Raw genomic sequence first — 57,671 nt, 5'->3', positions numbered from 1 at the left:
TGCTGTCCCACAAGGAGAACGTACAGCGTTTTGCCAACCGTTATCTTGCGGCAGAACACGTCTTTTTCATCGGACGCGGCATCGACTATGCAATCTCGATGGAGGGCTCCCTGAAGCTGAAAGAGATTTCCTACATCCATTCCGAGGCGTATGCAGCCGGTGAGCTGAAACACGGAACCATTTCCCTGATTGAGGACGGACGCCTTGTCGTAGCCGTGCTGACCCAGCCGGAGCTCTACAAGAAAACGATCAGCAATATTCAGGAAGTGAAGACACGAGGCGCGTTTGTTATGGCGGTAACGACCGTTGGCAATACAGAAGTGGAAAAAGTAGCCGACTACGTAGTTTACCTGCCGGAGACAAATCCGATTTTTGCAAACTCCCTGGCGATCATTCCGCTGCAGCTCTTTGGCTACTACGTATCGATCGGCAGAGGCCTCGATGTGGATAAACCGAGAAACTTGGCGAAATCCGTTACGGTAGAATAAAAACCGCAGCATAAAATTCCTCTTTTTTCAAAATTATCACAGTTTCAACACAATTCTAACGTACAATAGGCAGTAGAAAATGAAGAAAGAAATAAGAGCACTGTGTATTGGTGCCTGAGATAGAAAAGAGAAAGAGGGATCAGCCATGAGTGAAGAATTCAAAAAAGAAGAAATAAATGGTGAGGCAGCAGAGGAAACCAAAGCTGCAGAGCATACAGAAGAAGTAAAAGCAGAAACGACGGCAGAGCAGAGTGCGGCAGAGACGGAAAAACCGCAGGAAACCGCAGAAGCGCCGAAGGCGGAAGAAAAGAAAACGACAACCTACAGCTGGGTGAATCCGAAAATCAGCGGAAAGACCGGCGAGGAGAATAACAGCGCTTCCTACACCGGAAAACCGGACCCGTCGGAGGCAAAGGCAGAGCAGACATCTTCTGCAAAGACAGAACATTATCAGTACCAGTCACAGACACAGAGTGCTCCGAAGCAGGAAAAACCACAGTTTTCTGCCGTTCCGCAGCCGCAGGATCACAAAAAGAAAGCGAAAAAACCAATGTCAGCCGCAAAAAAATGGGGCATGACACTTGCCATGGCAGCGTGCTTCGGACTCGTGGCAGGCGGTGTTTTCATTGGGACTGCGGCAGTCGGTACGAAAGTGATCGGTACAGCAACAGAGCAGAAGCAGGAAGTTACAATTCCGACGACCACCACAACAACGGCAGCAGACAGCAGTGATACCTCCGATACCGTAAAAGCAACCGGCGAGATGTCCGTGAAAGATGTTGCATCGAGTGCGATGCCGTCTCTGGTAGCAATTTCTACGACAACGGTGGAAGAGGTTGAGACATTCTTCGGAACCACAAGCCAGGAAGTTCCTGCAAGCGGAACCGGAGTTATTGTCGGACAGAACGACGATGAGCTCCTGATTGCGACAAACAACCACGTTGTCAGCGGTGCAACGTCTCTTTCCGTCAGCTTTATCGACGATGAGACGGTAGAAGGCCAGATCAAAGGTACCGATGCGGACAATGACCTTGCTGTTGTTGCAGTAAAACTTTCCGACATCAAGGACGAGACAAAGAGCCAGATCAAAATTGCCGTGATGGGAAATTCCGATGACCTTGAGGTTGGTGATCAGGTTGTGGCAATCGGAAATGCACTGGGAACCGGCCAGTCCCTGACGAGCGGATATATCAGTGCAAAAGACCGTACGATCTCCAGTCAGGATGAGAGTACCGGTGAGACGATTACTTCTGAGGGACTGATCCAGACCGATGCAGCCATCAACCCTGGAAACAGCGGCGGCGCCCTTCTGAACATGAACGGTGAGCTGATCGGCATTAACGAAGCAAAATACAGCTCCACACAGGTCGAGGGCATGGGCTTTGCGATCCCGATTTCGAAAGCGGAGCCGATTCTGCAGAACCTGATGAACCTGACAACAAGATACAAAGTCAGCGATGATGAGGCTGCTTATATCGGAATCAACATGGCAGATGTCAGCGCAGATGTTTCCCAGAACTACGGTATTCCGACCGGTGTCTGCATCATGAGCGTTGTGGACGGCAGCCCGGCAGCCGATGCGGGCTTCAAGAAAGGCGATGTTATCACCACGTTTGATGGAAGAAGCATCTCGAACGCCAAAGGCTTAAAAGAGACACTGACTTATTATGCGGCAGGCGAGACTGTAGATGTCACCGTACAGCGCGCGGATAACGGTGAGTACAAAGAAGTAACATTGACGCTGACCCTTGGCTCTGCAGCAGATATGCCGCAGACGAGCGGAAGCAGCAACGGAACCACAAACGATGGAACCGGAAGCTCCGATCAGAATGACCAGGGTATTCAGAATCCGTTTGGCAACAGATAAAAACTCGAAATAACTATTTCCTAAGAGAAAAAAGACGGACAGCACAGGAATATGAACGCCTGGCTGTCCGCCTTTTTCTGCATTTTTTGATATAATTTTTTGAATTCGTAAAATTCTTAAAAAAGTTGGTAATTTTTAAGAAAGTTTTTACTTGTGACCCTATGGCTTTTGGGCTATAATCAAGCTAGACCAAGCGATCTATTACAGAAAGGAATTTGAAAAATCATGTCAGAAGAGAAAGACAGAGTGGACGGTACCGCGGACGAAACGAAGGCGGAAACAAAAAGCTCTGACCATCATACAGAAGATACCTATGAAAAAGTCTGCTTCATGTGCCGCAGACCGGAGAGCAAAGCCGGAAAGATGATTACCCTTCCGGGAAACATCAATATCTGCCCGGACTGCATGCAGAAGAGCTTTGATACCATGAACCAGAACCCGGGCCAGATCAATGAGATGATGAATAATATGAACAACATGCCGAATATCGGCATGTTCGATCTCTCCGGGCTTTCCAACCAGATCCCGAACCGGCAGCGGGTAAAGAAAAAAGAAGAAAAGAAGAAAACAAAAGAATTTTCCATCAAGGACATTCCGCCGCCGCACCGGATCAAGGCGATGCTTGACGAATACGTCATCGGCCAGGAACGTGCAAAGAAAGTCATGTCGGTTGCCGTTTACAACCATTACAAACGTGTCTTTGCACCGCAGGACGGAAATATCGAGATCGAAAAATCCAACATGCTGATGATCGGACCGACCGGTTCCGGAAAAACGTATCTGGTGCAGACACTGGCACGCCTCTTAGATGTGCCGCTTGCCATCACGGACGCCACATCCCTTACCGAAGCGGGTTATATCGGCGATGATATTGAAAGCGTGGTATCTAAGCTTTTAGCGGCCGCAGACAACGATGTGGAGCGCGCGGAGCACGGTATTATCTTCATCGACGAGATCGACAAGATTGCGAAAAAGAAAAATACAAACCAGAGAGACGTCAGCGGAGAAGCCGTACAGCAGGGAATGCTGAAGCTCCTCGAGGGCAGCGACATCGAAGTTCCGGTGGGAGCCAACAGCAAAAATGCGATGGTTCCGCTCGAGACCGTCAATACCAGAAACATTCTCTTTATCTGCGGCGGTGCCTTCCCGGATCTGACGGACATCATCAAGGAGCGTCTGAACAAGACAGCTTCCATTGGCTTCCAGGCGGATCTGAAGGACAAGTATGATGGGGATAAGAACCTGCTGTCACAGGTGACCTTAGAAGACCTTCGGACTTTCGGTATGGTGCCGGAGTTCCTTGGCCGTCTGCCGATCGTATTTACGCTGGAGAGTCTCAATGAGGATATGCTGGTCGAGATCTTAAAAGAACCGAAAAATGCGATCCTGAAGCAGTATAAGAGACTGCTCGAACTCGACGAGGTGAAACTGGAATTTGATGATGATGCACTTCGCTCTATTGCAAGAAAAGCGCTGGAAAAAGATACCGGTGCGAGAGCACTCCGTTCGATCATCGAGGATTTCATGCTGGATATCATGTATGAGATTCCAAAGGACAGCAGCATCGGAGAGGTTATCATCACAAAAGACTATATTGAAAAGACCGGCGGGCCGACGATTCTCCTGCGCGGCCAGGAAGTTCCAAAGTTAGAGCAGAAATAAGGTAACTGGAAAACACAGCGGAGCAGACGTGAAACTGGCGTTTTCTTGAAATAAGAGATAAGAAAGAGAGGGTTTTAACTATGGCAGAGGATTTTTTTGGAAATTTAAGTAAAACACTGAAAAAAACAGTGGATACTGTGGGAAAGAAAACAGATGAATTCGTAGAAATTCAGAAGATCCGCACCCGTCAGCATGCGCTCGAGGATCAGATTGAGAAGAATTACCAGGATATCGGACAGATCATCTACAACCGCTATTTGAACGGCGAAGCATTCGACGAGAATCTTGCCGGCTTCTGCAAAGATATCACCGATCTGGAAAAAGAGATTGCAGACTGCAAGGAAGATGTGGCAAACAAGAGAGGCCGCATCGTATGCCCGGCCTGCGGCGCAAGTGTTCCGAAAGATGCAGCTTTCTGCATGCGCTGCGGTGCTGCTATGCCGGAGAAGGAAGATGAGCCGGAGGATGCCGAGTTTGTACACGTAGAACCGGAAGAAAAAGCAGAAGAAACCGAAGCAGCAGCGCCGGAAGAAGAGCCTGAAAAAGAAGCAGAGGTACCGGAAGAGGAATGATCTGGACCCTGCTGCCGGGAGCGGTTTTCCTTGCAGACGGATGCCTGAAAAAGAAGGCAGAAGAGGAGTTAAAGGAAAATGAGCAGATCCCGGTCTGCAAAGGACATATTGTCCTGCGGAAATGTCATAACCGCGGCGTAGCGGGCGGCGGCTTCGCGGACAGCACGAAGAAGGTGGAAATTCTCACCTTCTTTTTGCTGTCCGGACTGTGGGCGCGTCTCGGAGCGCTGGCGGGCAGACGTAAGTGTAAGGCGAAGAAGCTTGGGCTTGCGCTTACGATTGGCGGCGGCATGTCGAACTGGTATGACCGGCATAAGAGAGGTTACGTGACCGACTATGTCAGCTTCCGGTTTGGACCGGAGAAGTTCCGCAGACTTGTGTTCAATGTTTCTGATTTCTGTATTTTCTTCGGACTTGCGCTGCTGACGGCAATTTCCTGCCGGGAGTCCAGGTGATGCAGGATCTCACGAAAAGCCCTGCGGATGGCGGGCTTTTCGGGGCAAAAAAGAAAATTTGAAATTTTTTGAAAAAATTTGAAAAAAGCTGTTGACAGATTCGAAATCATCTGGTAATATATGTTTTGTTGAGTGGCACATGAGAGCTGCAAGACAAGAAATGCAGGAGTGGCGGAATTGGCAGACGCGCAGGCTTCAGGTGCCTGTGGTCGCAAGATCGTGTGGGTTCAAGTCCCATCTCCTGCATTATTTTTCGCTTTGCGTATCAAGAATTGGTCCGGTGGACCAATTCGGATTACCCTGCCTGGAATGATGCAGAAACTTCCCGGCAGGGTCTTTTTATTTCTGTGCGGAGAAGATGTGCAGACGGGGAAAGAAAAACAGACGAATCTCAGACAGTGTAAAATTGTTTAAAATTATCGTTATTATCCATATTTTTCATAAAATTAAAAAAATTAAAATTTTTTCAAAAAAAGTGTTGACTTTTCTTTAGAAAGCTGTTATTATCTATCTTGTCAAGCGGACAACCGCTAAGACAACTAAGAAATGCAGGAGTGGCGGAATTGGCAGACGCGCAGGCTTCAGGTGCCTGTGGTCGCAAGATCGTGTGGGTTCAAGTCCCATCTCCTGCATTATTTTTTCGCTTTGCGTATCAAGAATTGGTCCGGTGGACCAATTCGGATTGCCCTGATGGGAAGTGTGAAAACTTTCCGTCAGGGTATTTTTATTTTTCCAGAAAAGAAATTTCCGTAATTCGACAAAAATAGTTGAAATGTTTCCCTGGTTGTGATAGAATCTGAAAGATTAAAGTATGAGATGCATATTTCATACAAACTCAAAACCGAACGAAAAAGAAAGGAAAACGGTGGAATGATGAAAGCTTTTCTAATCTTAGAAGACGGGCATGTCTTTACCGGAACCAGCATTGGTTCACAAAAAGAAGTGATCAGTGAAATCGTATTTAATACATCCATGACTGGATATCTCGAAGTGCTGACCGACCCATCCTATGCGGGACAGGCAGTATGTATGACGTATCCTCTTATTGGAAACTATGGAATTTGTTATGATGATCAGGAGTCCTTAAGACCCTGGCCGGATGGCTATATTGTAAGAGAATTATCCCGTCTCCCCAGCAACTTCCGTTGCCAGGACACCATTCAGAATTTCCTGAAAAAGTTCGATATTCCCGGAATCGCCGGAATCGATACTCGTGCTCTTACCAAAATTCTTCGTGAAAAAGGTACCATGAACGGTATGATCACGACCAACGAAAATTATCACCTCGATGAAATTATTCCAAAATTAAAAGCGTATAATACCGGAAAAGTTGTAGAAAAGGTAACCTGCTCTGAAAAATCAGTTTTAAAAGGAGAAGGCTTTAAAGTTGCACTTCTGGATCTTGGCGCAAAGAACAACATCGCACGTTCCTTAAATGAGCGCGGATGCGAAGTGACCATTTATCCGGCGCTTACTACAGCAGAAGAGATCCTCGCCGCAAATCCGGACGGAATCATGCTGTCCAACGGCCCTGGAGATCCGAAAGAGTGCGTATCCATTATCAAAGAGATTAAAAAACTGTACGATTCCAATGTACCGATCTTTGCAATCTGTCTTGGACATCAGCTGATGGCACTGGCTACCGGCGCAGATACCCACAAGATGAAATACGGCCACCGCGGCGGAAACCACCCGGTCAAGGACCTTGCAACCGGAAGAGTTTACATTTCTTCCCAGAACCACGGCTATGTCGTAGATACCGATACCCTGGATCCGAATGTGGCAGTTCCGGCCTTTGTGAACGTCAACGACGGCACCAACGAGGGACTCAAATACGTCGGCAAAAACATCTTTACCGTACAGTTCCATCCGGAGGCATGCCCTGGCCCGCAGGATTCCGGATACCTGTTTGATCGATTCCTTGAGATGATGGGAGGTAACAAATAATGCCAAAGAATCCGAATATTAAAAAAGTTCTGGTTATCGGTTCCGGTCCGATCGTCATCGGACAGGCAGCAGAGTTCGACTACGCAGGAACACAGGCGTGCCGTTCCCTGAAAGAAGAGGGAATGGAAGTTGTTCTTCTGAATTCCAACCCGGCAACCATCATGACCGATAAAGACATCGCAGACCGCGTTTACATCGAGCCGCTGACCGTAGAAGTGGTAGAGCAGCTCATCCAGAAGGAAAAACCGGACAGCGTTCTTCCGACTCTGGGAGGCCAGGCAGGACTGAACCTTGCGATGGAACTCGAAGAAAAAGGCTTCTTAAAAGAAAACAACGTACGCCTGATCGGTACCACAGCACAGACCATCAAAAAAGCAGAGGACCGTCAGGAATTCAAAGATACCATGGAAAAAATCGGCGAGCCGGTAGCGGCATCCCTGGTTGTCCATGATGTACAGGCTGGTATCGATTTCACCAACAAGATCGGTTATCCGGTTGTACTGCGTCCGGCTTACACCCTCGGCGGAAGCGGCGGCGGTATCGCTTACAACGAAGAAGAGCTGATCGAGATCCTCTCGAACGGACTCCGTCTTTCCCGTGTCGGCGAAGTACTCGTTGAAAGATGTATCGCCGGATGGAAAGAGATCGAGTACGAGGTAATGCGGGACAGCGTAGGAAACTGCATCACCGTCTGCAACATGGAGAACATCGACCCGGTCGGCGTTCACACCGGAGACAGTATTGTCGTAGCACCGTCCCAGACCCTGGGAGATAAAGAGTATCAGATGCTGCGTACTTCCGCACTCAACATCATCACCGAGCTCGGCATCACCGGCGGATGCAACGTACAGTATGCGTTGAATCCGGACAGCTTCGAGTACTGTGTTATCGAGGTAAATCCGCGTGTCAGCCGTTCTTCCGCACTGGCTTCCAAAGCGACCGGTTATCCGATTGCAAAGGTTGCTGCAAAGATCGCACTTGGCTACACTCTGGATGAGATCCCGAACGCCATTACCGGAAAAACCTACGCAAGCTTCGAGCCGATGCTGGATTACTGTGTTGTAAAAATCCCGCGTCTGCCGTTCGATAAGTTTATCAGTGCAAAACGTACCCTGACCACACAGATGAAGGCGACCGGTGAGGTTATGAGTATCTGCAACAACTTCGAGGGCGCGCTGATGAAAGCCATCCGTTCCCTGGAACAGCACGTAGATTCCCTGATGTCCTATGACTTCAGCCACTTGTCCAAAGACGAGCTGATCGAAGAGCTTCACATCGTAGACGATATGAGAATCTGGAGAATCGCAGAGGCGATCCGTCAGGGCATCTCCTACGACGAGATCCACGAGATCACCAAAATCGATGTATGGTTCATCGATAAGCTGGCTATCCTCGTTGAGATGGAGCAGGCATTACAGGCCAAAGAGCTGGATGAGGATCTTCTGCGCGAAGCAAAACGCCTTGAGTTCCCGGATTACCTGGTGGCAAAACTGGCAGGAAAGACCGAAGAAGAAGTAAAAGCGTTAAGAAAACAGTATGATATCACCGCAGCTTACAAGATGGTAGATACCTGTGCCGCTGAGTTCGCAGCAACCACACCGTATTACTATTCCGTATACGGCGGCGAAAACGAAGCTGTCGAGACAAACGACAGAAAGAAAGTCCTCGTCCTTGGTTCCGGCCCGATCCGTATCGGACAGGGTATCGAGTTTGACTTCTGCTCCGTACATTGTACCTGGGCATTCAAGAAAGAGGGCTATGAGACCATCATCATCAACAACAACCCGGAGACCGTCAGCACCGACTTCGATATCGCAGATAAACTGTATTTCGAGCCGCTGACACCGGAAGATGTAGAAAATATCGTCAACATCGAGCATCCGGACGGAGCCGTTGTACAGTTCGGCGGCCAGACCGCGATCAAGCTGACCGAAGCACTCCTGAAAATGGGTGTGCCGATCCTTGGAACATCTGCAGAGAACGTAGATGCCGCAGAGGACCGTGAGCTGTTCGATGAGATCCTGGAGCAGTGTGAAATCCCGCGTCCGAAGGGACACACCGTATTCACCGCAGAAGAGGCGAAAAAAGCAGCCAACGAGCTCGGCTATCCGGTACTCGTCCGCCCGTCCTACGTCCTTGGAGGACAGGGTATGCAGATCGCCATCAGCGATGAGGACGTCGATGAATTTATCGGCATCATCAACCGGATCGCACAGGAGCATCCGATCCTGGTTGATAAATATCTGCAGGGCAAGGAGATCGAGGTTGATGCAGTCTGCGACGGCACCGATATTCTGATTCCTGGTATCATGGAGCACATCGAGCGCGCCGGCGTTCACTCCGGAGACAGTATCTCCGTTTATCCGGCACAGAGCATCAGCCAGCATGCAAAAGACACTATCGTAGAGTATACGAAACGTCTGGCAAGATCCCTGCATGTCATCGGTATGATCAACATCCAGTTCATCGTATGCGGTGAGGATGTTTACGTCATCGAGGTCAACCCGCGTTCTTCTCGTACCGTTCCATACATCAGCAAGGTAACCGGAATCCCGATCGTGCCGCTGGCAACGAAAGTCATCCTCGGCCACACGATCCGCGAGCTTGGCTACGAGCCGGGACTGCAGAGAGAGGCAGATTACATTGCCATCAAGATGCCGGTATTCTCCTTCGAGAAGATCCGCGGCGCAGATATCGCCCTTGGACCGGAGATGAAATCCACCGGTGAGTGCCTTGGTATTGCAAAGACCTTCAACGAGGCTCTTTACAAAGCATTCCTCGGCGCCGGAATCAACCTGCCGAAATATAAAAACATGATCATCACCGTAAAGGATGAGGATAAAGAGGATATCGTTCCGATCGCACAGAGATTCCAGGCTCTCGGCTACAAGATCTATGCGACGAGAAATACCGCGAAAGCCCTGAACGAGAACGGCGTCAATGCGATCCGCACCAACAAGATCGAGCAGCCGTCCCCGAACCTGATGGACCTGATCCTCGGCCACAAGATCGATCTCGTCATCGATACTCCGTCCCAGGGTGTTGAGCACTCCAAAGACGGATTCGTCATCCGCCGGAACGCGATCGAGACAGGTGTCAACGTACTGACCTCTCTGGATACCGCAACCGCACTCGTAACCAGTCTGGAAAATACAGATGTGAAGAAGCTGACCCTGATCGATATCGCAACGATCGACAAGAGATAAGCATGATAGAAGCATAAAGCAAAGAAAAGCTCTCTGCTGCAGAAACAAAGCGGCAGAGAGCTTTTTTGGCCGAATGTGGGTTTGAATGGATTTTACAAAAAAAGAAAACGTGACGCGCTTGTGTTTTTAGCATAAGTATGATAGATTTTTAATAGAATGCCAGAAAAGGGCATCCAATTCAAAAAGAGAAAGGTACATATCGTATGAACATCATTGAGTGGTTAAAGGTTATCCTGCTGGGTATCGTAGAGGGCATTACCGAGTGGCTTCCAATCAGCAGCACCGGCCACATGATTCTGGTAGATGAGTTTATTAAGCTGAATGTGACAGCTGATTTCAAGAATGTTTTTGAAGTTGTCATCCAGCTCGGTGCAATCCTTGCGGTTGTCGTCATCTATTTCTGGGATCTCTGGCCGTTTCATGGTAAAAGTAAAGCCAGAAGCCGGAGCTATTTTGCCAATCCAAGCGACAACAAGGTATTTGGCGCTGTTCAGAACTTTGTAGACAGTTACTGTTATCTGGACAAAATCATCATGTGGTTTAAGATTGTTGTATCATGCCTGCCGGCAGCTGTCATTGGTCTGGCATTCAACGACTGGATCGAGGCACATCTGATGAATTACGTGGTTGTAGCCCTGATGCTGATTATCTATGGTGTGTTATTCATCGTTATTGAAAATTACAACAAGACGAGAACTCCGTCTGCAACGAAAATCAAAGAAATTACCTGGAAAAATGCACTGTATATCGGTGTTTTCCAGCTCCTTTCCATCGTACCGGGAACTTCCCGTTCGGGGGCAACCATCATCGGCGGTATCCTGCTGGGATGCTCGAGAGAGCTCGCATCGGAGTACACGTTTTTCCTTGCCGTTCCGGTTATGTTCGGCGCGAGCCTTTTAAAACTGGTAAAACACGGCTTTGCCTTTACCGGTGTTGAGGTGGCGATCATGATCGTCGGCATGCTGGTGGCATTTGCGGTATCGATTTTTGCCATCAAATTCCTGATGCAGTACATCAAGAAGCACGATTTCAAAGCCTTCGGCTGGTACCGTATCGTACTCGGTGTGATTGTGCTGCTGTATTTCGTAATCAAAACCGTAATTTTGAAAGCATAAAATCGAACAATTCCGAAAATTTACCGGGAAAAATAGAAGAAGAAGTATCGTAAAATGAAAAAAATTGTGCGATACTTCTTTTTTTACGCGAAAATTACAAAAAACCCTGTAAAAAGTAACCAAAAGCTGATATAATAAAACATAACAGGGGCACAGACGATACAGTTCACCCGCGCCATTCGCAAAACTGCGCTTTCAGCGCTTTCCGCTGCTGCGCAGCTCCTTTTGCTCATTTCTCGGCGCTCCCTTCGTGTGTTCTTGCAAACAAATTTTCATGCAAGCATGAAATTTGCCCGCCAGAACACACGAGTGAACTGTAAATTAAAAAAAATACCGAAAATTTGCCATATTTTTATTGACTAAAGATATTCTTATGGTAAAATAAATGTGTGCGCCCGAGAATATCTTTCTTTTCGGTGCAATCAGTATAGGGTGAACGTATCATCCAGGGCAATCTGGAAATACTTTACTATAACCTATCAAAATTACAAGTAGGAGGAAAAGTAACAATGGCAAAATGGGTTTACATGTTCACTGAAGGTAATGCAGACATGCGTAACCTTCTCGGTGGAAAAGGCGCAAACCTGGCTGAGATGACAAACCTGGGACTTCCTGTACCACAGGGATTCACGGTAACAACCGAGGCTTGTACACAGTACTATGAGGATGGCAGACAGATCAACGACGAGATCATGGGTCAGATCATGGAAGCAATCGATAAAATGGAAGGAATCACAGGAAAGAAATTCGGAGACGCTAAGAATCCGCTGCTCGTTTCTGTACGTTCCGGAGCAAGAGCTTCCATGCCAGGTATGATGGATACCATCCTGAACCTTGGTCTGAACGAAGAGGTTGTTGAAACTCTGTCACAGGCTTCCGGCAACCCACGTTGGGCTTGGGACTGCTACAGAAGATTCATTCAGATGTTCTCTGACGTAGTTATGGAAGTTGGTAAAAAATACTTCGAAGAGCTGATCGACAAGATGAAAGAGGAGAAAGGCGTAAAACAGGACGTAGATCTTGACGCAGATGACCTCAAAAAACTGGCTGAGCAGTTCAAAGCTGAGTACAAAGCTAAAATCGGTGAGGATTTCCCGACCGATCCTAAGGTACAGCTGATGGAGGCTGTAAAAGCCGTATTCCGTTCCTGGGACAACCCGAGAGCAAACGTTTATCGTCGTGACAACGACATCCCGTATTCCTGGGGTACCGCTGTTAACGTACAGATGATGGCATTCGGAAACATGGGAGATGACTGTGGTACAGGTGTTGCCTTCACCCGTGATCCTGCTACAGGAGAGAACGGACTGTTCGGTGAGTTCCTTACCAACGCACAGGGCGAGGACGTAGTTGCCGGTGTTCGTACACCTATGCACATTTCTGAGATGGAAGAGAAATTCCCGGAAGCTTTCAAACAGTTCAAAGAAGTTTGCAAAACTCTGGAAACACACTACAGAGATATGCAGGACATGGAGTTCACTGTAGAGCACGGTAAACTGTACATGCTGCAGACACGTAATGGTAAGAGAACAGCAAAAGCTGCTCTGAAAATCGCTTGCGACCTTGTAGATGAGGGAATGAGAACAGAGGAAGAGGCAGTTGCAATGATCGATCCTCGTAATCTTGACTCTCTGCTTCATCCGCAGTTCGATGCAAAAGCACTGAAAGAGGCTACTCCAATGGCAAAAGCACTGGGAGCATCTCCGGGAGCTGCTTGCGGTAAAATCGTCTTCACAGCAGATGATGCTGTTGAGTGGGCTGAAAGAGGAGAAAAAGTTGTTCTGGTTCGTCTTGAGACATCCCCAGAAGATATCACAGGTATGAAATCTGCACAGGGTATCCTGACTGTTCGTGGTGGTATGACCTCTCACGCAGCTGTAGTTGCCCGTGGTATGGGAACCTGCTGCGTATCCGGCTGCGGTGATATCGTAATGGACGAGGCAAACAAGAAATTTACACTGGCTGGAAAAGAGTACCACGAGGGAGACTGCATCTCTCTGGATGGTTCTACAGGATGCATCTATGACGGACTGATCCCGACCGTAGACGCTACCATCGCTGGTGAGTTCGGAAGAATCATGGGCTGGGCAGACAAATACAGAACCATGAAAGTTCGTACAAACGCTGATACTCCGGCTGACGCTAAAAAAGCTCGTGAGCTTGGAGCAGAAGGTATTGGTCTTTGCCGTACAGAGCATATGTTCTTCGAAGGCAACAGAATCGATGCATTCCGTGAGATGATCTGCGCTGAGACCGTAGAAGAGAGAGAAGCAGCACTTGCTAAGATCCTTCCGGAGCAGCAGGGAGACTTCGAGAAGCTGTATGAAGCTCTGGAAGGCAACCCGGTTACCATCCGTTTCCTGGATCCGCCGCTTCATGAGTTCGTTCCGACTGAGGAAGAGGACATCAAGAAACTGGCTGACGCTCAGGGCAAAACTGTTGAGCAGATTAAAGCAATCATCGCTAGTCTGCACGAGTTCAACCCGATGATGGGTCATCGTGGATGCCGTCTTGCTGTAACTTATCCGGAAATCGCTAAGATGCAGACAAGCGCAGTAATCCGCGCAGCCATCAACGTGAAGAAAGCTCATCCGGATTGGAATGTAAAACCGGAAATCATGATCCCACTTGTTGGCGATATCAAAGAGCTGAAATACGTTAAGAAATTCGTAGTAGAGACCGCTGACGCTGAAATCGCAGCAGCAGGCAGCGACCTTGAATACGAAGTTGGTACCATGATCGAGATCCCGAGAGCAGCTCTGACTGCAGATGAGATCGCAAAAGAGGCAGACTTCTTCTGCTTCGGAACCAACGACCTTACTCAGATGACTTACGGATTCTCCCGTGACGATGCTGGTAAATTCCTGAACGCTTACTATGACGCTAAGATCTTCGAGAACGATCCATTCGCAAAACTTGATCAGGACGGCGTTGGCAAGCTGATGAAGATGGCTATCGATCTTGGAAGACCGGTTAACTCTTCTCTGCACGTAGGTATCTGCGGTGAGCACGGTGGAGATCCGAGCTCCGTAGAGTTCTGCAACAAACTGGGTCTGGACTATGTTTCCTGCTCACCGTTCCGTGTGCCGATCGCCCGTCTGGCAGCAGCTCAGGCAGCTATCGCTCAGAAGAACGCTTAATTTAAGCAGAATCTGTCCGAATCAGGATTTTCATGCAGTAGCATGATTTGTGTTCAAACGTAAGGAGACCCCGGCGGTCTGTAGAAATACAGGCGCCGGGGTCTTTTTTAGCAATCGTTTAAAATCAAAGTGGGAGGGAAAACGGATGCAGAATGAAACAGCCAAAGAAAACCTGCTGCGGCAGATCCGGGAATACCGTCCGTACAATGAGCAGGAAGAGCGGGATCGGGCGATTCTGCTGAAATGGATGGAGAGCGGATGCGATATTTTGACGCGGGAAAATGAGACCGCACATCTGACTGTCTCCGCCTGGGTCGTAAGCCCGGATCGGAAGCAGGTGCTGATGGCGTATCACAATATTTACCATTCCTGGGCATGGCTCGGCGGCCACGCGGACGGAGATGCGGATCTTTGCAGCGTGGCGGTAAGAGAAGTGAAGGAGGAATCCGGGATTGAAGAGGTGAAGCTCTTATCGGATCAGCCATTCTCGCTCGAAATCCTGTCGGTGGACGGCCATGTGAAGCGCGGAAAGTACGTGACGGCACATCTCCATCTGAATGTGACATATCTCATGGAAGCAGATCCGGTACAGGAAATCCGCTGCAAGCCGGATGAAAACAGCGCAGTCGGCTGGATTCCGGTGGAGCAGATCGCAGAAAAATCGACAGAGCCGTGGTTTGTGGAGCGTGTGTATGGCAAGCTGTGTGAGAAAGTGAAAAGAGATTTCTGTGAAGTGTAATATGCAATCCGCGTATGAACTGCCATTTAGAATAAGCATTAGACAAATGAGCTGTTAGATGTCTAAAATAGAGACAGAAAGAAAAATGGCAGGAGGGGTTTTATGTTTACAAATCAGGATTTGAAAAAGCTGATTATTCCGCTTTTCCTAGAGCAGCTTCTGGTGGCTCTGGTCGGAATTGCGGACGTGTTTGTTATCGGATTTGTCGGAGAGGCGGCGGTTTCCGGTGTGTCACTGGTCAATGCGTTCAAAAGGTAGACTTAAGCTTCCAGAAAACGATCCTCTTTTTCTGACGACAGAAAAGTTGTTGGGAAAAGGGGATTTTTGGGGTAAAAGGGATTATTTCGGCGCGTTGAAAATCATGCCGGGGTATGGTAAAATGGACTCCGAAAAACAGCAAAAGGAGGACGTGACAGAAGATGAATGATATGAAGCGTCTGCTCTCGTATGCAGGTCCCTACAAGCGGGATATGATTTTCGGAGCAGTGCTGGTATTGGTAGAAACGTGTTTTGAACTTTTTATTCCGATTCTGATTTCCAATCTGATTGACATCGGCGTTGCGAACGGCGATATCCCTTACATTTACCGCAAGGGAATCCAGATGGGAATCTGCGCGCTCTGTGCGCTTGTGACCGGAATTTTATACGCGCACTTTGCGGCGCGGGCGACGTACGGCTGGGGAGCTGAGATCCGGAAGGCGGAGTATGAGAAAATGCAGCAGTATGCATTTTCCAACCTCGACCACTTTGCGGTATCATCCCTGATCACCCGTATGACGACGGATGTTACCGTCATCCAGAATATGGTAAGCGCCGGCTTCCGCCCGATCACGCGCGGACCGTCGCTTCTGATTATGGGAATCGGCCTTTCATTCTATATGAATCCGCGGCTGGCATTTGTATTCCTTGTATGTACCCCGCTTCTTGGCTTTATTCTCTCCCTGATTGTGCGGAGAGTTGCCCCGATGTACACAAAACTGCAGTCCATGGTGGACCGCCTGAACAATGTTGTCCAGGAGGGGCTGACCGCGATCCGTGCCGTCAAAGCTTTCGTGCGGGATGAGTACGAGGAAGACAAATTCAACGAGGTCAACACCGACCTGACCGCAGCGAGCGAGCAGACGTTCCACTACGCCGTGCTGAATCTGCCGGCATTTCAGGGCGTCATGTATACCGCGATCGTGCTGATTCTGTGGTTCGGCGGAAATATGATTCTGAAAAAACAGCTTGCCGTCGGAAACCTGACCGGATTTCTAAGCTACGTCATGCAGGTCATGAACTCGATGATGATGATTGCAAACGTCTTCCTGCTCCTGACCCGTTCCATGGCGAGTGCACACCGGATTGTCGAGGTGCTCGATGAGAAAATCGTGCTCACCTCGCCGGAAAATGGTGTAGCAGAAGTGACAGAGGGCAGCGTGGAGTTTGACAACGTATCGTTTAAATACAAAGAAGAAGCAAAAGAGTACGCACTCTCCGATGTTACGCTGAAGATCAAAGCTGGTCAGACGGTAGGAATCCTCGGAGGAACAGGTTCTTCGAAAACGACGCTGGTGCAGCTCATTCCGCGTCTGTATGATACCAGCCGCGGCACCGTCCGCGTCGGCGGAAAGGATGTGCGCGCGTACGATCTTGCCGCTCTCCGCGATGCAGTCAATATCATTCTGCAGAAAAACGTGCTGTTCTCCGGAACCGTGCGTGAAAACCTGAAATGGGGCAATGTGGATGCATCCGATGAGGAGATCTGGGAAGCATGCCGCGCGGCGTGTGCGGATGAATTTTTGAACCGCATGCCGGACGGCCTCGACACCGTGCTCGAGCAGGGCGCAAGCAACCTCTCCGGAGGCCAGAAGCAGCGTCTCTGCATCGCGCGTGCGCTGATCGGAAAGGCAAAAATCCTGATCTTCGATGATTCGACAAGTGCGGTCGACACGGCAACGGAGAAAAAGATCCGCGAGGCACTGGCGGCGCGGAAGAATGTCACAAAAATTATCATTGCGCAGAGAGTAACATCCGTCATGAATACGGATCAGATCATCATTCTTGATGACGGAAAAGTACACCGGATCGGCACGCACGCTGAACTGCTGGCGGATGACCCGATTTATCAGGAAATTTACGCCTCACAGATGAAAGGAGGAGACGAAAATGGCAGCGAGAGCTTATAGCGGAAAGAAACCAAAGAACCTGAAACACACGCTGCGCGTCTTCCTGTCTTATCTGGGACGGCACAAAAAAATGCTCGCAGTCGTAGCGGTACTGGTAACAATCAGCGCGGGAGCCAACCTCTTTGGAACGTATATGATCCGCCCGGTTGTCAACGGACTGGCGGACGGAGATGTGCACACACTGCTGCGCGGCGTGCTGATTACGGCACTCATTTTCGGGTGCGGCGCACTCGCAGCATACGGCTACACGCAGACCATGGTAAAAGCAGCACAGCAGGTTGTATTTGATATCCGCCGCGATCTGTTCGAACACGTCCAGACACTGCCGCTGCAGTTCTTCGACAGCAGACGCCACGGCGATATCATGAGTCTTTTCACGAACGATATCGACACGATGGCAGATGCCCTGAACAACAGTTTTGCGATGGTTATCCAGAGCTTCATCCAGATTGTGGGAACACTGACCTTGCTGTATATCCTAAACTGGCGGCTCTCGCTGATTGTAACGGTGTGCTACGGTATCATGTTCTGGTATATCAAGTTCAGCGGAAAGCGCAGCAAGGGTTATTATACGAAGCAGCAGAACAGCCTCGGAGAACTGAACGGCTATATTGAGGAGCTGATCACCGGACAGAAAGTCGTCAAGGTGTTCCACCACGAAGAAGAGAGCTTTACGGAATTCTGCAAAAAGAATGAGGAGCTCCGGAAAGCGGGAACCGGCGCGCAGGGGTATGCGGCGACGATGGTTCCTGTCGTTGTCAGCATTTCGTATGTCAATTATGCGATTGTGGCAGTGCTCGGCGGCCTTCTCGCCCTGCACGGAAAAGCCGATATCGGAAGCCTGGCAAGCTACCTTGTCTTTGTCCGCCAGGCGGCGCTTCCGATCAACCAGTTCACCCAGCAGAGCAACTTCCTTCTCTCAGCGCTCGCCGGTGCGGAGCGTGTCTTCGACGTGATGAGCCTGGAGCCGGAAATCGATGAGGGAAAAGTGGAACTGGTCAACGTAAAAGAAGAGAACGGCGCACTTGCCGTCTGCGAAGAGACAACAGGCCGCTGGGCATGGAAGCGCCCGGACGGAACGATGACGGAATTAAAGGGCGATGTGCGTTTTGAAAACGTGGATTTCGGCTACACGGCAGACCGTCTGATCTTAAAGAACATCAGCCTGTATGCCAAACCAGGCCAGAAAATTGCTTTTGTCGGTTCCACAGGAGCCGGAAAAACGACGATCACGAACCTGATCAACCGTTTCTACGACGTCCAGGGCGGCGCGGTTGTCTACGACGGCATTGACGTAAAAGATATCGAAAAAGACGCTCTGCGCCACTCCCTCGGTATCGTTCTGCAGGATACCCATCTGTTCACGGGAACCGTAGCAGAAAACATCCGTTTTGGAAAACTCGATGCCACGCAGGAAGAAATTGAACATGCGGCCAAAATTGCGAATGCGGATTCCTTCATCCGCCGTCTGCCGAACGGCTACGACACGATGCTGACCTCCGACGGAGCCAACCTCTCCCAGGGCCAGCGCCAGCTTCTCGCGATTGCCCGTGCCGCCGTTGCCGATCCGCCGGTGCTGATTCTTGACGAGGCAACATCTTCCGTTGACACCAGAACCGAGGCGCTGATCGAAAAAGGAATGGACCAGCTCATGGAGGGCAGAACCGTATTTGTCATCGCCCACCGCTTAAGCACCGTGCGAAACGCCAATGCGATCATGGTGCTGGAGCAGGGAAATATCGTAGAGCGCGGCGACCACGACGCACTTCTGGCACAGAAAGGAAAATATTATCAGCTCTATCATGGAATGTTTGAGCTGAGTTAAAAAGAAAGGAGTAAAGAGTATGAGAAAATATAACCGTATTTTTCTGATCGTCCTGGATTCTCTCGGAATCGGGGCGATGGCGGATTCGGAGAAGTTTGGGGATGTCGGTGTCAATACCTTCGGCCACATCTGGGAGAGTCAGGGAGGCCTTGAAATCCCGAACCTGCGCCGCCTCGGCATGGGAAATCTCTGCGGTGTGACAGAGGATGAGGCAAAGGGTTACGCCAGAAGACTGAACGAGGCGAGCAACGGAAAAGACACCATGACCGGCCACTGGGAGATGATGGGAATTTACACGACAAAGCCGTTCGTTACGTTCACCGACCACGGATTTCCGAAAGAACTGATCGACGAGCTGGAAAAACGAACCGGCAGAAAGATCATCGGCAATAAGGCGGCGAGCGGAACGGAGATCCTCGATGAGCTGGCAGAGCGCGAGATCGAAAACGGAGAACTGATTGTCTATACCTCGGCGGATTCCGTACTGCAGATCTGCGGCAACGAGGAGACGATGGGACTGGAGACGCTGTATCATTACTGCGAGATTGCCCGTGAGCTGACCATGAAAGACGAGTGGAAAGTCGGCCGTGTCATTGCAAGACCGTACGTCGGAAAGAAAAAAGGAGAGTTCGTCCGCACCGCAAACCGTCACGACTACGCTGTCAAACCGACGGGAAAAACCGTGCTCAACGCGATGCAGGAGGCAGGATATGATGTCATCAGTATCGGAAAAATCAACGATATTTTCTGCGGCGAGGGCATCACGGAGAGTCTGAAATCCAAGAGCAGCGTCCACGGCATGGAGCAGACGATTGAGACGGCAGGAAAAGAGTTTACCGGACTGTGCTTTGTCAACCTCGTCGATTTCGATGCACTCTGGGGCCACAGAAGAAACCCGGAAGGCTACGGAAAAGAGATTGAAAAATTCGATGTGAACCTTGGAAAGCTGCTGGAGCAGTTAAAAGACGACGATCTGCTCCTGATCACGGCAGACCACGGCAACGACCCGACTTATACCGGAACGGACCACACCAGAGAACAGGTGCCGCTCCTTGCGTACTCACCGTCTATGAAGGAGAGCGGCCTTCAGGAGACGAAGGACACCTTCGCTGTGATCGGCGCATCCGTTGCAGAGAACTTCGGCGTAAAAATGCCGGAGGGAACGATCGGAACATCGATCCTGGAATCGTGGAAATAAGGAAGCGATGGCGTTTTCAGCTGAGGCGGTAAGAACCTTTCGAAAGTTTCACAAGCTGTCCTTCTTCGAGCAGCTTCTTTAAAACCCGCTGGAGCTGGCGGCGGCTGCAGTGGAGCTGCATGGCCATCTTTTCCACGCCGGAAAACGTCTGATCCGGACAGCGCTCTGAGAGATAAGAGAGGAAGGATTCCTCGAGCGTGGAAAAATTCGACTGGGAGCTGGAATAAAGCATCAGCTTTTCGGTGACAGAGTTTAAAAGATATCGTAAAAAGCGGTTGTCGTTCAGCAGAAGCTCTTTCGTGGAAGCGAGCGGCAGAACAATACAAAGCGCGGTGGTGCGTGCCTCGATCTGGTGCGTATCATCGCGTTTTCCGCAGAATTCCATATCGCCGATGCAGGTAAAGCCGTCGAGATAGCCGATCGGGTAGCTCGTGCCGTCGGCGCGGTTGGCGCTGATCTCGATGGAACCGTCCACGAGGAACGAGAGGTATTCCTCCGGATTCAGCGTGTCGAGCCGTTCGCCCTTTTCAAACTGATACAGAGAAAATGCGAGATCCGGGGTATCGAAAAGAGATGGGATCTCATGTTTCTGAAGATAAAAGTCCAGCAGAGCCGGATCAAAAATTCGTTTCATAGGAAAATCCTTTCACAGAAAAATTTTTTGGAAAACTTTTTCTTTATTGTGACATATGACACAAGAAAAAGCAAGAAAGTCTGCTAAGATAAACCAGAATGAAAAAGGTTACAGTTTGCTGGGTACCAGTGAACTGTAACCGAAAAAGAGGAAAGGGGAGTTTTCAAAATGGAAAACGAATTATTTGAGAAAACAAAAGTGTCCAAAGCATATATGACGCTCGCACTTCCGGTCGTGCTCGGCATGGTCGTGTCGCTGATCTATAATATGGTAGATACTTTTTTCATCGCGCGGACCGGAAACACGGCACTGATTGCCGGCGTATCGCTCGGCACACCGATTTTCACGCTGATGATTGCACTCGGTGACATCTTCGGCGTCGGCGGCAGTTCCGTCATTTCGCGCCTCTTCGGTAAAAAAGAGTACGAGGACGGAAGACGGATCAGCGTATTCTGCTTTTACGCAGCGATTGCTGTCGGCATTGCGGTCAGCATCATCCTGCTTGCCGCCAAACAGCCGATCCTTGGCCTGCTTGGCTGTGATGAGACGACGTGGCAGTATGCGGGGGACTATTACCAGTGGATTGCACTCGGCGCACCGTTTATCATCCTGCAGCTGACGCCGAACAATCTTCTTCGGACCGAGGGCTTCGCAAAAGCCTCGATGATCGGAACAATGCTGGGAGCCGTCGTCAACATCATTCTTGACCCGATCTTTATTTACACGCTCGGCATGGGAGCAGCCGGAGCAGCGATTGCAACGGTGATCGGCAACATCTGCGGTGATATTTTCTATGTTATCTTTATGATAAAGAAATGCCGCTATCTCTCCGTCGATTTCCGAAAACTGAAAATGACCGGAGCAGAGGTGCTCGCCGTTCTTGCCATCGGCATTCCGGCATCCGTCACAAACTTCATGCAGAGCATCGGCGTGACGCTGACGAACCGATTTTTGCAGCCGTATGGAACGGACAAAGTTGCAGCGATGGGAATTGCTTTGAAAATTATTATGATTTCTGTTCTTGTGATGGTCGGCTTCGCTTTTGGCGGACAGCCGCTGGTCGGATACAATTATGGAGCGAAAAATAAAAAACGTCTCAGTGAGACGATCCGCTTTGCCTTCCTCCTGGAAGTGCTGACCGGTGCCGGAATGGCGGTTGTGCTCGGTGCGGCGGCTCCGCTTCTCGTGGGACTGTTCTTAAAAGAGGCGGATGTCATTGCAGCGGCCCAGCAGATCCTCCGCGTCCAGCTCATTGGTATGCCGTTTGTTGGTATCGTACTCGCATCGACCTGTATTTTCCAGGCGATCGGAAACGGGGCAGGAGCAATGATTCTTTCAGCAGGACGTCAGGGCGTGATTTTTGCCATTGTAATTTTCTGCGCTTCAAAACTTGCCGGTTTTTCCGGTGTTATTGCCTCCCAGCCGGTTTCTGATTTTCTGACCGCATCGGTGGCTGTGATGATTCTGCTTCAGTGGAAAAAGAAAGAATTTGCAAAATAAGAAAGAACAGCAAAGCGGCTGCGGCACAGCGTTCCGGAACGGGAACCTGCCGCAGCCGCTTTTGGCGTGCGCAAAAAAACAGAATTCCTGCACAGGCGGCCGCTATGTCAAAAACACGTAAAAGTGATGAAAAAACGTCTCTTAATTCGGCAGTATTACGGGATTGCATTCTGAGAAAACAAGATATAAAATGGCATGAGATTCGACAAAAAGGGGAAGCAAAAACATACGACAATAGGGAGGACATCACATGGCAACAAAGAAAAGTGCAGTAAAAGATCTGACAAACGGCAGCCCGGTAAAACTGATTCTGGGGTTTGCACTGCCGCTGCTGCTCGGCATGCTGTTCCAGCAGTTTTACAGCATGGTCGATACGATTATTGTAGGAAAATTCTTAGGCGCGAAAGCGCTCGCGGCTGTTGGCAGTACAGGTTCGATCAACTTCATGATCGTGGGATTCTGTATGGGAGTCTGTAGCGGATTTGCAATTCCGGTTGCGCAGATGTTCGGGGCAGGAGACCGGAAAGCGCTGTGCCGGTATGTAGGAAATGGAGCCGTCCTGGCCGGTATTCTTTCCGTGGTGATGACCGTTCTTGTCTGCATCTGGTGCCGCGACATTCTGATTCTGATGAAAACCCCGTCCGATATTCTGGACGGTGCATACGCTTACATCTTTGTTATTTTCCTCGGAATTCCGCTTATGGTGCTCTATAACCAGACATCAGCAATCATGCGGAGCCTCGGCGACAGCCGCTCCCCACTGATTTTCCTCGGTATCTCTTCAATACTGAATATCGTGCTAGATCTTGCGCTGGTCCGCCCGATGGGAGTAGCGGGAACCGCGTGGGCGACGATTATCGCGCAGGGAGTCTCTGGATTCCTGTGTCTCTTTTATATGAAGAAAAAATTCACCATCCTTGCTTTTACGAGAGAGGACTGGAAGCTGCATAAGCATTATGTGCTTAATCTGTGCAATATGGGAATCCCGATGGGACTGCAGTATTCAATCACCGCGATCGGAAGTGTTATTTTGCAGACCGCTGTCAACGGCCTTGGTTCCACTGCGGTTGCATCTGTTACGGCTGCCGGTAAAATTTCCATGTTCTGCTGCTGTCCGTTCGACGCGCTCGGCTCCACTATGGCGACGTATGCCGGACAGAACGTCGGTGCGAAGAAGATGGATCGTGTCAACACCGGTATTTTGACAAGTTCCATTATTGGAAGCGTGTATTCCGTGGTCATTTTAGGAGTCATGTTTCTGTGGTCCCGCCAGATTTCGCTTCTCTTTGTAGATGCATCTGAGACGGTCATCCTCGACCAGGCGCGTCAGATGCTGCTGATCAACATGGTATTTTACATTCCGCTGACCCTTGTCAATGTCGTACGCTTTACCGTGCAGGGCATGGGCTTCAGCAAATTTGCAATCCTTGCCGGCGTCTGCGAGATGATCGGCCGTTCGGTGGTAGCCTTTTTCCTGGTTCCGTATTTTGGTTACACCGCAGTCTGCTTCGCAAGCCCGGTGGCATGGATTCTCGCCGATCTGTTTCTCGTTCCGGCGTACCTGTACTGCGCAAAAACGCTTCGTTCTCTTTTTGAGAAAAATGCGCAGATGATGTAAGCCGTGCCGCAAGATGGACAAGCTGTTTCAATTCTGGTATAATGGAGCCTGGATTTTAGGAAAGCTGAAAAAGAATCCCATAGAAGAGAGGAAGATATCCTATGAAACAGTCGGTATTAGAATATAAGAAACTTCTGGAGCAGGAAGGCCTTCTGGTGGAATTTGCAGAGCCGGAAGGAAAAGAAGGAGAGGACAGACCCGTTACCCTCGTAACGTATTTTTCGGGCGGAGCGGATCAGGGAACGCTGTTTCTCTGCAAAGGAGCTGCATTCAAAGAGGCATACTTAAAAGACGCCGTAAACCGCGGTGCTGTTGCCTATGTAAGTGAAAAAAAATACGAAGCGGGAAAAGAAATTCCGGCGCTCATCGTCAACGATGCCAGAAAAGCACAGTTTGTGCTGGGTGAGGCGTTTTACGATTATCCGGCAAAGTCGCTGCATGTCACGGCGCTGACCGGAACAAAAGGAAAGACAACGACAGCCTACTACCTGCAGTCGATGCTCGATGCCTGCCTGAAAAAACAGGGCGGAAACGGATGTGCACTGTTAAGTTCGATTGAATATTACGACGGAAAGACGAGAGAAGCATCAACGCTCACCACGCCGGAATCCCTGGAGCTGTGCCGTCATATGCGCAATGCCGTAGATGCAGGCCTTTCCCATATGGTGATGGAAGTATCCTCCCAGGCGCTCAAATACGAGAGAGTCGGAAACACGCATTTTGATACCGCCATTTTCCTGAACATCTCCAAGGACCACATCAGCCCGACGGAGCACAAGGATTTTGATGATTATTTCCAGTCGAAATTAAAGATCTTCGACCGCTGCACCTGCGCCTGCGTGAACCTGGACAGCGACCATATCGGGGAAATCCTGAAAGCTGCGGCAAAATGTGAGCGCGTCGTTACGTTTGGATCGAAAGAAAATGCTGTAATCCGCGTGAGTGATATCAAGCCGGGCAGAGGAAAATTCTATTTCCATGTGGCAGGACCGGATTTCTCGGAAGATTTTACCCTGCCGGTGCACGGAGCCTTCAATGTGGAGAATGCCGTAGCTGCCATTGCGGCTGCCTGGTCGATGGGAATCCCGGTTTCGCTGATCAAGGAAAGCCTCCTTGACGTCACCGTTCCGGGAAGGATGGAGACGTATGAGAGCAGCGCGGGCGAGGTCACGGCGATCGTGGATTTCGCGCACAATGGCCTGAGTTTTGAAAAAATGTTTGATACCGTAGCACTCGAATACCCGGGAAGCCGCGTAAGCGTTGTGTTCGGAACCCCGGGCGGAAAAGCATTCAACCGCAGAAAAGATATGGGTGAGATTTCCGGAAAACGGGCGGACCGGATTTTCCTCGTACCGGATGATCCGGGAAACGAAGATCCGCAGGCGATCTGTGAGGAGATCGGCGGGTACATAGCAAAGGAAGGTGCATCCTTCCAGATCCGCATGGACCGCGGAGAAGCAATCCGGGAGGCGATTCTTGGCGCCGTACCGGGAGAGGTTGTTCTGATCCTTGGAAAAGGCGCGGACGTGACGATGCACGTCGGAAACGGAAATGTGCCGTACCGGTCAGATGCCGTCTATGCAAAAGAGGCGCTTGCCGAATATGGAAATGCATTTGCCGAAGCGGCAACGGCTCGTGAAACAGAAGAATAGAAGCAAAAACAGAAAAAAACAGAGCAAAAAAGACACGGAACAGAAAAATCCGTGTCTTTTTTGCGTCTGGCGGCAGCAGAAATGAAAATCAGACAGGAAATTTGGCGGATACATCCTACAAAATGTAGAAAAGAAGGACAGAAACTAGCCCGTATGACGAAAAGTTGTTAAAAATATAACGAACGAAAGTTAGACGTGTGAAACTAAACACAGAAAGCAAAAACCCGGGAACCATGCGGAAAAAGACGAATTCTGCGGGATGAAGGACAAAGCTGTAAGTTTTTGGAAAGAATTCTTGTGAAAAAGAACAAAAAATGGTATAATTGTATTGAAATATATCCAGAACACCCCTTCTGGAAGCGTACGGGCTCAGTGAGAAAAAAGATTTCACGAAAATGCTCGAAAAAAACACTTGTTAAATTCTTGTCATAGTGCTATGATAAGGAAAGTGAAAAATTTATCAATCACAAAAACCAACTAGGGGTATTTTAGAAAGGAGTATTTATGAGCAGCAAGATTACCATCATTGGAGCTGGAAGCGTTGGATCTACGATCGCCTATACACTGTCGAACGAAGACATCGCGTCTGAGATTGTTCTCATCGATATTAACAAGAAAAAAGTAGAGGGAGAGGTTATGGATATCGCGCAGGGTACCTGCTTCCGCGATCCGGTCTCCATCATCGCAGGTGAGTATGAGGATGCCAAGGACTCTGATATCGTAATTATTACTTCCGGTATTGCAAGAAAGCCTGGCCAGACCCGTATTGAGCTGACCCAGACCAACGTAAACATCTTAAAATCCATCACACCGGAAATCGTAAAAGCGGCTCCGAATGCCATCTACATCATTGTAAGCAACCCGGTTGATATCATGACCTACGTGTTTACAAAGATCTCCGGACTTCCGGAAAACCAGATCCTTGGTTCTGGTACCATGCTGGATTCCGCGAGACTTCGCTGCGGACTGTCTGAACACCTCAACATTGCCCAGAAAAACATCCACGCTTACGTATTCGGTGAGCACGGCGATACTTCCTTCATTCCGTGGAGCGGCGCTTACGTTTCCGGTGTCAGTCTGGACGAGTACTACGAGACCGTAGAAAAAATGGGCAGGAACGTAACCAAGATCGACAAAGATGCTATGCTGGAGTACGTAAGAACTTCCGGCGGACAGGTTATTGCAAACAAAGGAGCTACTTTCTATGCAGTATCTGTTGCAGTATGCAAACTGGTAGCAACCATTCTTTCTTCTTCCGATTCTGTAGCAACCGTATCTTCCATGATGCACGGTGAGTACGGCATCGAGGATGTATGCTTAAGCACACTGACCCTCGTTGGACCGAAAGGCGTACAGGGCAAGATTCCGATGCGTATGACAAAAGAGGAAGTAGAAAAACTCAAAGCAAGTGCCGACGCATTAAAAGCAGTTATCGCACAGATCGAGCACTAAGAGCGGGCAATAAGCTCAAAACATAAAATTTATGGCAGTGGCAGAAAGTGCGAAAGAGCGGTATCTCCCACTGCCTTAACGTGCGCCTGAAGAAATTTTCCGCCGGGTGTACATAAAAAGAGTACCGGAAACTTTTCCGGTGCCGGACAGAAGATACCGCAGGCAAAATGGAAACCAATAGGAGTAACAAGAAAGGAGCAATTCCATGACCTACAGTTATTTTCCGGGCTGTACGCTGAAGAACAAAGCAAAAGATCTGGATCACTATGCCAGAGAATGCGCAAAAGTTCTGGGATTTGAACTGGAAGAAATTGAAAACTGGCAGTGCTGCGGAGCTGTGTATCCACAGGCATCCGATGAAATCGCTACCAAACTTTCTTCGGTTCGCGCCTTAGCAGACGCCAAAGAAAAAGGACAGGATCTGATCACAGTCTGTTCCGCCTGTCATCACGTGATCAAACGCGTAAACGATGACATGGCGAATGTAGAAGACATTCAGACAAAAGTAAACAACTACATGGCTCTTTCCGAGCCATATCTTGGCGAAACGAAAGTACTTCATTATCTGGAAGTGCTGCGTGACGTCGTTGGATTTGACAAGATCAAAGAGAAAGTGGTAAACCCATTAAAAGGAAGAAAAATCGGCGCATATTACGGCTGTATGCTGCTTCGTCCGAGCACCACAATGCAGTTTGACGATCCGGAAAATCCGACAATCATTGAAGACTTTATCAAGGCCCTTGGCGCAACACCGGTCGTATATCCGATGAGAAATGAGTGCTGCGGCGGCTACATATCCCTCAAAGAAAAGAAAATGGCATCCAACATGGTAGACCAGATCATGGCATCCGCATCCTACAAAGGAGCAGAAGAACTGATCACTGCATGTCCGCTTTGCATGTACAACCTGCGCAATAACGGAACAAAAGAAGGTCTTCCGGTTACCTACTTTACCGAGCTTCTTGCAGAAGCACTCGGCATCAAAGAGGAGGTGCAGGCATGAAAATTGCAACATCCGATGAAATCCGTGCCATCGCCGGTGTGGATACCAGAAAATGTATGAAATGCGGTAAATGTTCCGCATCCTGTCCTGCTTATAACGAAATGGACATCCGTCCGCATCAGTTTGTATCTTACGTACAGAACGGCGATGTGGAAGCACTGATGAACTCCAAGTCCATCTGGAAATGCCTCTCCTGCTTCGCATGTGTAGAGCGCTGTCCAAGAGACGTAAAACCTGCCAAACTGATCGAGGCAGTTCGTCTTTCCGTGATCCGTCAGAGAGGAGAGAATTATCTTTCTCCGGATGAAATTCCGGCTCTTCTGGATGATGAGACTCCGCAGCAGCTTCTGATGAGTGCATTCCGTAAATATAGAAAGTAAAAAACAACCCATCCACAGAAAGGTGAGAGAAAAGTGCAAAGAATAGGAGTATTTGTCTGCCACTGCGGTACAAATATTGCGGCTACGGTTGATGTCAAAAAAGTTGTTGACGTCATCAGCAAAGAGCCGGGTGTTGTTCATGCAGAGGATTATCAGTATATGTGTTCCGAAACGGGTCAGCAGAAAGTGATCGATGCCATTCAGAACGAGCATCTGACCGGCGTTGTCATCTGTTCCTGCTCTCCGCGTATGCATGAAGGAACGTTCCGCAAAGCAGCAGAAAAAGCGGGCCTGAACCCGTATCAGCTGGAGATTGCAAACATTCGTGAGCAGTGTTCCTGGATTCATAAAGACATGGAAGAGGCTACCGAGAAGGCCGTAATTCTGGCCCGTGCAGCCGTTGCTAAAGTTATGCTGGATACCCCGCTTACCCCGGGCGAGAGCCGCGTTGTAAAACGTGCGCTGGTGATCGGAGGCGGTATCGCAGGTATTCAGACTGCACTGGATATCGCAGATGCAGGCTATGAAGTAGATATCGTAGAGAAGACCCCGAGTATCGGCGGAAGAATGTCACAGCTTGACAAGACATTCCCGACCCTCGACTGTTCTTCCTGTATCCTGACTCCTCGTATGGGAGAGGTAAACGCGCATGAGAAGATCAACATCTATACCTACAGTGAGGTAGAGAGCGTTGGCGGATTCGTCGGTGATTTCAAAGTAGACATCCGTAAGAAAGCAAGATACGTAGATATGGACAAATGTACCGGATGCGGACTCTGTCAGGAGAAATGTCCTTCCAAGAAGAACCTGAGCGAGTTCAACAGAGGCCTGTCCAACCGTACTGCAATCTACACACCGTTCGCACAGGCAGTTCCGAACGTACCGGTTATTGATACTGCAAACTGTATCCACTTCAAAACCGGAAAATGCGGTATCTGCTCCAAAGTCTGTGCAGCAGGTGCAGTAAACTACGACCAGAAAGATGAAGTAATCACCAGAGAGTACGGCGCAATCGTTGTGGCAACTGGTTTCGATACCATCAGTCTGGACAAGTTTGACGAATATTATTACAACCAGAGCAAAGACGTAATTACCTCCCTTGAGATGGAGCGTCTGATGAATGCTGCCGGCCCGACAGGCGGTAAAGTAGTACGTCTTTCCAACGGCGAGCATCCGAAGGATATCGTATTTATCCAGTGTGTCGGTTCTCGTGACGTGACTTGCAGAGGAAAGAGCTACTGCTCCAAGATCTGCTGTATGTACACCGCAAAACAGGCTATGCTGGTGCGTGACCATTATCCGGATGTCAATGTACATGTCTTCTACATTGATGTTCGTACCCCGGGTAAAAACTTCGATGAGTTCTATCGCCGTGCGGTAGAAGAGTTTGATGTAGACTACATCAAAGGCCAGGTAGGAAAAGTATCCGAGGCTCCGAACGGACGTCTTCTGGTACAGGGTTCCGACCTGCTTGACAACCGTCAGATCAAAATGGAAGCAGACCTTGTTGTCCTTGCAACTGCCATCGAGCCGAGCAAAGATGCAAGAAAACTGGCTACCATGCTGACCGCAAGTATGGATACCAACGATTTCTTTACTGAGGCACACGCAAAGCTGCGTCCGGTAGAGTCCCCGACCGCAGGTGTCTTCCTCTCCGGCGTATGCCAGGGACCGAAAGATATCCCGGAGACCGTTGCACAGGCAGGAGCTGCTGCTGTCAAAGTAGTCGGACTGCTGGCAAAAGACAAACTGACCACCAACCCGTGTACAGCAGAATCCAATCCGCTGTTCTGTAATGGATGTGCATCCTGTGAAAAAGTCTGCCCATACGGCGCAATTTCCTACGAAGACCGTCAGGTCAACGACCATGGAATCCGTGAAACCAGACATGTGGCAGTCGTTAACGGCGCACTTTGCCATGGATGCGGTGCATGTACCGTTGCATGTCCGTCCGGCGCTATGGACCTGAAAGGATTCTCCAATAGACAAATTCTCGCGGAGGTAGATGCAATATGCCGATAGATAACAACGAAAACAAAGAATTTAAGCCAGTCATCGTGGCATTCTGCTGCAACTGGTGCTCCTACGCAGGAGCAGACCTGGCAGGTTCCAGCCGTCTTTCCTATCCGGCAGACGTAAAGATCATCCGTGTTCCATGTTCCTGCCGTGTCAATCCGCTCTTCATCTTAAGAGCATTCCAGAAGGGCGCTGACGGAGTCATCCTCTGCGGATGCCATCCGGGAGACTGCCATTACAGCACAGGAAACTATTATGCAAGAAGACGTATGACCCTGCTGTTCTCCATGCTGGATTACATGGGCGTTGAGAACGGACGTACCCGTGTGGAATGGGTATCCGCCGCAGAAGGTGTGAAATTCTCCCAGACCATGAACGAGTTCATCGAGCAGGTTACAAGCCTTGGTAAGAATGTCAGATTGGAGGATTTACGATGCAAGAAAAATTAGTATCCCGCGCAAAAGAGCTTCTGTCTGACGGTACCGTAGTCCGTGTTCTTGGCTGGAGAAAAGGTGACACTGATTTCAGTGCAGAGCCTGCATTCTTCGAGACTGCCGAGAGCCTTTCCGAGTTTACCTACGACGGATTCTGCGGCGCAAACCTTAGCAAATACATGATTAAAGCATCGAAAGAAGAAGGAAAAACACTCGTTTTCTTAAAACCGTGTGATACTTACAGCTTTAATCAGTTAATCAAAGAGCATCGTGTGGATCGCGAGAAAACCTATATCGTCGGCATCGGCTGCGATGGAAAACTCGATATCGAAAAGATCCGTGAAGCAGGATGCAAGGGTATTACCGCTGTAACAGAAGACGGCGATACCATCAAAGTGGCAACTGTTTACGGCGACAAAGAGCTCGCAAGAGAGGATGTTATCCTGGAAAGATGCAAAGCCTGCAAGGGCGGAAAACACGTTGCCTACGACGAGCTGGCAGAGAACTGCGACGAAGAGAAACCGGCAAAAGAAGGCCGTTTTGAACTGGTTGAGAAGCTCGAGGCAATGGCTCCGGAAGAGCGTTTCGCATTCTGGCAGAACGAACTGTCCCGCTGTATCCGCTGTAATGCATGCCGTAACGTATGTCCGGCCTGCAGCTGTATCAAATGTGTCTTCGATAATGACCGTTACGATACCGCACAGAAAGCAAATACGACTACATTTGAAGAGCAGATGTTCCACATTATCCGTGCATTCCACGTTGCCGGACGCTGCACCGACTGTGGCGAGTGTTCCCGTGTATGTCCGCAGCACATTCCGCTGCACCTGCTGAACCGTAAATTCATCAAAGATATCGACGAGTTCTACGGAGAGTATCAGGCAGGCGCCGATACCGACAGCCGTGCACCGCTCACCAACTTCACACAGGAAGATGTAGAGCCAAGTATCGTTAAGGAAAGGGGTTAAGGGATGTATCAGATTAGCAGAGAAAAAATGCCGGAGCTCCTTGCCGCTGTTGCAAAGGAGATGGATCTTTTCCTTCCGGTACAAAACAATGGAATTACCAATTTCGGTTTCTGGACCGAGGACGCAGACGTGGATCTCGATACCTTAAAAACCGTAAAATCCCCGAAAGATGCCTTTTTCCCGCAGAGTGAAATTCTTTACTCCTGCTATCAGAAGGCAAATAAAACCAGCATTGAACCGGCTGCATTAAAAGACGCACCGTTTGCTATCTTCGGCGTTCGTCCGTGCGATGTCAGAGCGTTCGATGTTCTGGACCGCGTTTTCTTAAGCGAGCCTGCAGACGTTTACTATGCAGCAAGAAGAGAGCACGGCATCGTTGTTTCCCTGGCTTGTCATGAGCCGGAAGACAGCTGCTTCTGTAAAACCTTCGGCATCGATGCTGCAGAACCGGCAGCAGATGTTGCTATGTGGCAGGTAGCTGACGGTTATGCATGGGAAGCAAAAACCGAAAAAGGCCAGAAACTGACCGAGCTTGTAAAAGCTTACCTGACCGAGCAGGATCTTACCAAAGAAGTAGAGGCTGAGAAAGAAGCAATCCGTACTCTGATCGACAAGATGCCAAACAGCAACCTTTCCCTCGAGGGATGGGGCGTTGGCAAGACAAAAGAACGTTTTGACGATCCGAAGTGGAAAGAACTTTCCGATGCCTGCTTAGGCTGCGGAACCTGTACGTTCTCCTGCCCGACCTGCCAGTGCTACGATATCAAAGACTTTAACACCGGAAACGGTGTACAGCGTTACCGCTGCTGGGATTCCTGCATGTACTCTGATTTCACCATGATGGCAGCAGGAAACAACCGTACCACACAGCTGCAGCGTTTCCGTCAGCGTTTCATGCACAAACTGGTATACTTCCCGGACAACAACGACGGAATGTATTCCTGCGTCGGATGTGGACGCTGCGTAGAGAAATGCCCGCAGTCGCTGAACATTGTCAAAGTAATCAAACGCATGGGAGGTACCAAGTAAATGTGCAATTGTAGTTGTGGAAGCGAAGAAAAGAAAAACGCTTTGCTGCCGCAGGTCGGTATCATCACAGATATCCGCCGCGAAACACCGGACGTAAAAACATTCCGTATCGTTCGTCCGGACGGCACCAAGCTGTTTGAACATATGCCTGGCCAGTGCGCAATGCTCTGTGTACCGGGTGTCGGAGAGGCACTGTTTTCCATTACCTCTTCCCCGACAAACAAAGAGTACCAGGAGTTCTCCATCAAGGAGTGCGGTACTTTAACGAATTATCTTCACAACATGTCCGTAGGAGATGAAATCCTGGTTCGTGGACCGTATGGAAATCATTTCCCGGTAGAAACCGTATTAAAAGGACAGGATCTGCTGTTCATCGCCGGAGGTATCGGACTTGCTCCACTGCGTTCTGTTATTAATTACGTACTGGACAATCGTGATAACTACGGTACCGTAGATATCGTTTACGGTTCCCGTTCCAAAGACGATCTGGTACAGTTAAAAGAGATCCAGGAAGTATGGGCGAAAGCAAAAGATGTCAACGTGCATCTGACGATTGACCGTGAACAGGAAGGCTGGGACGGCCATGTAGGATTCGTTCCGAATTATGTGAAAGAACTGAACATGTCCGTTGACAAAACAGCTCTGATCTGCGGACCGCCGATCATGATCAAATTTGTCCTTCAGGGACTTCAGGAGCTGGGCTATGAGAAAACACAGGTTTACACTACTTTGGAGCTTCGTATGAAATGCGGTATCGGAAAATGCGGCCGCTGCAACATCGGAGATAAATATGTCTGCAAAGACGGCCCGGTTTTCCGCTGCGACGAGATTGACGAATTACCGAACGAATATTAAACGGAGGTTGAAGAAAATGCAGGAAATGGTAAATATTTACGTTTACGGCAAGAAGTATTCCGTACCTGGCGATCTGACCATTATGACCGCTATGGAGTATGCCGGATATCAGTTAAAACGCGGATGCGGATGCCGTCACGGATTCTGCGGTGCATGTGCGACCATCTACAGAATCAAAGGAAAGAATGAGCTGAAAACCTGTCTGGCATGTCAGACACAGGTAGAAGACGGTATGTATATCGCAAGCCTTCCGTTCTATCCGATCGACAAGAGAACATACGATATCGAAGAGATCAGCGCAGAGCAGAGAGTCATGATGGATCTGTATCCGGAAATCTACAGCTGCGTTGGATGTAATGCATGTACCAAAGGATGTCCGCAGAGCCTGAACGTTATGCAGTATATTGCATACGCACAGAGAGGCGACTTCAAGAAATGTGCAGAAGAGTCCTTCGACTGCATCGGCTGCGGAATCTGTGCATCCCGCTGTCCGGCTGGTATCTCCCATCCGATGGTAGGAGAGCTGGCAAGACGTCTGAACGGAAAATACATTGCTCCGAAGTCTGAACATGTAAAGAACCGTGTAGCAGAGATCAAAGAAGGAAAATTCGATGATCTGATCGAGCAGGTTATGCAGAAACCGATCGAAGAAATGCAGGAACTTTACAACAACCGTGAGATCGAGAAATAAGGAGGGAATTTCGAATGTATACACTGGCCAATATGCAGGACTCTATTAAAAAGGTAGAAGCTACCAGAGCCCAGAGAATGGCAACAGAGCCAAGAAGAATGACAGCGGATGAGAAAGATGCCCTTCTTGCAGCATATCATCCGGACTATAAAGAGGAAGGCTTCATCACCCTGAAAGTCGGCCCGAACAAAGGTGAGAAAGTTCCGACAGAGCTCGGCTATCTGCTGGAGTCCAACAGCCGTATCCTCGGTGTTGACATCGACCTTGACAAAGTAGATTATGACGTAGATGTACTGGTTATCGGTGCCGGTGGAGCAGGTTCTTCTGCAGCTATCGAGGCTCACGAGGCTGGCGCAAACGTTATGATTACCACCAAACTGAGAATTGGTGATGCAAACACCATGATGGCAGAAGGTGGAATCCAGGCAGCGGACAAAGAAAACGATTCCCCGGCACAGCATTATCTGGATGCGTTCGGCGGCGGACACTTTGCTGCAAGACCGGAACTGCTCCGCAAACTGGTTATGGAAGCTCCGGATGCAATCTCCTGGCTGGAAAACCTGGGCGTTATGTTTGATAAAGATGAGAATGGCCGTATGGTAACTACGCACGGCGGCGGAACTTCCAGAAAACGTATGCATGCATGCCGTGACTACTCTGGAGCAGAGATCATGAGAACACTGCGTGATGAAGTCATCAACCGCGGTATTCCGGTAATCGAGTTCTCTTCCGCAGTAGAACTGATCAAAGACGATAAGGGACAGGTTGCAGGTGCTGTTCTCCAGAACATGGAGACTGGCGAGTACCAGGTAGCAAAGGCAAAAACAGTTATCATTGCAACCGGTGGTGCAGGACGCCTTCACTACAACAACTTCCCAACCTCCAACCATTACGGTGCAACCGCTGACGGTCTGATCCTTGGATACCGTGCAGGCGCTCCGCTTCTGTATCAGGATACCATTCAGTACCATCCGACCGGAGCTGCTTACCCGGCTCAGATCTTCGGTGCTCTGGTAACCGAGAAAGTACGTTCTCTGGGCGCAATGCTCGTAAACGTAGACGGCGAAGCATTCATGCATCCGCTGGAAACCCGTGACGTATCTGCAGCAAGTATCATCCGCGAGTGCTCCGACGACCGCAACGAGGGCGTTGAGACTCCACAGGGCAAGGCTGTATGGCTGGATACTCCAATGATCGAGCTGATCCACGGAGAAGGCACCATTGAGAAGAGAATCCCGGCTATGTTCCGTATGTTCATGCAGTATGGCATCGATATGAGAAAAGAGCCGATCCTGGTTTACCCGACGCTGCATTATCAGAACGGTGGACTGGAAATCAACGGCGAAGGCTTTACCAACACCGTAAGCAACCTGCTCGTAGCAGGTGAGGCAGTTGGAGGAATCCACGGAAGAAACCGTCTGATGGGTAACTCTCTGCTGGATGTTATCGTATTTGGCCGTGATGCAGGAAAAGCTGCAGCAGCAAAAGCAAAAGACGTAACACTTGGAAAGATGAATCTGGATCATGTGGAGAAATATGCTGAGACCTTAAAAGAGGCAGGCATTGACACCGGTATGGTATCTCCGCAGCTTCTGCCGGATTATGCAGGAAAGAGACACCTGTAAAATGCAGTAACCGCGAAAAAGCGTGGCCCGGGGCAGAAATACTGTCCCTGGACACGCTTTCCGTGCTGAAAATCCATTGGATGATCGGTATGATAAAATAGCAAGGAAAGAAAGGTGGAGAATCCCATGCGTGAAATTCAGGCTAGTACCATTACGGATGTGGTAGAGAAACTTTGTATCGAAGCAAACTACCATCTTCCGGAAGACGTAAAATGTGCCATCACAGGCTGCCGTGCCTGCGAGGATGGCGAGATTGCAAAAGGTGTTCTGGACAAAATCGTAGAAAATTATGAGATCGCAGACGCACAGAACGTGCCGATCTGCCAGGATACCGGAATGGCATGTGTTTTCCTGGAAATCGGACAGGATGTGCACATCGCAGGAGGAGATCTTGCAGAGGCAGTCAACGAAGGTGTCAGAAGAGGATATGACAAAGGATACTTAAGAAAATCCGTTGTCAAAGATCCGGTCAGAAGAGGAAACACCGGCGACAATACACCGGCTATGCTCTACACCGAGATCGTTCCTGGCGATCAGATCAAAGTAACCGTAGGCCCGAAAGGCTTCGGAAGCGAAAATATGAGTATGATCCGTATGTTCAAACCGTCCGCAGGTCTTCAGGGAATCAAGGATTTCATCCTGGAAGTTGTTGAGACAGCAGGCCCGAACCCATGCCCGCCTATGGTAGTCGGCGTTGGTATCGGCGGAACCTTCGATAAATGTGCACTGCTTGCGAAAAAAGCACTGATGCGCCCGATCAATTCCGAGAACCCGGATCCGTTCTACGCAGATCTGGAAAAAGAAATGCTGGAGAAAGTCAACAAACTCGGCATCGGACCGCAGGGCTTTGGCGGAAAAACCACAGCCATCGGCCTCAATATCGAGACAATGCCGACTCATATTGCGGGAATGCCGTGTGCAGTCAACATCAACTGCCATGTTACCCGTCATAAAACGGAGGTGATCTGATCATGGAAAAACATATTCAGCTGCCTTTAACAGAAGAACTGGCAAAAACACTGCATGCCGGAGATACCGTATATCTGACCGGAACTATCTATACTTCCCGTGACGCCGGACATAAGAGAATGTGTGAAGCGCTCGCAAGAGGAGAAAAAATCCCGTTTGATCCGACAGACGCTACGATTTACTACGTAGGACCGACCCCTGCAAAACCAGGCCAGGTCATCGGATCTGCAGGTCCTACCACCAGCGGCCGTATGGATGCGTATGCTCCGACCATGATGTCCGTAGGCGCAAGAGGAATGATCGGTAAAGGCGCACGTCTTCCGGAAGTTGTAGAAGCCATGAAGAAATATCATGGCGTATACTTCGGAGCCATCGGCGGAGCCGGCGCACTGCTTGCAAAATGCATCAAAAAAGCAGAGCTGATCGCATACGAAGATCTTGGCGCAGAAGCACTTCGCCGTCTGGAAGTAGAAGACATGCCGCTTTTTGTTATCATCGACTGCGACGGAAATAATCTGTATGAGATGGGAAGAAAAGAATACTTAGAAGCGCATAAAGAAGACTAAAGGTTACATTTGTAACGACGAAATACAAGAGAGACCATAGACCCGTCTGATTATTTCAGACAGGTCTCAAGCTGAAAAGACATCAGGGCATTAACACTTGCAAGCGACTTTCGGCAGAAAAAGAAATGAAAGAGGAAGAAAAACATGACTGTAGAAATGATAAGCCACTTACTGGAAGCACTGATGATCCTGTGCTTTGGCCTGTCCTGGCCGCTGTCCATTTATAAATCCTGGACTTCAAGAACAGCAAAAGGAAAGAGCCTTTACTTTGAGGTGTTCATCTGGATCGGATATATTTTCGGTATTGCTAACAAATTTATCAGCTATATGAACAATCCGGACAAAGACTGGATCTTTTTCCTTGCATGGGCTTTCTATTTCCTGAACATTGCAGAGATCACCGTAGATATGGTGCTGTACTTCCGCAATGTAAAACTGGATAAGAAAAGAGAAGCAGAGAAATAAAGCAGCGGAATACAGTTAAACTTACAGAATCCCCGGCGGTGCGGCATTTGAGGCGGCATCGGCGGGGATTCTTATTTCTATACGATGACTCACACTGCGAAAAGAAAACATTGCGGGAACGCAGAAAGCAGGGTATACTTGTGTATAGAATCTGCTTGACTTAAAGTGCACTTCATAGTTTAAAATAAAGAAAGCTGGAGATTTGCGGTGTCAGAAAAGAGAAGGTTCTGACAAAGCAGAGGTTTCGGCTTTCTTTTTATGTTGTATCGTATTTGGGTGTGAAAAAAAGGAAAAAACGAAAACGAGGTGAATGCTTTGGAGGCAAGAGAGGTATTAGAAAAAGTAAAAAACAACGAAATCTCGATCGAGGAGGCAGAGAAATATTTCAAAAAAGAGCCGTTCGAGGAGATGGGATATGCTAAGCTGGATACGCACCGTGAAATCCGGAGCGGATTTGCGGAGGTCATTTTCTGTGCGCGGAAGGCGGATGAACATCTGCTGAAGATTTTTACGCGTCTGTACGAGCAGGATGGGGAGGTCTTCGGAACGAGAGCCAGTGAGCATCAGTATGAGCTGATCCGCGAAAAGTTTCCGGAAGTGGTGTATGATCCGCTGTCGCATATTTTAAAAATAGAAAAGAAAGACAAGAAGCGGATCGGAAAAATTGCGGTCTGTACGGCTGGAACTGCGGATATTTCCGTTGCCGAGGAGGCGGCGCAGACCGCAGAATACTTCGGTGCAAACGTTGAGCGTATCTACGATGTCGGTGTGAGCGGTATCCACCGCCTGCTGTCGCGTCTCGATACGATTCAGAGCGCCAACTGCGTTGTAGCCGTTGCCGGAATGGAGGGGGCGCTGGCGAGCGTGCTCGGCGGCTTGGTGGACAAGCCGGTGATTGCTGTTCCGACATCCGTTGGCTACGGGGCCAGCATGAACGGTCTTTCGGCGCTGCTTACGATGATCAATTCCTGCGCGAACGGAATTGCCGTCGTGAATATCGACAACGGCTATGGAGCCGGATATATTGCAACACAGATTAACAGAATGGGAGTACATCAAGATGAGTAAAAGTTTATATCTGGAGTGCGGGAGCGGAATCAGCGGAGATATGACCGTTGCAGCGCTGCTCGACCTGGGAGCAGACCGGGAAGTACTGGAGAAATCACTGGAAAGCCTGAAACTGCCGGGATACGAAATTGCGATTACAAGAGTGAAAAAGTCGGGGCTGGATGCCTGCGATTTCAATGTGATTCTGGATGCAGAGCATGAGAACCATGATCACGATATGGCGTATCTGCACGGGGATGGGGCGGAAGTGCATGACCATCCACATGATCACGAGCATCATCATGACCACGAGCATGCGCACAGCCATGACCACGATCACACAGGGGAGCATCATCACCATCATGAGCACCGCGGGCTGCCGGAGATTCTTGCGATTATCCGCAGCGGCGGTCTGACACCGGGAGCAAGAGCGCTGGCGGAGCGGATTTTCCAGATTCTTGCCGAAGCGGAAGCAAAAGCCCATGGCGTTCCGCTTGATCAGGTGCATTTCCATGAGGTGGGAGCTGTCGATTCCATCGTTGATATTGTGGCTGCCGCTGTCTGCCTGGATAACCTGGCGCCGGATGAAGTCATCGTGACGGGTCTCAGCGAGGGAAGCGGCTTTGTCAGATGCCAGCACGGCATGATCCCGGTTCCGGTACCGGCTGTTTTAAATATCGTACAGGCACATGGCCTGACCCTCGTTCCGACCGGAATCCAGGGTGAACTGGTCACACCGACCGGAGCAGCCATTGTTGCGGCAATCCGTACCAAAGAGACACTGCCGGCATCCTTCAAATGTACCAGAACAGGTCTTGGCGCCGGAAAACGGACGTATGAGCGCCCGTCACTGCTGCGTGCAATGATGCTCGAAACAGAAGAAAACGACGAGAAAGATACGATCTGGAAGCTGGAGTGCAACATTGATGACTGCACCGGCGAGGCGCTCGGCTACTGCATGGGAAAACTGCTGCGATCAGGCGCAAGAGATGTCCATTACATCCCGGTCTATATGAAGAAAAACCGCCCGGCTTACCAGCTGGATGTAATCTGTGATGATAAAACGCGGGAGACGTTGGAAAATATCATATTCGCCGAGACCACCACAATCGGCATCCGCCGCTGCCGGATGGAGCGCACCGTGATGAAACGCGAGTTTGCGACAATCGCAACCGAGTACGGCCATGTGACAGTCAAGATCTGCCGCCACGGCGAGATCGAAAAAATTTACCCAGAGTACGAGAGTGCCGCAGTAATTGCAGAAAAAAGCGGCATGCCGGTCGGCGAGGCTGGTGCGTGGATCGTACAGAAATATAAAGAAGGAAACAAAAAAGCATGAGATATTTAAAACCACATTTTTACGACCAGTTTGTATGCACCGCCGGAGACTGCCCGGATACGTGCTGTGCCGGCTGGCAGATCGTGATCGACGAGGATTCCCTGGAGCGGTATGGAAATGAGAAGAGTGAGTTTGGAAAGCGCCTGCGCAATTCGATCGACTGGGAGGAAGAGTGTTTTTACCAGAACAACCGCCGCTGTGCCTTTCTGAATGATGAAAATCTCTGCGATCTTTACAAGGAACTGGGGCCGGATTCCTTATGTGACACCTGCCGCCTTTACCCGCGCCATACGGAGGAGTACGAGGGTCTGCGTGAATTATCCCTGTCCCTTTCCTGCCCGGAAGCTGCACGGATTATCCTGTCCTGCAAAGAGCCGGTGCGTTTTCTGGAGGAGGAGACCGACGAGGAGGATGATTTTGAAGAGTTTGACTTCATGATGTTCTCCCAGCTGGAAGACACGAGAGATGTTTTGTTCCGGATTCTGCAGAACCGCGAACTGCCGCTGCAGGAGCGCATGACGGCGGCAGAGCAGCTCGCAGAACAGTATCAGATCTGTATGGAGGAGCAGCGGGAGTATGATATCGATGACCTGCTTCGGAAGTATGAAAAGCATCTGGAAGAGGGAACCTTAAGCGAGTGCGTGGCGGAGAGCCTTGCGGAAAAAGGTGTGGATGCTGCATCCTTTCATGCATATGACCGCCAGGTGAAGGAACTTGCCGTTCTCCGCGGTCTCGAGCGTCTTCGTCCGGAATGGGATACTGTGCTTGACGGCACAGAAAAAGCGCTGTATCAGAACGGAGAAACCGCTTATCAGGCCATCTGTGAAGAATTCCATCGCACCTGGGGCGCTGCAGGTGAACGCCGTGCAGAGTGGGAAAACATCGGTGAGCAGCTTTTGATGTTTTTCGTCTACACCTATTTCTGCGGCGCCGTCTATGACGATATGGTCTGTTCCAAAATGGAACTCGCGCTGTTCTCTGTCCGTTGGATTCAGGAAATCCTGGTTGCACGGTGGCTGGAAAATGGAAAAACGCTTTCCATGCACGACATCGAGGAGCTTTCCTGGCGCTATGCGCGTGAGGTCGAGCATTCCGATGATAATCTGAATGCGCTTGAGGACTGGCTTTTTGAAACTTATGCACCAGAAGGCTGTGTGCTGGAGGAGGAGTAATCCTGCATCCGATAGACTTACTGCACATTTTCCCTGATGTGTGTTAAGATAGAAGCGTTGTTACAGAAAGAAAAGAGGGAAAATTATGCAGGAAAAACAAAAGAAATGGATTCTGCGCATTGCGCTTTATCTGATTGGAATTATGGTGCTGGCACTCGGTATCACACTGAATACGAAGACGAACCTCGGCGTATCGCCCATCATCTCCATGCCGTACGCCGTGGCACAGATCTTCGGCTATGAAACAGGAACCGCCGTCTTCGTGGCGTATTTGATCTTCATCGTATTACAGATCGTACTGCTGAAAGGAAAATTCCCGCCGTTCCAGCTTCTGCAGGTTGCCGCAAGTTACCTGACGAGCGCCTTTATCACCATCTTCGACCGGATTTTCCCGGCACCTGACCAGATGGGAATGCGGCTTCTCGTTCTTGTCCTTGCCATCATTCTTACGGGAATCGGCGCCGCTGTGACCGTAGACGTCAACATCGTCCCAAACCCGGCCGACGGCCTGGCAAGAGTTCTCGGCGAGCGCTGCGGAAAGAACATGGGTTTCGGAAAAAATCTTTTTGATTTCTCCGCCATCGTCATTTCCCTTGCGATCGGCCTCATCGATGCCGGCCGCCCGGTAGGAATCGGAATCGGCACTGTTATAGCCATGGTCTGCACAGGAAGAGTCATCGCGGCATTCAATCATTTCGCAAAAAAGAAAATAGAAGAAATCACCATCGCCTGAGTGATCCATGCCCCTGTCGAAAAACCTTGAGTTTTCGGTGGGGGTTTGTTATAATAAAAGACAGCGAAAGAAAAATTTTTTGATTTGTCATAAGGCGTTTGTTTGCGTTATGAGAAGTGCGAAGGAGGAAGTGGCAAATGAACTTAGTTATTACGATGAGCCGCCGGTTTGGTACTGGGGCGAGTATTATTGCGAAAGAACTTTCCGAGAGACTGCATATCCCGGTATATGATAAGGACGATGTAGAGCACGGCATGCGTGAAAATGCCTTTGAATCTGAGGCGGATGCGATCCGCGAGCTGGCGAAACAGCCGTGTATTATCATTGGACGGTGTGCTTCGGAGTTTCTGAAAGATAAAAGCAACGTCATCAATATTTATGTCTGCGCGGACAAAGAGGACCGGATCAAACGTATCATGAAGCTGTTTTCCCTGACAAGAGAGGCGGCTGAGGTGATGCTGGAAGAGACAGACAAGCAGCGTGCCGAGTATTATTATAAAAATACCGGAAAGACATGGGGCGATGTCAATAACTACCATATGATCCTGAATACCTCGGATCTTGGCATCGAGAACTGTGCCGATATTCTGATGCGGTATTTTGAAATGAAAGATTATATCTAAGAGATATTTAAAAAGAAATACATAAAAAATCAGGTGCTTCCCGAAAAAGAGAAGCACCTGATTTTTTGTGCGGTTTAGTAAGCCTGATACGTATTGCCATAACTCCGGCTGGAGAAGTAATTCTGTTTCAGAACCAGGAACAGTTCGGCATCGGTTGCATATTTGTACGGATACAGATAGAAAATACCGACAAGATTGCAGGTGATTCCGGAAAGAATATACCATCCGATAAAGGAGAGATCAAGAATAAATGTATTCATCTTTTCACCGTTCATCATTTCACGGCTGATGCGGAATGCTTCTTCGGTCGAAAGTTCCGGGTAGTCGGCGAGAAGATAAGGAACCATGCGGTATTCATAAGCTTTCACAATTCCAGGAATCAGAAGAAGCAGCGACCAGAGGAATATATAAAGATTTTTTAAAAACAGAGTCCACACAGTTTTTCCATAGTAGCCGTTCTGGAATCCGAACAGTATGTTGCCAAGTCCCGCTTTTTCCATCGAGTTTTCAATGAAAAACCTCGAGCCTCCTACCTCAAATGGTGCAAGAACAAAAATACGGATCAGAATAAAGGCAAGACCAATGACAAGAAGTACAATGCCGCTGAAGACAGTAAAAACAAATTTAACCGGTCCAAGCGGGGTGAATTTTTCTGCAAAGGATTCCACATTGAAGTTATCGGAAGAAATCGTAAATCCAGATATACCGACCGAGTTAGTCTGATTGCTGTCATTGTTGGAATTTCCAGAATTAGAAGTACCGCTTCCGACCAGCAGAGTCAGAATCAAGGCGGCTACCACACAGATCCAGTAATTGCGTAAAAATGCGGCTTTTCCGCGGGTTTTCAGTTCCTCTCGAGTCCACATAAAAAAGACCTCCCTCTTAATGTAAGTGTAAACAGCAGACAATTCTGCCAAGTCACGATTATCTTACCATGGGGCAGGTGAAACATCAAGACAGCTTAAGGAAAGTTTAAGAAATTGGCAGAAAGATTAAAGTGGAAATGTGCATTCTTAAATAAAGATTTTACTTGTGAAGCGGGGATGAATGTGCTATAATCTCTCCGGTGCGTCAGAACGCAGCGGGGCCGGGTTTCTCCGGGGTGCGTTCTGAAAAAAAGAAACCTGTACGTTGAATTGACAAAGAGAGCGAGGAATCTACGTGTATCTGACAAAGGACGAGTTTTTGCAGAAATTCGGAATTCTGCCGCAGGAATTTGAGGAAGCAGATATTTCCTGGGAAGAACTGCTGGAAATTGCGGATGATTATGAACGGCGCCGTCCGACGCTGGAAAAGATCCGAAAAGAATTTGTGGCAGAGTTTTTGCAGGACAAGGAAAAAGAGATCGGACTGCAGTCGTACCACAGCCGTCTGAAGGACACCGAACATCTGGTGGAAAAGCTGGTGCGCAAGCGCCTAGAAAATTATGCAAAGTACCGGAAAATGGATTCGACAAGCTATATGCGTTACGTGACAGATCTGATCGGAATCCGGGGACTTTTGCTGTATCGGGAGGACTGGGTAAACTTCCATAAATACATTACGCACTGGTTTAAAAATGATCCGGAGAAATACATCCGTGATTACGGCCGTGACTACGACCAGAACGCATCGGGCTATATGGCAGAGCCGCCGAAAGTCCATACAAGACTTGGCGATTACGCCGACATTTATGTGAACTGGATTCCGGAGGAGAACATTCTGGACCGGAAACATTACCGTGCGGTGCATTACATTGTCGTTTACCGCGGCGTCTACATTGAAATTCAGATTAAGACGCTGTTCGAGGAGGGCTGGGGAGAGATTGACCACAGCATTCTTTACCCGCGGCGCAAGGGAAACGCCATGCTGACAGAGTTTTCCGAGCTGCTGAACCGTCTGGCGGGCATGGGAGATGAGATGGGATCGTTCTACCGCCGTCTCCAGGTTGTGCCGGATGAGAAGTTCCAGAGCAAGGAAACGATCGTGCGCAAGCGTGAATTAAAACCGCAGGTCAAGGCAGCGGTGGAAAAACGCGATCTGAATGAAATTCATACGATGGATGATGCCGTCTGGAGCATACTGAAAGAATAAAACTGCTTTTCAGACATGGGAAAGGATAAAAAATGGATGGAAGAAACACGGGCCGCATGGGCTTCTCTCATGCAGCAGAGGACTCTGCGGAGAATATGATGGCGGCAGTCAAAGCCGGAAAAATCCGAAAACATCTGATGGGAAATACCTCGCCGATCCGCTACGGAACAATGGAAAAACGCGAGATGACCGAATATACCGACTTTGTCCGGACGAAACTCTGCTATGAAATCCTGAATCTGCCCGGGGAGGAAAAATGAATACAATAGAAAAAATATACACAAACTACGACGGACTTCTGGAAGAATTTTCCGAGGAAGTAATCCAGAGCCGTTACGCTGTTTTTTACGAAGAAATCGAGGAATTTGCCAAGAGTCTCGGCATCCGCGAGAAAATCCAGATCAGCGAGTCGCTGTTGAGCCATGCAGTGCTGGACTATTTCACGGATATTTCCCGCCTGAAACATTTTCATCAGGCAAAGCATATCAATTCATTGAAAGTGATCTCCTATGAGACCTACTGGCTGCTGCGGAGAAAACCGATCCAGATCCTGGTGGAGGATGAGACATCGGATGCGATGGCATTTCTGAACGAAAAGTTCGTCTTTTCCCGGATTGCCAAATATCTGATGGGCGACGGAAAACGGGTGATTTTAAGTCCGGAGACGAAAAAAGGCTTTCTGAATTATCTCGATTCGCTGTTTTATTACCTGAAATACCGCAATTACGATGCAGAAATGCTCGAGATGATGCTGATGGGCTTCAAAGCGGGTGTTCTCGTGGCGGATGATTTAAAGGAGCAGGAGTCCTGAAAAACGGGCGGAAGCGGAATACAACAAAATAAGATGAAGATCGAAAGAACCGGACGGGCCGTAAGGCTGCTGTCGGGTTCTTTTTTTGTGCGGTGCTGCATAAAGTGCAGAGAAAACATTGCGATGCATGGACAGAAAACCGTTTAACAATGGAGGGACGGGAACTGCTTTCCTTTGGAACTTTGTACAGGGAGGAATGGATATGGCCACGCTTGAAAAAATCAATGCATTTCTAAAAGCGGTGAATGCAGCCGCCTGGGGACCGCCGCTTCTTTTTCTGCTGCTTGGGACAGGCATTTTTCTGACCATCCAGCTTCGCGCGCTACCCATTCGACGGTTGTTCTTTGCGCTTCGTACAGCATTCGGCCGTGAGGCGAGATACAGCGGGGAGAAAACAGAAGCAGGAGTTTCGCCGTTCGCATCGCTGATGACGGAACTTGCGGCGGAAATCGGGACGGGCAATATCGTGGGGGTTGCCTCCGCAATGGCGCTTGGAGGACCAGGAGCACTGGGATGGATGATGCTGGCGGCGGTTGTGGGACTTGCTTTGAAATTTTCTGAGAGTTTTCTCTCGGTGCAGTACCGGATGCAAAGAAAAGACGGAACATACTGCGGCGGTCCGATGGTGACGCTGACCAGAGCATTTCCGGGGGAGCGGCTGGCGAAGATGCTGGCTGTGTTTTTTGCCGGAAGCACCGTGCTGGTATCTCTCGGAATGGGCAATATGACGCAGGCAAACTCGATTGCGCTGGCGATGCAGGATACGTTTGGCGTGGCAAGAGAAAAAAGCGCGTTGGTGCTGACGATTCTTCTTCTGCTCGTGGTGACAGGCGGACTGCGTTCCATTGCAAAAGCGGCGGAGGTGCTGGTACCGGGAATGGCACTCTTTTATCTGGGCGGGGCAGGAATGGTAATCGGTCTGCACGCCGGAGAGCTTCCGCGGACACTGCTTGCGATAGTACGGGACGCGTTTTCTTTCCGGGCGGTATCGGGAGGAGCGGTGGGTGCGGGAATTTCCCTGCTGCCGCCGGCCTTGCGGTATGGAATTTCCCGCGGTGTGTTTTCGAATGAAGCAGGGCTTGGAGCAGGCGGAATCAGTGCTGCGGCGGCACAGACCGACGATCCCGTGCGGCAGGGGTACATCAGCATGACAGGTGTGTTCGTTGATACCATGGTGATCTGTCTTGTGACCGGCCTTGCCGTTGGAGTGACCGGGGCGGCAGAGGGGATACTGGAGGCGGAAAAAGCGGATGGAGCGGCGATGGTAATTCAGGCCTTTGAAAGTGTGTTCGGACCGGCGGGAGGCTATGTTGTCGCGGTCGGGATTCTGCTGTTCGCATTTGCAACGATGGCCGGCTGGGCATACCAGGGGGAGCAGGCGTTTCTCTGGCTGGTGAAAAAGGATAGCTTCGGAATGGTTTACCGTGTTTTCTTCTGTTTTGCAGCGTTTGCCGGGTGCGTCTGCATGGCAGAAACGGTCTGGAATTTTGCGGAGCTTGCCAATGCCTGCATGGCGGTGCCGAACCTGCTCTGTGTGCTGCGGCTCTGGAAGGAAGTAAAAGAGGAGGCATTCCGGTTTGAAAGCAGGATAAAAAAAGCAGAACAAAAGAAAGATAGAAATACATGAGAAACCGTATTTCCGGTCCTCAGGCAGATTTCGATGCGAGCTGATCGAGAGAGCCGAAAGAATATCCCATTTCTTCCCATTTCGTCAGCAGCTCATCGAGAATCTCCGCGTTGGTGGATGAGGTATTATGAAGCAGGACGATGGCACCGGGATGAATGCGTCCGGTCAACTTTTTGAAAGCCTCCTCGTGGGTCGGCTGCTGATCCTGGTACCAGTCTACATAGGCGAGACTCCAGAAAAACGTCTGGTATCCGAGGTCCTTTGCCATCTGCAGGTTCTGTGTGCTGTATTTTCCCTGCGGCGGCCGGTAAAATTTCACCATTTCCTGGCCGGTGGTTTCCTGATAAAGTGTGGAGACTCGGTTCAGTTCTTCTGAGAAGGCTTCCTGCGTGGAGATTTTGGACATATCCGGGTGCGACCAGGTGTGGTTTCCGACGATATGGCCTTCCGCTGCCATACGTTTGACAAGATCCGGCTGGTCGGAGAGAAAATTGCCGACGACAAAGAACGTTGCGGGAGCCTGATGCTTCTGGAGCGCATCAAGAATCGTTGGTGTGTTGCCGTTTTCATAGCCGCAGTCAAACGTCAGATAGATGATGTTTTCTTCCGGTGAAGCGGCAAACCAGGCGTTGTAGGCGGCAAGCTCTTCGGATGTAGCATTGCCGACGGGAGTCTTCCCTTTTTCCGGGAAGGAGAGCCCCCAGTTTTCGGCAGCAGAGGAGAGGACGGGCATCGAAACGGAAGAAACAGGTGTCTCCGGCGCAGCAGAGAGAAAAACTGGGGCTGCCTTTCGGAGCGCACGGCAGGTAAAGTGGGACAGAACAGAGCCAAAAAGAAAAGCGGAGCAGAAAAAAGCGGCGGCGATACCGGCTTTTTTCAGGATCCGGCGGGAAAGGGGTGAAAGAGAACGCATAAAATCCCCCTCCAGGACTTTTTGAGACAATATATGTATGGATGAAAGAAAACATGCGGCACACATCTGTTTGACTTTACCTGCAATCTATGTCACAATGGAGGTAGAGTGGATGGAAAGGGCAGAGAAAAACAAGATGACAAAATATGAGGTTTTAAAAAAGTACTTCGGTTACGATTCCTTCCGGGAGGGGCAGGAGATGCTGGTGGATGCGCTTCTGAACGGACAGGACGTGCTCGGCATCATGCCGACCGGAGCAGGAAAATCGCTGTGTTATCAGATTCCGGCGCTTCTGCTGCCAGGAATTACCCTGGTGGTATCACCGTTGATTTCTCTGATGAAGGATCAGGTATCGACCCTGAACCAGGCGGGGATTCACGCTGCGTTTCTGAACAGCTCCTTAAGTGCGGCGCAGTACCGGAAGGCACTCGGCTTTGCCATGGAGGGCCGGTACAAGATTATTTATGTCGCCCCGGAACGCCTTCTGACACCGGAATTTTTGTGCGCGGTGCAGTCGATGGAAATTTCGATGATTAGTGTTGATGAGGCACACTGTATTTCCCAGTGGGGTCAGGATTTCCGCCCAAGCTACCTGAAAATCACAGAGTTTGTCGAGCAGCTTCCCGCACGGCCGGTGATCGGTGCCTTTACGGCAACGGCAACAAAAGAGGTACGGGATGATATCGAAGCACTACTGTCTTTGCGTGATCCGGTACGTCTGGTCACAGGCTTTGACCGGAAAAATCTGAAATTTACGGTACAGCAGCCGAAAGATAAATTCGCAGCCGTGGAATCATTCCTTGCAGAGCACGAGGCGGACTGCGGAATTATTTACTGTCTGACCAGAAAAAATGTGGAGGAGGTCTGTGAGAAACTCGAGCAGAAAGGATATTCTGTCACAAGATACCATGCGGGTCTCTCTGACCTGGAACGGAAGGAAAACCAGGAAGATTTTATTTATGACCGGAAGCAGATCATGGTAGCGACAAACGCTTTTGGTATGGGAATCGATAAATCGAATGTGCGGTACGTCATCCATTATAATATGCCGAAAAACATGGAAAGCTATTATCAGGAGGCCGGACGAGCAGGCAGGGACGGCCTTCCGGCGGAATGTATTCTGCTGTACGCGGGACAGGACGTCATCACAAACCAGTTTTTTATCGAAAACATGGCGCAGGAGAGTGAGGATCCCGAGACGACAGCGCTGATCCGTCAGCGGGAGGAGGAACGGCTGAAGAAAATGACGTTTTACTGTTTCACCCATGAGTGCCTCAGAGATTATATCCTGAGGTATTTCGGGGAATACGGTTCCAATTACTGTGGAAACTGTTCCAACTGCCTCTCGGAATTTGAAACGGTGGATGTGACAGCGGCGGCAAAGGCAATCCTTGGCTGTGTGCGGGAATGCCGTCAGCGCTACGGCACGACGGTGATTCTCGATACCCTGCACGGTGCGAATACCGCGAAAATCCGCCAGTACCGCATGGATGAAAACTCCCATTACGGGGAACTGGCAAAAGAGCCGGTCTACCGGCTGCGGCAGATCTTAAATGAACTGCAGGTCCGGGAATATCTCTATGTAACGGCCGACACATACAGCATTGTGCGCCTGTTGCCAAAAGCGGCGGAGCTGCTGGATGAGGACGGCACGATGCTGATGAAGATGGCAAAAGAAGAAAAACGGATTCCGAAAGCCGCAAAAGAGAAGACAAAGACAAAAACCTCGGCAGCGGCAAAGGATCTTTCCAACGAGGAGGCCGCGGTATTCGAAAAACTGCGGGCACTCCGGATGGAGCTTGCAAAGGAGCATAAAGTGCCTCCGTATATTATCTTCTCGGATAAAACACTGATCCAGATGGCGATGGAGAAACCGTCCAACAAAGAGGAAATGCTGGCGGTCTCTGGTGTCGGCGAGAGCAAATTTGAAAAGTACGGGGAACCGTTTCTTGCATGTCTTGCAGAAAGATAAAACAAGTCGTGTAAAAAAAACGGGAAAACAACAGGAAAGGAAGAATACGCTTATGAAAAAAGAAAACGCAGTTATTTTTGGAGTGACCGGTGTTGTAGTTGCCGCCGTGCTGATTGGAGGCGGAATCTATATGAAAACGGAACGGGACCGAAATCTGAATGCAGATACAGCAAGTACTGCAGCGGACAGCAATAGGGCAGAAGAAGTACAGAAAGCCGTATTTCTTGCAGAAGATTCCGGGTTATGGTACCTGGGAGATCTGGAACACGGAAACATCTATGTGACACATACACCGTCCGACACACTTTACGATGAAAATGGAAATGCTATTGATCCGTCCGAGATCAAAAAAGGAGATTTTCTTCAAGTGGAGGGCGACGGTATTATGCTGAACTCCTATCCGGGACAATATCCGGGTATCAGCCGTATTATGAGAATCAGCGGCGGTACGGAGGCGGATGCAGAAAAATTCGATGAGGAACTTTCCCAGATTCTGCCGGAAAAGGATCCATCGGAAATTCCGTTTCTGAATCTGTGCTACACACAGCCAAATGCCCAGGTGACAGCTATGGCAACACAGGGAGGTTATACCTGGTCTTATGTTGATGAGGACGGCAATGGTCAGAACGTCGTTGCGGACAGTGCGTTCATTCTGGAATGGACGGAACTGAGTGATCTGCATACAGCAAATGACGAAGGAAAAACCGATCTGGAGCTTGTCTTCTCGGAGGAGCCGGATTCTGTCACAGCAGAAAGATGGCCGGCCGAAGACCGGGGGCAGAACTTTGGCAATGGTTACCCGGAGGGAGAAAGCGTTTCTGTGGAGCATGCGGAGAGCTGGAGCATTCCGGGAGCCGAGGCCGGCTACATCTACGAAGTGGACGCGGTATTCGAAAATGGAACCGTGTCATACGGATTTGAAGTGAAAAAGTAAAAAAAGACTTTCTTTTTCCGTGACATTATGCTATTTTTACTGTGAAAACAGAAAAATGCAATGTGCCATACGGCATAAGCAGCTGACTTTTCAAAAATCAGAATCCGTTTGACCGGAGGATGCGAGGAGGAATTTGTATGAAGTTAATTGTTGCTGTATTACGGAAAGAGGACGAGGCAGACACCATTGCCGAGTTGAACAAAAAAGGCTTTTTTGTGACGGAGCTTGCCACGACCGGCGGTTTCCTGAAGGAGAAGAACACAACACTGCTGATCGGAACCGATGATCATAAGCTCGACGCTGTGCTTGCGATCTTAAAACAGGAAGCAGGGCTTCGGAAAACAGTTACCTATGCGGCCACCCCGATGGAAAGCGGAAACTTCTGCCCGGGCGGAAATTACTCTGTTCCGATTGATACCCAGACAGGAGGCTGTACTGTGTTTGTGCTGAACATGGAACAGCTGGAAAAATTCTAAGACTCTAAAAATTTTTAAATTCCGGCATATGATCCCGGTAGTGGAGCGGCAGATGCGTACGCTGACAGTCGGGATTGGAACGCTCTTTGATGGCAATTGCGGTGAAAAATCCTTTCCAGAGTTCTTCGTAAGGGTCCGAAGTGGATTCCGTGAGGGAAAGGCGTTCTATTTCATCCGGAGAAAGACGGGTCAGATAAAAGGGCCGGTCAGCGGGATGCACGACGGCAAGCTGCCGGTTATCATCGAGAATCATCCAGTTTTCTGAGGGAAGCCGGTCAGAAAAATGGGGAGCGACCAGGGTCAGCACATTGGCTTTCGGGGAAATATGCGAGACCAGGATCGGAAAACCGGAGGAAATATTTGCAAAACGGATAAATTCCCGGAACGAATGCGCTTCATTTGTGACCTGACGGGAAACTTCAAAAGCGTGGAATACCGCCGGTTCCTGCAGCATATGCAGGGTATCCTTTCCATAGGAAAAGCCGTAGAGCAGAAAACGATAAATGATGTCGGGAGCGTCGCTTCTCTCGGACATTGCACAGAGATAGACGAGCCGCCAGGCTGCTGCGCCGATCTTCTTTTGAATGGATCGCGTGACGCTGGCGGCTTTTTCTGTGTCCGGCTCAACATGGCAGTAATCGCAGAACAGCTCCAGATTGCCGACTGGTTCCGTCATCAGCCGTACATTGCGGTAGCCGAGACGGGAATTCCAGGCTTCATAGATGCAGGTCAGGATCGACGCAAGATCCGGGCTGCAGGTGTAAACAGTCATAATAAAATCCTTTCTGAAATCAATTGATACAGACAACAGCCTTCTGCAAAAAGCGCAGATACAGCAAAAAGGCTTTTCCGTGAGAAGAACGCCCGGGATTATATATGCCCAGGTACGGCAGCATCAAACAGAGAAAGCTGCTGATACTGTTCCGGATGGGAAACCTCCCAGTTGGAGGCGGCTTCCTCTCCCGTGAGCTGCCGGGTCAGAAACTGCTGTTCCAGCCGCATGTGATACATCATTTTTCCCTCGCAGGTGATAAAATATTTGGCGCGTTTCAGCACCACACCGATCTTTTTCAGATGATCAAATGAAAGATGGGAGCTTCTGCGGCTCTTTACAATCCGCATGGCCGATTTCGGCCCGATGCCGGGAACGCGCAGAAGGTCGGCATACTCAGCCGTGTTGATCTCCACCGGAAACAGCTCCATATGGCGCAGCGCCCAGTCGCATTTCGGGTCGAGCTGTGCATGAAAGTTCGGGTGGGCTTCATCGAGCAGTTCATCCGCCTGAAAACCGTAGAAGCGGAGCAGCCAGTCTGCCTGATAAAGGCGGTGTTCCCGAAGAAGCGGCGGCTTGGTTTCACGTGAGGGCAGGGCGGAATCCTCGTTGACCGGAATGTAGGCGGAGTAAAAGACGCGCTTCAGGTCATACTGCTGGTAGAGAAGCTGTGAGGTGGAGAGAAGCTGGTAATCGTTTTCCTTTGTCGCACCGATGATCATCTGCGTGCTCTGGCCGGCAGGAACGAAGGGAGCAGAGCGTTCCTTTTCCGGCAGTGACCGCGCGGAGGAGGAAGAGATCCAGCCCAGATCGGCAGCGGAGGCGGAAATCTGCTTTCGTGTATCGAAAATGGAGTGGGAGAGATAGCGGTTTCCCGAGGAACGCTCTAAAAAAGCGCTTTTCCCTGCGGTCAGCCGGTAATCTACAATACCGGACTGGATCTGGCGCATGGGTTTTAAAATCGCTTTCTGTGTCTTCTGCGGGGCCAGTTTCTGCAGCCCTTCTCCGGTCGGGAGTTCCAGATTGACGCTCATGCGGTCGGCGAGATAGCCGGTCTTTTCGATCAGCTCGGCGGGTGCGCCCGGGATAGCTTTGACGTGGATGTAGCCGTTAAAGCGGTAACGATTACGTAAAAGATGCAGAGTGCGGTACATGAGCTCCATCGTATGGGCAGGATTTTTGCAGACGGCGGAACTTAAAAAGAGTCCCTCAATATAGTTTCGGCGATAAAATTCCGTGACGAGTGTACAGACCTCCTCCGGTGTAAACGTGGCGCGCTGCCGGTCATTCCCGGCGCGGTTGACGCAGTATTTACAGTCGTAGATACAGTCGTTGCTCTGCAGAATTTTCAACAGAGAGATACAGCGTCCGTCGGAAGAAAAGCTGTGGCAGATACCGCAGGAGACCGAATTGCCGAGATGTCCCTGTTTTCCGGCACGGTTCACACCGCTGGAAGTGCACGCAACGTCGTATTTGGCCGCGTCAGCGAGAAGATTCAGCTTCTCGGAGAGAGAAAGTGTTTGTGATGATAACTGCATGGCAGAAAAATTCCTTTCTATGTCCAAATGAATACGAATAAAAGTAAAACAATAAGATAACAGGTATTTTATAAAAAGAACAACTGTTCGATAAAAGAAGTGTAACACAAATCGAACGAATGTTCAAGAGGAAAAATGAAAATAGTACAAGAAAATACTGGAAGAAAAGAAACAGAATTCGATCCGGAAAAACGTGAACAGGAAACAGCAGGGAAAATTTCTGTTAGAAAAAAGTTATACAAAAACAGCCGCACAGATCGGAAAAACAAATCTGTGCGGCTGTAAGCCAAATTTTATGGAATTGAAACGGAAGCAGAGCCGTTTACGCCAAAAGCGCCCCAATTGCCCCGAATACGCCGGAACTTGCAAGCAGCATGATGACGCTTGCAAGGAGAACACCGCCCATGATGGCGAGAACGCTGGTCTTAAAGTCCATATCGAGGATACTTGCGGCCAGTGTGCCGGTCCATGCGCCGGTTCCCGGGAGCGGAATGCCGACGAAGAGCAGCAGGGCGAGCGGAAGTCCGCGGCCGGCTTTTGCTTTCAGTTTTTCCCCGCCTTTTTCGCCTTTTTCCAGACACCAGGTGAAGAACTTTCCGATATACTTTTTATCACATCCCCAGACAAGAACCTTTCGAGCGAACAGGAAAATAATCGGAACCGGAAGCATATTTCCGATGACGGCGATCAGATAGGCCGGAAGCGTCGGAATATGGAAAGCTACCGCGTACGGAATCGCACCACGCAGCTCGATGAGCGGAACCATGGAAATCAAAAATACAATCAGATATTTGGTAATCATATACACCTCTCGTTTTTTACAAAGTGTTATCGTTTCTTAGTGCAACGCTCTTATTGTAGCGTGATGCCCGTCATTTGTCCAGTATAAAAAGAAAGAAAAGAGCGGGAGTAAAAGAAATCTTAAGAATTTCTGTATTTTTGTATAATTTTATAACCTTCAAAATTTGAATTTTAGAAAACGGTATGTTAGAATGAAGTGTACTGTTTGCAAAAGAACAGCAGAGATGCCCCCAATGACAGGGGGCGTGGACTGAAATAACAAACGAGGAGGACCCACCTATGATTGCACTGATTGATTATGATGCCGGAAATATAAAAAGCGTGGAAAAAGCCTTTCAAAGCCTTGGAAAAGAGGTTGTACTGACCAGGGATCCAGACGTGTTAAAACGCGCAGATCACGTCGTTCTGCCGGGTGTCGGCAGCTTTGGAGATGCGATGGAAAATCTGAACCGCTATCATCTGGTGCCGGTTATTCATGAAATCGTAGAAAAAGGGACTCCGTTTCTTGGAATCTGTCTCGGGCTTCAGGTTCTGTTTGAACGCAGCGAAGAGAGTCCGGGTGTCGCAGGACTTGGATTGTTAAAAGGAGAGATTCTCCGGATTCCGGATAAAGAGGGCTTAAAAATTCCACACATGGGATGGAACTCCCTCCATTTACAGAAGGAAGGAAGATTATTCAAGGGCATCCCACAGGAATCATATGTTTACTTTGTCCATTCCTACTATCTGAAAGCAGAAGAGGAGGAAATTGTAAAAGCAACGACAGAGTACAGTACACACATCCATGCATCCGTGGAAAAAGGAAATCTGTTCGCCTGCCAGTTCCACCCGGAAAAGAGTTCAGATCTTGGACTTGCCATTCTGAAAAACTTTGCGGAAATTGGAGAGGAGGACTAAGCGATGTTTACAAAACGAATTATCCCATGCCTGGATGTAAAAAACGGAAGAGTCGTAAAAGGCGTTAATTTCGTCGATTTAAAAGATGCCGGAGACCCGGTGGAGATTGCAAAAGCGTACGACAAGGCAGGAGCCGATGAAGTTGTGTTCCTTGATATCACAGCCTCCTCCGACCAGAGAGGAACCGTTGTCGATATGGTGCGGAAGGTAGCGGCAAACGTTTTTATTCCGTTCACTGTCGGCGGAGGAATCCGCACTGTGGACGATTTCAAGATGCTGCTCCGAGAGGGGGCCGATAAAATTTCGATTAATTCCTCCGCGATCAACAATCCGCAGCTCATTGGCGATGCGGCGCAGAAATTTGGCAGCCAGTGCGTGGTCGTTGCGATCGATGCGAAGAAGAGAGCTGACGGAAGCGGCTGGAATATCTACAAAAACGGCGGCCGGATCGATGTCGGCATCGACGCCGTCGAGTGGGCGAAAAAAGCCGAGAGCCTCGGAGCCGGAGAAATTCTGCTCACCAGCATGGACTGCGACGGAACAAAGGCGGGATACGATATCGAGCTGACAAGAACGATCGCAGAGAGCGTCGGCATCCCGGTCATCGCATCCGGCGGCGCAGGAACGCTGGAGCATTTTTATGATGCCTTAACCGAAGGAAAAGCCGATGCAGCCCTCGCCGCATCCCTGTTCCACTACAAAGAACTGGAAATTCGTGAAGTCAAAGAATATCTGGCAGGCCGTAATGTGCCGGTCCGCCTGTAAAAGGAAGGAGAAAACGATATGCCGCCTCTTAGCGGAAGCTGGGCAAATGCCCTGAAGGGAGAATTCTCCAAAGACTACTATAAAAAACTGTTTCAGACGGTGGGTGCGGAGTATAAAACTCACACCATTTATCCACCGGCTGATGATATTTTCAATGCGTTCCACTTTACCCCGCTCGAGCAGGTAAAAGTGGTCATCCTGGGCCAGGATCCGTACCATGAGCCGGGACAGGCGCACGGGCTCTGCTTTTCTGTAAAACCGGAGGTAAGTATTCCGCCGTCCCTGGTCAACATTTACAAGGAACTTGAGGACGATCTGGGATGCTATATCCCGAACAACGGATATCTCGAAAAATGGGCACGGCAGGGTGTTTTAATGCTGAACACGGTGCTGACTGTACGTGCGCATCAGGCAAATTCCCACAAGGAAATCGGCTGGGAACAGTTTACCGATGCAGCGATCAAGGTACTCGCAGAGCAGGATCGACCGATGGTCTTTATCCTCTGGGGCCGTCCGGCGCAGCGGAAAAAAGAGATGATCCACAATCCAAAGCATCTGGTGCTGATGTCCGCTCATCCGAGTCCGCTCTCTGCATACCGTGGATTTTTCGGCAGCCATCCGTTTTCCAGAACAAACGAATATCTGGAAGAAAACGGTCTTGCGCCGATTGACTGGCAGATCGAAAATGTAATACGGGAGCAAAAGCATGAGTAAAAAGAAAAATACATTATTGAGAAATACTTCTATTTTAATGGCGGCAACGATTATCTCACGTGTGATCGGTCTTTTATACCGGTCACCGCTCGGCGAAACGATTGGAAATGAGGGACTTGGCTATTACAGTACGGCGAGTAATCTGTATACGATTCTGCTTCTGATCTCCTCCTATAGTATTCCGATGGCAGTGTCAAAAATCGTATCCGAACGTCTGGCATTAAA

At 49.5% G+C, this 57,671-nt stretch carries 52 protein-coding genes, 2 tRNA genes and 1 pseudogene (2 of these 55 cut by a window edge); 49 read left to right on the top strand and 6 right to left on the bottom strand.

Going from position 1 to position 57,671, the window contains the following annotated elements; all coding sequences use genetic code 11:
• The 16 genes and pseudogenes from glmS to DXB83_RS05960 form a co-directional block, all read left to right on the top strand.
• A protein-coding gene (glmS, locus tag DXB83_RS06040; RefSeq protein WP_118697348.1) for a glutamine--fructose-6-phosphate transaminase (isomerizing) crosses the window boundary here: on the top strand, window positions 1-488 show its 3' portion. The gene continues 1,339 nt to the left of window position 1, outside the view; 488 of the gene's 1,827 nt are visible here — the last part of the coding sequence; the start codon falls outside the window, past its left edge; it ends in the stop codon at window positions 486-488.
• Window positions 489-633: 145 nt separating this feature from the next.
• Window positions 634-2,355: a trypsin-like peptidase domain-containing protein gene (locus tag DXB83_RS06035; RefSeq protein WP_118697347.1), complete on the top strand. Its 1,722-nt coding sequence runs from the start codon at window positions 634-636 to the stop codon at window positions 2,353-2,355.
• A gap of 225 nt (window positions 2,356-2,580) precedes the next feature.
• Window positions 2,581-4,017 carry an ATP-dependent Clp protease ATP-binding subunit ClpX gene (gene clpX / locus DXB83_RS06030; protein ID WP_055219393.1) on the top strand — a complete coding sequence of 479 codons (1,437 nt, stop codon included), beginning with the start codon at window positions 2,581-2,583 and terminating at the stop codon, window positions 4,015-4,017.
• Between the two features lie 80 nt (window positions 4,018-4,097).
• The gene (locus tag DXB83_RS06025; RefSeq protein WP_117509222.1) at window positions 4,098-4,589 is read left to right on the top strand and encodes a zinc-ribbon domain-containing protein; all 492 of its coding nucleotides are present in this window, start codon (window positions 4,098-4,100) and stop codon (window positions 4,587-4,589) included.
• On the top strand, window positions 4,586-5,044 hold the full coding sequence (locus DXB83_RS06020; RefSeq protein ID WP_022462960.1) for a signal peptidase II: 459 nt from the start codon (window positions 4,586-4,588) through the stop codon (window positions 5,042-5,044). The genes DXB83_RS06025 and DXB83_RS06020 overlap by 4 nt, the downstream gene beginning before the upstream one ends.
• A gap of 162 nt (window positions 5,045-5,206) precedes the next feature.
• A tRNA-Leu gene (locus DXB83_RS06015) sits at window positions 5,207-5,290 on the top strand.
• Window positions 5,291-5,592: 302 nt separating this feature from the next.
• A tRNA-Leu gene (locus tag DXB83_RS06010) sits at window positions 5,593-5,676 on the top strand.
• A 241-nt stretch (window positions 5,677-5,917) separates the two neighbouring features.
• Complete coding sequence (locus tag DXB83_RS06005) at window positions 5,918-6,991, top strand: carbamoyl phosphate synthase small subunit (RefSeq protein WP_055219571.1); 1,074 nt, start codon at window positions 5,918-5,920, stop codon at window positions 6,989-6,991.
• Window positions 6,991-10,197, top strand: a complete 3,207-nt coding sequence (gene carB / locus DXB83_RS06000; protein WP_022462958.1) for a carbamoyl-phosphate synthase large subunit — start codon at window positions 6,991-6,993, stop codon at window positions 10,195-10,197. The genes DXB83_RS06005 and carB overlap by 1 nt, the downstream gene beginning before the upstream one ends.
• A gap of 203 nt (window positions 10,198-10,400) precedes the next feature.
• Window positions 10,401-11,312, top strand: a complete 912-nt coding sequence (locus DXB83_RS05995) for an undecaprenyl-diphosphate phosphatase (RefSeq protein ID WP_117804384.1) — start codon at window positions 10,401-10,403, stop codon at window positions 11,310-11,312.
• 509 nt (window positions 11,313-11,821) lie between these two features.
• Complete coding sequence (ppdK, locus tag DXB83_RS05990; protein WP_022462956.1) at window positions 11,822-14,452, top strand: pyruvate, phosphate dikinase; 2,631 nt, start codon at window positions 11,822-11,824, stop codon at window positions 14,450-14,452.
• A 145-nt stretch (window positions 14,453-14,597) separates the two neighbouring features.
• Window positions 14,598-15,191 (top strand): NUDIX hydrolase, encoded by a 594-nt coding sequence (locus tag DXB83_RS05985; protein WP_117804385.1) that lies wholly within the window; start codon window positions 14,598-14,600, stop codon window positions 15,189-15,191.
• Between the two features lie 102 nt (window positions 15,192-15,293).
• Window positions 15,294-15,437: pseudogene (locus DXB83_RS05980) on the top strand (MATE family efflux transporter); the annotation flags it as partial.
• Between the two features lie 182 nt (window positions 15,438-15,619).
• Window positions 15,620-17,359: an ABC transporter ATP-binding protein gene (locus DXB83_RS05970; protein WP_334294013.1), complete on the top strand. Its 1,740-nt coding sequence runs from the start codon at window positions 15,620-15,622 to the stop codon at window positions 17,357-17,359.
• Window positions 17,340-19,184, top strand: coding sequence for an ABC transporter ATP-binding protein (locus DXB83_RS05965; protein WP_055219380.1), 1,845 nt, complete (start codon window positions 17,340-17,342; stop codon window positions 19,182-19,184). Before DXB83_RS05970 ends, DXB83_RS05965 begins: the two co-directional genes overlap by 20 nt.
• 19 nt (window positions 19,185-19,203) lie before the next feature.
• Window positions 19,204-20,382, top strand: a complete 1,179-nt coding sequence (locus tag DXB83_RS05960) for a phosphopentomutase (RefSeq protein WP_117804386.1) — start codon at window positions 19,204-19,206, stop codon at window positions 20,380-20,382.
• A gap of 16 nt (window positions 20,383-20,398) precedes the next feature.
• Here the strand turns inward: DXB83_RS05960 and DXB83_RS05955 are convergent, their stop codons facing one another.
• Window positions 20,399-21,016 carry a hypothetical protein gene (locus DXB83_RS05955; protein WP_055219376.1) on the bottom strand — a complete coding sequence of 206 codons (618 nt, stop codon included), beginning with the start codon at window positions 21,014-21,016 and terminating at the stop codon, window positions 20,399-20,401.
• Window positions 21,017-21,184: 168 nt separating this feature from the next.
• Between DXB83_RS05955 and DXB83_RS05950 the strand changes: the two genes are divergently transcribed.
• From DXB83_RS05950 to DXB83_RS05850, 22 genes are all read left to right on the top strand, one after another.
• Window positions 21,185-22,516 carry an MATE family efflux transporter gene (locus tag DXB83_RS05950; protein WP_117804387.1) on the top strand — a complete coding sequence of 444 codons (1,332 nt, stop codon included), beginning with the start codon at window positions 21,185-21,187 and terminating at the stop codon, window positions 22,514-22,516.
• Window positions 22,489-22,791: a hypothetical protein gene (locus tag DXB83_RS16350; RefSeq protein WP_147326094.1), complete on the top strand. Its 303-nt coding sequence runs from the start codon at window positions 22,489-22,491 to the stop codon at window positions 22,789-22,791. Before DXB83_RS05950 ends, DXB83_RS16350 begins: the two co-directional genes overlap by 28 nt.
• Entirely contained in the window at window positions 22,767-24,134 is a 1,368-nt protein-coding gene (locus DXB83_RS05945) for an MATE family efflux transporter (protein WP_055219374.1), read from the top strand. The genes DXB83_RS16350 and DXB83_RS05945 overlap by 25 nt, the downstream gene beginning before the upstream one ends.
• Window positions 24,135-24,235: 101 nt before the next feature.
• Window positions 24,236-25,786, top strand: a complete 1,551-nt coding sequence (locus tag DXB83_RS05940) for a Mur ligase family protein (protein WP_117804388.1) — start codon at window positions 24,236-24,238, stop codon at window positions 25,784-25,786.
• Window positions 25,787-26,290: 504 nt separating this feature from the next.
• A complete protein-coding gene (locus DXB83_RS05935; protein WP_055219369.1) occupies window positions 26,291-27,238 on the top strand; it encodes an L-lactate dehydrogenase in 948 nt (315 codons plus the stop codon).
• Between the two features lie 205 nt (window positions 27,239-27,443).
• Window positions 27,444-28,241, top strand: a complete 798-nt coding sequence (locus DXB83_RS05930; RefSeq protein WP_022461168.1) for a CoB--CoM heterodisulfide reductase iron-sulfur subunit B family protein — start codon at window positions 27,444-27,446, stop codon at window positions 28,239-28,241.
• A complete protein-coding gene (locus DXB83_RS05925; protein ID WP_055219367.1) occupies window positions 28,238-28,621 on the top strand; it encodes a 4Fe-4S dicluster domain-containing protein in 384 nt (127 codons plus the stop codon). Before DXB83_RS05930 ends, DXB83_RS05925 begins: the two co-directional genes overlap by 4 nt.
• A 33-nt stretch (window positions 28,622-28,654) precedes the next feature.
• On the top strand, window positions 28,655-30,643 hold the full coding sequence (locus DXB83_RS05920; protein ID WP_055265381.1) for a CoB--CoM heterodisulfide reductase iron-sulfur subunit A family protein: 1,989 nt from the start codon (window positions 28,655-28,657) through the stop codon (window positions 30,641-30,643).
• Entirely contained in the window at window positions 30,634-31,086 is a 453-nt protein-coding gene (locus tag DXB83_RS05915; protein ID WP_055265382.1) for a hydrogenase iron-sulfur subunit, read from the top strand. The genes DXB83_RS05920 and DXB83_RS05915 overlap by 10 nt, the downstream gene beginning before the upstream one ends.
• Window positions 31,071-32,039 (top strand): 4Fe-4S dicluster domain-containing protein, encoded by a 969-nt coding sequence (locus DXB83_RS05910; RefSeq protein ID WP_055265384.1) that lies wholly within the window; start codon window positions 31,071-31,073, stop codon window positions 32,037-32,039. The genes DXB83_RS05915 and DXB83_RS05910 overlap by 16 nt, the downstream gene beginning before the upstream one ends.
• Window positions 32,040-32,042: 3 nt before the next feature.
• Window positions 32,043-33,068 (top strand): 4Fe-4S dicluster domain-containing protein, encoded by a 1,026-nt coding sequence (locus DXB83_RS05905; RefSeq protein ID WP_117801696.1) that lies wholly within the window; start codon window positions 32,043-32,045, stop codon window positions 33,066-33,068.
• Window positions 33,069-33,923 carry an FAD/NAD(P)-binding protein gene (locus DXB83_RS05900; RefSeq protein WP_022461174.1) on the top strand — a complete coding sequence of 285 codons (855 nt, stop codon included), beginning with the start codon at window positions 33,069-33,071 and terminating at the stop codon, window positions 33,921-33,923. It begins immediately after the preceding gene.
• Between the two features lie 16 nt (window positions 33,924-33,939).
• On the top strand, window positions 33,940-34,614 hold the full coding sequence (locus tag DXB83_RS05895) for a 2Fe-2S iron-sulfur cluster binding domain-containing protein (RefSeq protein WP_055265389.1): 675 nt from the start codon (window positions 33,940-33,942) through the stop codon (window positions 34,612-34,614).
• Between the two features lie 14 nt (window positions 34,615-34,628).
• On the top strand, window positions 34,629-36,239 hold the full coding sequence (locus DXB83_RS05890) for an FAD-binding protein (protein ID WP_055265391.1): 1,611 nt from the start codon (window positions 34,629-34,631) through the stop codon (window positions 36,237-36,239).
• 126 nt (window positions 36,240-36,365) lie between these two features.
• Window positions 36,366-37,208, top strand: coding sequence for a fumarate hydratase (locus tag DXB83_RS05885; RefSeq protein WP_118697346.1), 843 nt, complete (start codon window positions 36,366-36,368; stop codon window positions 37,206-37,208).
• Window positions 37,209-37,210: 2 nt separating this feature from the next.
• On the top strand, window positions 37,211-37,774 hold the full coding sequence (locus tag DXB83_RS05880; RefSeq protein ID WP_117509210.1) for a Fe-S-containing hydro-lyase: 564 nt from the start codon (window positions 37,211-37,213) through the stop codon (window positions 37,772-37,774).
• Between the two features lie 144 nt (window positions 37,775-37,918).
• Window positions 37,919-38,239 (top strand): hypothetical protein, encoded by a 321-nt coding sequence (locus tag DXB83_RS05875; RefSeq protein WP_022461179.1) that lies wholly within the window; start codon window positions 37,919-37,921, stop codon window positions 38,237-38,239.
• Window positions 38,240-38,554: 315 nt separating this feature from the next.
• Window positions 38,555-39,307 carry a nickel pincer cofactor biosynthesis protein LarB gene (gene larB, locus DXB83_RS05870; protein ID WP_055219567.1) on the top strand — a complete coding sequence of 251 codons (753 nt, stop codon included), beginning with the start codon at window positions 38,555-38,557 and terminating at the stop codon, window positions 39,305-39,307.
• Window positions 39,300-40,625 carry a nickel pincer cofactor biosynthesis protein LarC gene (gene larC, locus DXB83_RS05865; protein WP_117509209.1) on the top strand — a complete coding sequence of 442 codons (1,326 nt, stop codon included), beginning with the start codon at window positions 39,300-39,302 and terminating at the stop codon, window positions 40,623-40,625. The genes larB and larC overlap by 8 nt, the downstream gene beginning before the upstream one ends.
• A complete protein-coding gene (gene fliB, locus DXB83_RS05860) occupies window positions 40,622-41,797 on the top strand; it encodes a flagellin lysine-N-methylase (RefSeq protein WP_055265399.1) in 1,176 nt (391 codons plus the stop codon). The genes larC and fliB overlap by 4 nt, the downstream gene beginning before the upstream one ends.
• 85 nt (window positions 41,798-41,882) lie before the next feature.
• Window positions 41,883-42,530, top strand: coding sequence for a YczE/YyaS/YitT family protein (locus tag DXB83_RS05855; protein ID WP_117509208.1), 648 nt, complete (start codon window positions 41,883-41,885; stop codon window positions 42,528-42,530).
• A 137-nt stretch (window positions 42,531-42,667) separates the two neighbouring features.
• A complete protein-coding gene (locus DXB83_RS05850; RefSeq protein ID WP_022461910.1) occupies window positions 42,668-43,153 on the top strand; it encodes a cytidylate kinase-like family protein in 486 nt (161 codons plus the stop codon).
• Between the two features lie 74 nt (window positions 43,154-43,227).
• Here DXB83_RS05850 and DXB83_RS05845 read toward each other — a convergent pair whose 3' ends face one another.
• A complete protein-coding gene (locus DXB83_RS05845; RefSeq protein ID WP_117509207.1) occupies window positions 43,228-44,019 on the bottom strand; it encodes a DUF975 family protein in 792 nt (263 codons plus the stop codon).
• Window positions 44,020-44,314: 295 nt separating this feature from the next.
• Here DXB83_RS05845 and DXB83_RS05840 point away from each other — a divergent pair, with 295 nt between their 5' ends.
• The 4 genes from DXB83_RS05840 (at window position 44,315) to DXB83_RS05825 (ending at window position 47,664) form a co-directional block, all read left to right on the top strand.
• The gene (locus DXB83_RS05840) at window positions 44,315-45,226 is read left to right on the top strand and encodes a GTP pyrophosphokinase (RefSeq protein WP_226906353.1); all 912 of its coding nucleotides are present in this window, start codon (window positions 44,315-44,317) and stop codon (window positions 45,224-45,226) included.
• A gap of 32 nt (window positions 45,227-45,258) precedes the next feature.
• Entirely contained in the window at window positions 45,259-45,486 is a 228-nt protein-coding gene (locus DXB83_RS05835) for a hypothetical protein (protein ID WP_055227506.1), read from the top strand.
• Window positions 45,483-46,037 carry a hypothetical protein gene (locus tag DXB83_RS05830; RefSeq protein WP_022461914.1) on the top strand — a complete coding sequence of 185 codons (555 nt, stop codon included), beginning with the start codon at window positions 45,483-45,485 and terminating at the stop codon, window positions 46,035-46,037. The genes DXB83_RS05835 and DXB83_RS05830 overlap by 4 nt, the downstream gene beginning before the upstream one ends.
• A 202-nt stretch (window positions 46,038-46,239) precedes the next feature.
• Window positions 46,240-47,664 (top strand): alanine/glycine:cation symporter family protein, encoded by a 1,425-nt coding sequence (locus DXB83_RS05825; RefSeq protein ID WP_158554960.1) that lies wholly within the window; start codon window positions 46,240-46,242, stop codon window positions 47,662-47,664.
• Between the two features lie 19 nt (window positions 47,665-47,683).
• On the opposite strand, the gene DXB83_RS05820 is transcribed toward DXB83_RS05825, so the two are convergent.
• Window positions 47,684-48,577 carry a polysaccharide deacetylase family protein gene (locus DXB83_RS05820; RefSeq protein WP_226906352.1) on the bottom strand — a complete coding sequence of 298 codons (894 nt, stop codon included), beginning with the start codon at window positions 48,575-48,577 and terminating at the stop codon, window positions 47,684-47,686.
• 136 nt (window positions 48,578-48,713) lie between these two features.
• Here DXB83_RS05820 and recQ point away from each other — a divergent pair, with 136 nt between their 5' ends.
• From recQ to DXB83_RS05805, 3 genes are all read left to right on the top strand, one after another.
• Window positions 48,714-50,549 carry a DNA helicase RecQ gene (recQ, locus tag DXB83_RS05815; RefSeq protein WP_117509420.1) on the top strand — a complete coding sequence of 612 codons (1,836 nt, stop codon included), beginning with the start codon at window positions 48,714-48,716 and terminating at the stop codon, window positions 50,547-50,549.
• Between the two features lie 52 nt (window positions 50,550-50,601).
• Entirely contained in the window at window positions 50,602-51,483 is an 882-nt protein-coding gene (locus tag DXB83_RS05810; RefSeq protein ID WP_117509205.1) for a hypothetical protein, read from the top strand.
• 137 nt (window positions 51,484-51,620) lie between these two features.
• The gene (locus tag DXB83_RS05805) at window positions 51,621-51,959 is read left to right on the top strand and encodes a cyclic-di-AMP receptor (RefSeq protein ID WP_055227503.1); all 339 of its coding nucleotides are present in this window, start codon (window positions 51,621-51,623) and stop codon (window positions 51,957-51,959) included.
• 4 nt (window positions 51,960-51,963) lie between these two features.
• On the opposite strand, the gene DXB83_RS05800 is transcribed toward DXB83_RS05805, so the two are convergent.
• From DXB83_RS05800 to DXB83_RS05790, 3 genes are all read right to left on the bottom strand, one after another.
• Window positions 51,964-52,731 carry a TIGR03915 family putative DNA repair protein gene (locus DXB83_RS05800; protein ID WP_117509204.1) on the bottom strand — a complete coding sequence of 256 codons (768 nt, stop codon included), beginning with the start codon at window positions 52,729-52,731 and terminating at the stop codon, window positions 51,964-51,966.
• Window positions 52,732-52,829: 98 nt separating this feature from the next.
• The gene (locus DXB83_RS05795) at window positions 52,830-54,269 is read right to left on the bottom strand and encodes a putative DNA modification/repair radical SAM protein (protein WP_117509203.1); all 1,440 of its coding nucleotides are present in this window, start codon (window positions 54,267-54,269) and stop codon (window positions 52,830-52,832) included.
• 322 nt (window positions 54,270-54,591) lie between these two features.
• The gene (locus tag DXB83_RS05790; RefSeq protein WP_117804390.1) at window positions 54,592-55,071 is read right to left on the bottom strand and encodes a COG2426 family protein; all 480 of its coding nucleotides are present in this window, start codon (window positions 55,069-55,071) and stop codon (window positions 54,592-54,594) included.
• 278 nt (window positions 55,072-55,349) lie between these two features.
• On the opposite strand from DXB83_RS05790, the gene hisH reads away from it, so the two are divergent.
• The 4 genes in view from hisH to DXB83_RS05770 are tightly spaced (at most 18 nt apart) and all read left to right on the top strand, a layout consistent with a single transcriptional unit that may run on beyond the window.
• The gene (gene hisH / locus DXB83_RS05785; RefSeq protein WP_117804391.1) at window positions 55,350-55,967 is read left to right on the top strand and encodes an imidazole glycerol phosphate synthase subunit HisH; all 618 of its coding nucleotides are present in this window, start codon (window positions 55,350-55,352) and stop codon (window positions 55,965-55,967) included.
• 3 nt (window positions 55,968-55,970) lie between these two features.
• Complete coding sequence (hisF, locus tag DXB83_RS05780; protein WP_117804392.1) at window positions 55,971-56,732, top strand: imidazole glycerol phosphate synthase subunit HisF; 762 nt, start codon at window positions 55,971-55,973, stop codon at window positions 56,730-56,732.
• Window positions 56,733-56,750: 18 nt separating this feature from the next.
• A complete protein-coding gene (locus DXB83_RS05775; RefSeq protein WP_055219339.1) occupies window positions 56,751-57,446 on the top strand; it encodes a uracil-DNA glycosylase in 696 nt (231 codons plus the stop codon).
• Window positions 57,439-57,671 carry the beginning of a putative polysaccharide biosynthesis protein gene (locus tag DXB83_RS05770; RefSeq protein WP_117804393.1) on the top strand. Its footprint extends 1,393 nt past the window's final position, so the window shows 233 of its 1,626 coding nt (coding positions 1-233); the start codon lies at window positions 57,439-57,441; the stop codon falls past the right edge of the window. The genes DXB83_RS05775 and DXB83_RS05770 overlap by 8 nt, the downstream gene beginning before the upstream one ends.

This window comes from Blautia sp. OM06-15AC (assembly GCF_003481425.1).
GTDB lineage: Bacteria > Bacillota > Clostridia > Lachnospirales > Lachnospiraceae > Fusicatenibacter > Fusicatenibacter saccharivorans.
The sequence above is the reverse complement of the archived record's forward strand: the minus strand, read 5'-3'. Positions and strand labels throughout refer to the sequence as shown.

Coding starts and splice junctions, on each gene's coding strand:
- DXB83_RS06035 (WP_118697347.1), top strand. CDS start 634: ATGAGTGAAGAATTCAAAAAAGAAGAAATAAATGGTGAGGCAGCAGAG.
- clpX (WP_055219393.1), top strand. CDS start 2,581: ATGTCAGAAGAGAAAGACAGAGTGGACGGTACCGCGGACGAAACGAAG.
- DXB83_RS06025 (WP_117509222.1), top strand. CDS start 4,098: ATGGCAGAGGATTTTTTTGGAAATTTAAGTAAAACACTGAAAAAAACA.
- DXB83_RS06020 (WP_022462960.1), top strand. CDS start 4,586: ATGATCTGGACCCTGCTGCCGGGAGCGGTTTTCCTTGCAGACGGATGC.
- DXB83_RS06005 (WP_055219571.1), top strand. CDS start 5,918: ATGAAAGCTTTTCTAATCTTAGAAGACGGGCATGTCTTTACCGGAACC.
- carB (WP_022462958.1), top strand. CDS start 6,991: ATGCCAAAGAATCCGAATATTAAAAAAGTTCTGGTTATCGGTTCCGGT.
- DXB83_RS05995 (WP_117804384.1), top strand. CDS start 10,401: ATGAACATCATTGAGTGGTTAAAGGTTATCCTGCTGGGTATCGTAGAG.
- ppdK (WP_022462956.1), top strand. CDS start 11,822: ATGGCAAAATGGGTTTACATGTTCACTGAAGGTAATGCAGACATGCGT.
- DXB83_RS05985 (WP_117804385.1), top strand. CDS start 14,598: ATGCAGAATGAAACAGCCAAAGAAAACCTGCTGCGGCAGATCCGGGAA.
- DXB83_RS05970 (WP_334294013.1), top strand. CDS start 15,620: ATGAAGCGTCTGCTCTCGTATGCAGGTCCCTACAAGCGGGATATGATT.
- DXB83_RS05965 (WP_055219380.1), top strand. CDS start 17,340: ATGGCAGCGAGAGCTTATAGCGGAAAGAAACCAAAGAACCTGAAACAC.
- DXB83_RS05960 (WP_117804386.1), top strand. CDS start 19,204: ATGAGAAAATATAACCGTATTTTTCTGATCGTCCTGGATTCTCTCGGA.
- DXB83_RS05955 (WP_055219376.1), bottom strand. CDS start 21,016: ATGAAACGAATTTTTGATCCGGCTCTGCTGGACTTTTATCTTCAGAAA.
- DXB83_RS05950 (WP_117804387.1), top strand. CDS start 21,185: ATGGAAAACGAATTATTTGAGAAAACAAAAGTGTCCAAAGCATATATG.
- DXB83_RS05945 (WP_055219374.1), top strand. CDS start 22,767: ATGGCAACAAAGAAAAGTGCAGTAAAAGATCTGACAAACGGCAGCCCG.
- DXB83_RS05940 (WP_117804388.1), top strand. CDS start 24,236: ATGAAACAGTCGGTATTAGAATATAAGAAACTTCTGGAGCAGGAAGGC.
- DXB83_RS05935 (WP_055219369.1), top strand. CDS start 26,291: ATGAGCAGCAAGATTACCATCATTGGAGCTGGAAGCGTTGGATCTACG.
- DXB83_RS05930 (WP_022461168.1), top strand. CDS start 27,444: ATGACCTACAGTTATTTTCCGGGCTGTACGCTGAAGAACAAAGCAAAA.
- DXB83_RS05925 (WP_055219367.1), top strand. CDS start 28,238: ATGAAAATTGCAACATCCGATGAAATCCGTGCCATCGCCGGTGTGGAT.
- DXB83_RS05915 (WP_055265382.1), top strand. CDS start 30,634: ATGCCGATAGATAACAACGAAAACAAAGAATTTAAGCCAGTCATCGTG.
- DXB83_RS05910 (WP_055265384.1), top strand. CDS start 31,071: ATGCAAGAAAAATTAGTATCCCGCGCAAAAGAGCTTCTGTCTGACGGT.
- DXB83_RS05905 (WP_117801696.1), top strand. CDS start 32,043: ATGTATCAGATTAGCAGAGAAAAAATGCCGGAGCTCCTTGCCGCTGTT.
- DXB83_RS05900 (WP_022461174.1), top strand. CDS start 33,069: ATGTGCAATTGTAGTTGTGGAAGCGAAGAAAAGAAAAACGCTTTGCTG.
- DXB83_RS05895 (WP_055265389.1), top strand. CDS start 33,940: ATGCAGGAAATGGTAAATATTTACGTTTACGGCAAGAAGTATTCCGTA.
- DXB83_RS05890 (WP_055265391.1), top strand. CDS start 34,629: ATGTATACACTGGCCAATATGCAGGACTCTATTAAAAAGGTAGAAGCT.
- DXB83_RS05885 (WP_118697346.1), top strand. CDS start 36,366: ATGCGTGAAATTCAGGCTAGTACCATTACGGATGTGGTAGAGAAACTT.
- DXB83_RS05880 (WP_117509210.1), top strand. CDS start 37,211: ATGGAAAAACATATTCAGCTGCCTTTAACAGAAGAACTGGCAAAAACA.
- DXB83_RS05875 (WP_022461179.1), top strand. CDS start 37,919: ATGACTGTAGAAATGATAAGCCACTTACTGGAAGCACTGATGATCCTG.
- larC (WP_117509209.1), top strand. CDS start 39,300: ATGAGTAAAAGTTTATATCTGGAGTGCGGGAGCGGAATCAGCGGAGAT.
- fliB (WP_055265399.1), top strand. CDS start 40,622: ATGAGATATTTAAAACCACATTTTTACGACCAGTTTGTATGCACCGCC.
- DXB83_RS05855 (WP_117509208.1), top strand. CDS start 41,883: ATGCAGGAAAAACAAAAGAAATGGATTCTGCGCATTGCGCTTTATCTG.
- DXB83_RS05850 (WP_022461910.1), top strand. CDS start 42,668: ATGAACTTAGTTATTACGATGAGCCGCCGGTTTGGTACTGGGGCGAGT.
- DXB83_RS05845 (WP_117509207.1), bottom strand. CDS start 44,019: ATGTGGACTCGAGAGGAACTGAAAACCCGCGGAAAAGCCGCATTTTTA.
- DXB83_RS05835 (WP_055227506.1), top strand. CDS start 45,259: ATGGATGGAAGAAACACGGGCCGCATGGGCTTCTCTCATGCAGCAGAG.
- DXB83_RS05830 (WP_022461914.1), top strand. CDS start 45,483: ATGAATACAATAGAAAAAATATACACAAACTACGACGGACTTCTGGAA.
- DXB83_RS05825 (WP_158554960.1), top strand. CDS start 46,240: ATGGCCACGCTTGAAAAAATCAATGCATTTCTAAAAGCGGTGAATGCA.
- DXB83_RS05820 (WP_226906352.1), bottom strand. CDS start 48,577: ATGCGTTCTCTTTCACCCCTTTCCCGCCGGATCCTGAAAAAAGCCGGT.
- recQ (WP_117509420.1), top strand. CDS start 48,714: ATGACAAAATATGAGGTTTTAAAAAAGTACTTCGGTTACGATTCCTTC.
- DXB83_RS05810 (WP_117509205.1), top strand. CDS start 50,602: ATGAAAAAAGAAAACGCAGTTATTTTTGGAGTGACCGGTGTTGTAGTT.
- DXB83_RS05805 (WP_055227503.1), top strand. CDS start 51,621: ATGAAGTTAATTGTTGCTGTATTACGGAAAGAGGACGAGGCAGACACC.
- DXB83_RS05800 (WP_117509204.1), bottom strand. CDS start 52,731: ATGACTGTTTACACCTGCAGCCCGGATCTTGCGTCGATCCTGACCTGC.
- DXB83_RS05795 (WP_117509203.1), bottom strand. CDS start 54,269: ATGCAGTTATCATCACAAACACTTTCTCTCTCCGAGAAGCTGAATCTT.
- DXB83_RS05790 (WP_117804390.1), bottom strand. CDS start 55,071: ATGATTACCAAATATCTGATTGTATTTTTGATTTCCATGGTTCCGCTC.
- hisH (WP_117804391.1), top strand. CDS start 55,350: ATGATTGCACTGATTGATTATGATGCCGGAAATATAAAAAGCGTGGAA.
- hisF (WP_117804392.1), top strand. CDS start 55,971: ATGTTTACAAAACGAATTATCCCATGCCTGGATGTAAAAAACGGAAGA.
- DXB83_RS05775 (WP_055219339.1), top strand. CDS start 56,751: ATGCCGCCTCTTAGCGGAAGCTGGGCAAATGCCCTGAAGGGAGAATTC.